The sequence below is a fragment of the Pauljensenia sp. 27098_8_83 genome, assembly GCF_041432695.1.
In the GTDB taxonomy this organism is placed as follows: Bacteria; Actinomycetota; Actinomycetes; order Actinomycetales; family Actinomycetaceae; genus Pauljensenia.
The window spans coordinates 1-57,671 of the sequence record NZ_JAPWAD010000009.1; the positions used below are offsets into that span (position 1 = coordinate 1).

Below are 57,671 nucleotides of genomic sequence, written 5' to 3' on the forward strand. Positions count from 1 at the left end.
CCTGGGACTACTTCAAACCGTGAATTGACGTCGTTGCAATTGCGACGTTTGTGGGCGGTCTCCAAAAGTGACCGTGGGAAATTATGTGTGAGTTTTGCCTGGCTTGCCCCTGTCACTGCTCGTCGGCCCCGCGGCCTGGCCCCGCGGCCTGCCCCGTCGGCACGGTAATTTCGCATGCAATTCCCTTTTGGGTATTTCAAACTTTGAATTCGTATCGTTGGAATTGCAACGTTTCTGGGCTTTGTTGAAAGTTCATTCAATCGAATTGCATGCGAAATTTGGGGAGGGGCGCGTTGGTGGGTGCGGTGGGGTGTTGGTGCGTGACTTTTTTCTCCCTGCTTGTCGTGTTGGTGGCGGAAGCGGTACAAAGTTCTCCCTGCATGCGAAAAGTGGGCCGAAATCGGCGTTTTGGGGCTTGCTGGGAGAGTTTTGTACCGGGTGGGCCGCCGAGCCGGGCGGCTGGGAGAGTTTTGTACCGGGTGGGCCGTCGAGCCGGGCGGCTGGGAGAGTTATATGCCGGGTATGGTCCAGCGAGATCGTGCAGGATGAATTCCGGTTCGTCACGCACCTGGGGGAAATTCGTCGATGGTCCTCGCGCATGAGACGTGGAACTCTTGGGTAGCAGATCCGTGCTCCGCGCATCGGCTTCGACGAACTTCCTCGTATTCGATGGGGATGGGGCTCGATGGCGTGTCGTCGCTTCGTCCATATCGTCCTGCGCGCGGTCTGTGTGAGACCTCGTGAACGGACGTAGAGAGGGCCAAGTGTCGCCTCAGTCTGATGCCTCGATCGCGCCCTGATGGGGAGTGTTATGCATGCTTACCCTCGGCCTCATTGTCGCGCGTTACGCCCTGAGCGCATCCGGCTCAAGGTCCGTGACCTCGCCTTGCACTCTGAGGTGTAGAGTGCCAAAATCATAGTTAGCACTCCGACATGGAGAGTGATAAGACCACCGGTTCGATGAGGTCGCCTCACACAAGCGACCGTCCGTCGCGGGCATCGGACCCGATCCGCATCGCGGAAGGACATATTTTCAATGAGCAAGATCATCAAGTTTGATGAGGATGCCCGTCGCGGCATGGAGAACGGCCTCAACCTGCTGGCCGACACCGTCAAGGTGACGCTCGGCCCCAAGGGTCGCAACGTCGTGCTCGACAAGAAGTGGGGCGCCCCCACGATCACCAAGGATGGCGTTTCTGTCGCCAAGGAAATCGACCTGGACGATCCGTTCGAGCGCATCGGCGCCGAGCTGGTGAAGGAAGTTGCCAAGAAGACCGACGACGTCGCGGGTGACGGCACGACCACCGCGACCGTTCTGGCACAGGCGCTGGTCCACGAGGGCCTGCGTAACGTTGCCGCCGGCTCCAACCCGATTGCCCTCAAGCGCGGCATCGACCAGGCCGTCGAGGCCATCGTCGCCCAGCTGCACGCTGACGCCAAGCCCGTCGAGACCACCGAGCAGATCGCTGCCACGGCCTCCATCTCCGCCAACGATCCCGCCATCGGCAAGCTCATTGCCGAGGCCTTCGAGAAGGTCGGCGCCGAGGGCGTCGTCACCGTCGAGGAGACCAACTCCTTCGACACCACCCTGGAGACCACCGAGGGTATGCGCTTCGACAAGGGCTACCTGTCGGCCTACTTCGTGACCGACCAGGAGCGTCAGGAAGCCGTCCTCGAGGACGCCTACGTCCTGCTCATGGACTCCAAGATCTCCAACGTCAAGGACATCGTCCCCGTCCTGGAGAAGGTCATGCAGACCGGCAAGCCCCTCGCGATCATCGCCGAGGACGTCGAGGGTGAAGCCCTCGCCACGCTGGTCGTCAACAAGATCCGCGGCACCTTCAAGTCCGTGGCCGTCAAGGCCCCCGGCTTCGGCGAGCGCCGCAAGGCGATGCTGCAGGACATGGCCATCCTGACGGGCGGCCAGGTCATCTCCGAGACCGTCGGCCTCTCCCTCGAGAATGCTGACCTTGAGCTGCTGGGCCGCGCCCGCAAGATCGTCGTTTCCAAGGATGAGACCACCATCGTCGAGGGCGCTGGCGACAAGGACATGCTGGATGCCCGCGTGCGCCAGATCCGCCAGGAGATCGAGAACACCGACTCCGACTACGACCGCGAGAAGCTGCAGGAGCGCCTCGCCAAGCTGGCTGGCGGCGTCGCCGTCATCAAGTCCGGCGCGGCCACCGAGGTCGAGCTCAAGGAGCGCAAGCACCGCATCGAGGACGCCGTTCGTAACGCTCGCGCGGCTTCCGAAGAGGGCCTGGTCGCCGGCGGCGGCGTCGCCCTGATTCAGGCCGCCGCCGTGGCGCTGCCCAAGCTCGACGCTCTCACCGGCGACGAGGCGACCGGCGTGAACATCGTGCGCCTGTCCGTCTCCGCTCCGCTCAAGCAGATCGCTGAGAACGCGGGCGTCGAGGGCGGCGTGGTCGCTGATCGCGTTGCCAACATGGAGCCCGGCCACGGCCTGAACGCCGCGACCGGCGAATACACCGACCTCATGGCCGCTGGCATCTCCGACCCGGTCAAGGTCACCCGTTCCGCGCTGCAGAACGCTGCGTCGATCGCGGGCATGTTCCTGACGACCGAGGCCGTTGTTGCCGACAAGCCGGAGCCCCCGGCCGCCGGTGGCGACGATGCAGCTGCTGGCATGGGCGGCATGTACTGAGCCGTTCGGCGTTAAGCTGATCCGCCTGGGGGCGGGGCCTGTGAGGGTCCCGCCCCCAGGCGTCTGTCTACCAGCCCGAGGCATTGGCACGAGGCGTAGGAGCCTTGGCCGGAATTGTTGCCCCGAGCGGGCGGCTTAGGCTCCGGCGAAGAGGGCGGCGGAGTGGGCCTCTGCATCGGAGTAGGTTGCGGCGGCCGCCTGTAGTTGCGTGGAGATGCCGTCGAGGGCGTCGTGTGTCTGCGCTTGGACGGCTTGCCACTGCGTGATGGATGCTTGGAAGTTCACCTGAGCGCCGCCGGTCCATGAGTCCTGCAGCGCTAAGAGTTGGGCCATCATCGTATCGACTTCGCTACGGATGGTGGATGCGGTTGCGCAAGCCTGGGCGGCTGCGGCGGAAATCTGTTCGGCGTCGACGGCGTATGCGGTCATGATGTCACTCCTTTGTGGGACCCCGGGTGGGTCCGTCGACAAAGACGCTACGCGCGTGACGACGCGTGATCCAGGCAGAAACGAAGCCCTGTGGATAACCGCCCGCGCCGAAAAGTGCCTGTGGATAACCCCGAGGTATGCCTGTGCCGCTGACGGCAAAGTGGCTGAGGGCTTGGCTGCGGTGCCCGTGGGCGGTGGCGGGGCCTGCCCTCCGAAAAGTCGCATGCAATTTGATTGGGTGAAGTTTCAACAAAGTCTGGAAACGTTGCAATTCCAACGCTGTGAATTCAAGGTTTGAAATAGTCGTGGGGGAATTGCATGCGGAATTGGGTGTGGGCTCGGCAATGACGTGCGTGATGGCTGGGTGAGGGGGCCTGGTCGCGGTGCCGGTGGATGGCGGCAGGGCCAGGGCGGGCCTCGAGATCGACCACTCCGAGCGCAGCTCGCGTGTGGCGATCTCGCGGGCGGGCCGACGCGCACCGGCACATACAGCGGGCAGGCCTGGCGAGGTGGGCCCTACGGCACGCACAGCGGGCAGCCTCCACAGGTTTGGAGGGCGCCGGAGGGGCCGGAGGGCTAGGGCGGGCTTCGAGACGCGGCGCCGAACGAAGTGAGGATGCCAAGTCTCGCGGGCGGCCGGGGCCTCCGGCGCCTGGAAAACCCGTGGAGCCAAGCGCAACACGTGACATCATGCTGGCCCGCCGCCCACGGGCGCACCGAGCAGCCTGAATGTGCAGAGCAAAGTGGTGGAGCCGCCCCCCGAGTGGGGAGGACGGCTCCATTGGTCGAAGCCTCAGTTGGCCCGGCAAGACCAAGCCGCGTACCGCGGCCTCGTCAGTCGGACGTGGGAAGGTCCAGGGATTCGACGGCGGATTCGAGGGAGGAGGTGGTCTCCACGTCCTCGTCGGAATCCGTGTTTTCCTCGATCTTGCGCGGCAGAACACCGGTTGATGTGGCTTCGTCGTCCGGGGTGGCGACGGGCACGCGCTTCTTGATTGAGCGCCGCTTGATGATCAGGGTGCCGGTCGTTGTCGTGGAGTCCTCCACGACCTCGTCGGTGTAATCCGCGTCGTCGCTGTCGTCCGTGTCCTCGGTCTGGGCGGCCTGGCACAATTGTGCTTTCTCGCGTTCGAGCCGGGTCAGTTCGACCTCGAGGTTCGCGCGGGCGGTGTCTTCCCAGGTGGAGCCGAGAGGGGATTGGTAGATCGTCTCGTAGCTGAGGAGCTTCTTGACGAGCGCCATGCGTGCTTTGACGAATTGCAGGTCGTCGAGCTCACTGAGTTCGGCGCGCAGTGAGCACCGCAGCTTCTTGTAGTCCTGGGGGCTGCACGACAGGCAGGCCAGGTCGGCGTCGACGAGCACCTGCGCGTCGAAGTCGGTGCGCGGCGCGCGGTGGCGCGTCAGGAAGGCGATGAGCTCGTCGACGCGGGCGACGACCTCCTCGGGCACGCCGAGGTTGGTGAGGCGGTTGTGCGCGTGATCGATGCACCGGGTGGACGCGAAGTTCGCCTGGAAACCCCCGAGTTTGATCTCGAGGGCCTTGTTGAGGAAGGCTCCGTGGTACCACGCGGCGACGCGCAGGATGTCGGGATCATGCGCGGAGGATGCGATCTCATCGATGTGGGTGAGCGTGTTCATGAGCCGACGCAGATTGTGCATCTGGCGTTCCGGCGCGCTCCAGCGCTGTGCGAGGTCGATGCCCTCGTGTTCGAGGTCCGACTGGCTCGCGGTTGCGCCGATTTGCTGCATGGCGTCAACGAAAGACGTCAGCAGCCACTGAGGTGCTTGAGCACCCATGGGCCACTCTCCTTGTTGAGGAATACCCGAGCCATGCTAGTGCGCTTTTGAGCGCAGGTCACGTTCGTTGGTAAAAAATCAGGGGAAATCCCGATCGTTTCGCATGAACTGTCGTGCTGGAAAACGCGGAAATTGAGCGGAAAACTCGCCGGTGCGAGTTCCGGTCGTTATGTCGTTCACGTTGTGGGGAGTTCGATGCGGACGGTGAGTCCGCCGCCTTTCGTCTTGGTGAGCGACGCGTTTCCCCTGTGGGCTGCGAGGATGCCCGAGACGATGGCGAGGCCGAGGCCGGATCCGCCGGATTTGCGGTTGCGTGAGCTGTCGGCACGGTAGAAGCGTTCGAAGACGCGTCCGCGGTCGGTTTCGTCGATGCCGGGCCCGTGGTCGCGCAGTTCGACGATGGCGGTGTCGCCGCTGCGTCCGAGGGCGATTTCGACGGGGGAGCCTTCGGGCGTGTAGCGCACGATGTTGCCGATGAGGTTGGTGAAGACCTGTGAGAGCCGGTCGCGGTCGCCGGGGACGATGAGCGTCATGGGAGGTGTGCGTCCGCTGATGCCGGTAAGCCCGACCGTGCGCGTGGGGTCGAGTGCTTGGAGGTCGAAGACCGCGTTGTCGGCGAGTTTGACGAGGTCGATGTCGGTGATGTCGAGGGGGCGTCCCTCGTCGAGGCGAGCGAGGGTGAGGAGGTCTTCGACGAGGGTGGCCATGCGTGATGATTCGGAGGCGATGCGGCCCATGACTTCGTCGGTGCGTTCGGCGGGGACGCCGCCCATGGCGTAGAGCTCGCAGTATCCGGAGATGGCGGCCAGCGGGGTGCGTAGCTCGTGAGAGGCGTCGGAGACGAAGCGTTTGATTTTTTGTTCCGAGGCTTGGCGGGCTTCGAAGGATTGCTCGACCTGGGTGAGCATGGTGTTGAGCGAGAGGGCGAGGGAGCCGACTTCGGTGGTGACGGGGTGGGGGGTGACGCGCTTCGTGAGGTCTCCGGCGGCGATTTTGCCGGCGGTGGATTCGATGGAACGCAGGGGGAGGAGGGCGCGTCGCACGAGGACGCGCCCCGTCCATGCTCCGATCGCGACGATGATTGAGCCGGCGACCGCGAAGTAGGAGGCCGTCGTGCGCAGCGTGTGCTGCAGGTCGGATAGGGGCAGGGCGATGGTCATGTATCCGGAGAACTGCCCGGAGTCCTGGTCGTATACGGGCACGACGAGGGCGCGCCACCCGAGGCCAACTTTCGACGAGGAGACGGTGACGGGCAGGGTGCTGAACGAGGAGACGGGGGCCGAGTAGATGTCGACGAGGTCGGGAAGGTTGGGTTTACCCGATACTTTGAGGGTGTCGTCGGAGTAGAAGTAGCGGTCGGTTCCGTCGGTGTTGCGGATGTGGATGTAGTAGAGGGTGGGGATGCCGCCTTGGCCGTCGGCGGAGAAGGTGGCTGTCGAGGCGGTGATCTGCAGCGTGTGGGCGGTTGCGATGAGCTGGTCGTCGATTTGGGAGGTGAGGTGACGCTGCAACAGGCCGATCATGACCGTTCCGGATAGTGAGAGGCCGACGGCGAGTAGGGAGGTGATGAGCGTGACGAGCTGGGAGGAGAGGGGTTTGGAATCCCACCAGGCTTCGATGCGTTGGGCGAGGCCGGGGCGCACGTCAGTCCTCAGCGCGCAGGATGTAGCCGACGCCGCGCTTGGTGTGGATCAGTTCGCCGGAGGCTCCTTCGACGGCGAGCTTGCGTCGCAGGTAGGAGATGTAGGACTCGACGATGGCGACTTCGCCGTCCCAGTCGTATTCCCACACGTGGTCAAGGATCTGCATCTTGGAGACGACGCGTCCGGCGTTGATGACGAGGTAGCGCAGGAGCTTGAACTCGGTGGGGGACAGGTCGATGGGGACGCCGGCGCGCGTGACTTCGTGGGCGTCCTCGTCGATGACGAGGTCTCCGACGCGCAGGAGTGCGTCGTCTTCTTCGGAGCCCATGGTGCGGCGCAGGATGGCGCGGATGCGGGCGACGACCTCTTCGAGGCCGAAGGGCTTGGTGACGTAGTCATCGCCGCCGACGGTCAGACCCTGAATCTTGTCGCGCATGTCGTCGCGCGCGGTGAGGAAGAGGACGGGGGTGGTGATTCCGGCGTCGCGCAGGCGCCGGGTGACGGTGAAGCCGTCCATGTCGGGCAGCATGACGTCGAGGACGATGAGGTCGGGGCGCGAGGCCTGGGCTTCGTGGAATGCGCCGCTGCCGTCCTCGGCGGTGACGACGTCGAAGCCGGCAAAACGCAGCGAGGAGGCGAGGAGGTCGCGGATGTTGGGTTCGTCGTCGACGACGAGGAGTTTTGCTTCAGTTCCCGGGGTGCTCATGCGACCAGTGTCGCCTATGTGTCTGAATGTTTCCTGTGAGGTAGGTGGGAGCGTGGGTGCTGCTTCTGTTTGCTTCGCCACTTCGGGCGGCCATGCGGGAACAAAGGACAAGAAAAGGGCGTGGAAAAGATATGCAAGAATTGAAGCATGTCATCCCGCAGCTCAGTGGACGTCCTCTCGCCCGAGGGCGTCGAATTCCAGCACGTGTCCGCCAAACTCGCGACCCTGCGCCTCGGTAACGCCCTCGCGGCCTGCGGTGCCCTGTGCGGTGCGATCTCCGGCCTCGTCCTCATCGTCGACATCCCGGCGCTGTGGTGGCTTATGGCCGTGCCCGCCGCCATCGCACTGGTGTGCCTCTGGCTCGTGCCCGCCCAGGTGCGAGCCCTGCGCTACGCCTTGGCGGAGACGGACTTCGTGATCCGCCGCGGCGTTCTCAAGCGCTCGATGACCCTCGTGCCCTACGGCCGCATCCAGTACGTCGACATCTATCAGGGTCCCGTGCTGCGCTTGCTCGGCATCTCGACGATCAAGCTCTCGACCGCGAGCGCGAAGACCGACGCAACGCTCAGCGGCGTGCCCGTCGCGGACGCGGCCCGCCTGCGTGACGTCCTGGCGGAGCGCGGCTCGGCGGAGCTGATGGGCCTATGAGCACGGATCTCTCCGTGGGCGGCATCGCCCCCGAGGACTGGAAGCCGCTTCATCCCCTCACCTACGTTCCTCGGGTTGCGGGCAGCATCGCGGGTGTTGTCGGTCTGGTCTCCTTCAGTAATGCGTCCGCGATTGGGCGCATGCTGAGCGGTGAGACGCCGCCATGGCTCGCAACCACGGGCATTTTCCTAGGCCTTCTGATTGCGGCGGGCATCGTTCTCGCGCTCGCGGGCGCGTACTGTTACCTGTCGTGGAGGAAGACCCGCTACGCGGTGAGCAATACGGCGATCTGGTACCGCGCCGGTATTCTCACGCGCACGCAGCGTCACGCGCGGCTGACGCGGATTCAGACGATCAACGTGTCGTATTCGCTCGTGGGGCGCATCCTCGGCCTCGGATACCTGGATATCGAGGTCGCCGGAGGAGCCGACTCGAATATCAAGCTGGGTCTGCTACCTGCCGCTCAGTTGGAGGAGCTGCGTGCGCTCCTCCTCGCGCTCGCCTCGGGCGCGATCGACGAGGTCGTGGATCCCGCCGACGTCACCGGCGCCTCGGCCCGTGTGGCGACGGCGAAGACCCCGCTCGAGGCCCCGGAGCGCCCCGTTTTCAAGGTCGGCTTCGTCACGCTCCTGTCCTCCATGCTGGCGACCATCGACAACGCGATCGCCCTGTTCTTCGGCGTCTTCCTGATCGGTTTGAACGGATTCCTCGTTGGCATCGTCGGTGTCACGTCGATCATGAGCTTCCTGGGCATCCTGGCGGGCGCGTTCAGCCTTTTGGCGGGCGTGTGGGCGCGTTTCGATCGGGAGTTCGGCTTCACGGCGGCGATCGCTGCGGATGGTGTGCGCATCGACCGCGGCCTGACGGCTCGCCGCCACGTGACGATCCCGCCGGGGCGCATTCATGCCGTCGAGGTGACCCAGCCGCTCATCTGGCGCCTGTTCGGGCGGTATCGCGTGGAGATCACGCAGGCCGGCAACGCGGCTCACACGCAGGATGAGAAGAATAAGGGCATGCAGGTCGATGTGGCCTCGGACGTGCTGCTTCCCGTCGGCACTCGCGTGGAGGCGATCCAGGCGATCGCGATGGCGATCCCGGATCTGGGGGTCGACGATCCGGACGGCTTCCTCGAGTCCCTCCGTTCCGGTACGCGCGAAGACCGCTGGATGACTCCGATCCCGCGGGGCGCGAAGATCCTGGATCCGCTCGAGTACGGCCGCCGCGCCTACGGCTTGACCGACACCGTGTTCGCGATCCGCGACGGGTTTTTCAACCTGCGCTTCTCGATCATCCCGCTGACACGCATCCAGTCGGTGTCCCTGCACCAGGGACCCGTTCAGCGTTGGCGCGGCGTGGCTTCCGTGCGCGCCGAGCTGGTTCCCGGCCCCGTCGCATCCATGGCCGAGCACGTCGAGGCGGGCCGCTGCCTGGAGCTGTGGGCGCAGCTGTCGCAGGCCTCGAAGATTCGCCGTCAGGCCGAGGGCAGCGAGCGCTGGCTCTCCCGCGTCACCGCGATCGTCGAGGCGACCTCGCCGCGCGCGGAGGACGACAAGTAGAGCGGCGATCGGCGACAATGGAGCCATGAGCACCCCCGGACGCCTCGGAATCGGCATCATCGGCATGGGCCACGTCGGGCCCGTCATTGGCTCGGCCCTGCGCGCGGTCGGGCATCAGATCGTCGCCGTCTCGGCGTCCTCGCAGGCCTCCCGCGAGCGCGCGGATGCGATGCTCCCCGGCGTTCCGATTGCGACGCCCGAGGAGGTCGTCCGTCGTTCCGAGGTGGTCATCGTGGCCGTTCCCGACGACCAGATCGGTCCCCTCGTGAGTGGCCTGGCTGACCTGGGTGCCTGGCAGAGCGGGCACATCGTCATTCACCTGTCCGGCGCGTCGGGCGTCGGGCTGCTGAGTCCCGCTGCGGCCGCTGGTGCGATCCCGCTGGCGATCCACCCGGCGATGACGTTCACGGGGACCAGCGTCGACGTGGCGCGCCTGGTCGGCACGCCCTTCGCGGTGACGGCGGCGGCCCCCTTCCTGCCGATCGCCCAGGCCCTCGTCGTCGAAATGGGCGGCGAACCCGTCGTCGTCGCCGAGGAGGACCGCCCCCTCTACCACGCCGGCCTCGCCCACGGCGCCAACTTCATCGCCGGCATCGCCGTGCAGACGACGCGGATTCTCGCGCAGGCGGGCATCGAGAACCCCGCGCTCTACGTGCGCCCCCTCCTGGAGGCGGCCCTCGACCGCGCGCTCACCGAGGGGGTTGCGGGCATCTCCGGGCCCGCCGCCCGCGGGGATGCGGGAACGATCGCGGCGCACGCGCGCTGCCTGGGTGCCCGGGAGGGCCTCGCGGGGGAGCGGGACACCTACGCGGACATGACCCGTGCCCTGACCCGCCTGCTGCGCGACGCGCGTCTCCTCGACGAACGGGCTGCCACCAGCGTCGAGGCTGCCCTGCTCGATCCGGGTGCCTGACGTCTCCCGACCTCGTTCCCCTCACGCGCACCTGCGAGCGCGCTCTCAACCCCGGCCTCGTCGAGGAAATAGAAGGCGTGAGGAAAGCGACTCGATTGCGCACCGGCGGGCCGAAGTTGCAAGAATAGAACTATGACTCATCGTCCTGTCCTCACCCACACGCGTGCCGAGCTGGCTGACGCCCTGTCGCACCTGCACGGCACGAAGGCTCTTGTGATGACCATGGGTGCCCTCCACTCCGGGCACCTGCAGCTCGTGCGCGAAGCCCGCGAACTGGCCGATCACGTGATCGTCACGATCTTCGTCAACCCCACGCAGTTCGCGCCCGGTGAGGATTACGACGCCTACCCGCGCACCCTGGACGCGGACATGGACGCGCTCGAGACGGTGGGCGCGGACCTCGTGTGGGCACCCGCGCCGCAGGACGTCTACCCCACGCCCGCGACCGTGTCGATTGATCCGGGCCCGATCGCGCGTGTCCTCGAGGGCAAGACGCGCCCCACGCACTTCGCGGGCGTCGCCCTGGTGTGCACGAAGGTCGTCAACCTCGTGCGCCCCGACGTGGCGCTCTACGGGCAGAAGGACGCCCAGCAGCTGGCCGTCCTGCGCACCGTTTTCTCCCAGCTGGACATCCCCGTGCGCGTCCACCCCGTGCCGATCGTGCGCGCGGAGGATGGGGTCGCCCTGTCCAGCCGCAACCAGTACCTGAGCGATGAGGAACGCATCCGCGCCCGTGCACTGAATCGCGCGCTTCGTCGCGGTGCCGAGGTCGCCGAGGCCGGGGCGCAGGGCGCGGACATCGTGTCCGAGTGCCGCTCGGTCATCGAGGCTGAGGGTGGTATTGACCTGGATTACATCGCGCTCGTGGACGCGGGGACCTTCGAAATCCTTGCGGGCACCGAGTCTGTGCCCGTCGGCGAGGGGGCTGCTGCTCCCACGATTCTCTCCGACGGCTCGCGCGAGGGACGCCTCCTCATCGCCGCCAAGGTGGGCACGACCCGCCTCATCGACAACATGGAGGTGCCGCTGCGTGGTGCCTCCACACCCGCCGGCCTCGCCGAGCGTGCGGGGGACCTCGCATGATGGAAATAACCCGCGAGATGGCGATCGGCAAGATCCACCGCGCCGTCGTCACCGGTGCCGACCTGCATTACGTCGGGTCGATCACGGTGGACGAGGACCTACTGGACGCCGCGAACATCGTTCCCGGGCAGAAGGTCGACATCGTCGACGTCAACAACGGCGAGCGCCTCTCGACCTACACGATCGCGGGGGAGCGAGGCAGCGGCACGATCCAGCTCAACGGCGCGGCCGCCCACAAGGTGACCGTCGGCGATCTGGTCATCATCATGGCCTACGCCCAGGTGCCCGAATCGCTCGTGCGCCGGGTGAAGCCGTCCGTCGTCTTCGTCGACGGCTCCAACAGGATCGTCAGCGCCGGCGACCATGCGGGCACGGTTCCCGAGGACTCGCAGCGGGCCCGCGAACTGGGCTTGAAGAGCTCCGGCGTCTAAACGGAATGCAACGCTAGCACCCATTCGCTTGAGCGGACGTTCTCCGAAACCGTGCGTATCCGGATAGGTTGTGCGCACGCGGATAGGTTAGACGCATCCGGATAGGTTATTAACCTATCCGGATGTTCGTTACCTATCCGGATGTTCGTTACCTATCCGGATGTTCGTTACCTATCCGGATGTTCGTTACCTATCCGGATGAGTGTTGGTGCCCGCAGGTGGTGGCCCAAACGTGCGCTGAACGGCGGCCACAACGTGCGCTGGAGTGCGGCCACAACGTGTGCCAGTAGCATCTGACTTGCGACAACGTACTGGCTGCGACAGTCCGGAAAGCTGTCCCCTTCGCAGGGGCTCACCCCCGACGCTTGCCCGCCTGCGTGAGGAGCCCAACCGGGCCCCTGCCTCGTTGCGGGGACAAATCCCGGTACGATAGGCGCATGACCGATTCTTCTACGCCCACGCAAGCACCCGCAGACGACACCCCCGAGCAGGTCAAGGTTCGCGCGGCCAAGCGCGCGCGCCTCATGGAGGCCGGCATCCCCGCCTACCCCGTGCGCCTGCCGATCACGACCACCATCAAGGCCGTGCGCGAGAAGTACGCGCACCTCGAGGCCGGCGAAGAAACCGAGGATTACGTGGGCCTGGCGGGCCGCGTCATCCTCGCGCGCAACGGCGGCAAGCTGTGCTTCGCGACCCTCATGGACGGTGAGGGCAACAAGATTCAGGTCATGCTCTCCGCCGCCTCCGTCGGCGCCGAGTCCCTGGCCGCCTACAAGAATGACGTTGACCTGGGCGATCACCTCTTCGTCCACGGCCGCGTCATCTCCTCGCGCCGCGGCGAGCTGTCGATCTTCGCGACCCCCGCCGAGGTCACGCCCGAGGCACAGGCCGCCTACGACGCCGCTCCCACCGCGCTGCCCGCCCCCGATGCCTCGTGGGCCATCGCCTCCAAGGCGATCCGCCCCCTGCCCAAGACCTGGACCACCGAGGACGGCGAAGAGATCACCCTGTCCGAGGACCAGCGCATCCGCCGCCGCGAGCTTGACCTGATCACGCGCCCCGCCGCGCGCGACATGATCCGCATTCGCGCGGCCGTCAACCGCTCGATCCGCGAGAACTTCTTCCGCCGCGACTACATCGAGCTCGAGACGCCGATGCTGCAGATGATCCACGGCGGTGCTGCCGCGCGTCCCTTCGTCACGCACATGAACGCGCTCGACACCGATCTCTATCTGCGCATCGCGACGGAGATCTACCTCAAGCGCGCGGTCGTCGGCGGCGTCGACCGCGTCTTCGAGATGAACCGCAACTTCCGCAACGAGGGCATGGACTCCTCGCACAGCCCCGAGTTCACGTCCCTGGAGGCCTACGAGGCCTACTCGGACTACAACGGCATGGCTGAGCTGACCCGCGACCTCATCCAGCAGGCCGCGCGCGACGCCTTCGACCTGTCCGAGGGCGAGGAGATCGTCCGCCTGGCCGACGGCACTGAGTACGACCTGTCGGGCGAGTGGGACCGCATCGACCTGTACGGCTCCACCTCCGAGGCCCTGGGCGAGGAGATCACGGTGGAGACGCCGCGCGAGACCCTCGTCAAGTACGCCGAGCGCATCGGCCTGGAGGTCGACGACTACGCGGTCTCTGGCAAGATCGTCGAGGACATCTTCGAGGAGCTCGTCGCCTCCAAGCTGTGGGCGCCGACCTTCGTCTATGACTTCCCGGAGGACACCTCCCCGCTGACCCGCTACCACCGCTCGCGCCCCGGCCTGACCGAAAAGTGGGACCTGTACGTGCGCGGCTTCGAGACGGGCACCGCCTACTCCGAGCTTGCCGACCCGGTCGTCCAGCGCGAGCGCTTCGAGGTGCAGGCGCTTGCGGCCGCCAACGGCGACCCCGAGGCCATGGTCATGGACGAGGACTTCCTCGTCGCCATGGAGCAGGGCTTCCCGCCGTGCGGCGGCATGGGCATGGGCATCGACCGCCTGCTGATGGTGCTGACCGGCCAGGGCATCCGCGAGACGATCCCGTTCCCGCTGGTCAAGCGCCTGGGCTGACGTTAGACGCGAGAGGGCCCCGGCCTCGTTCCCTGTAGGAGGGACGAGGCCGGGGCCACTTCGTGCGTTCGCGCGGTCGCGGGCCTAGACGAAGGAACGCCGGGACGACATGCGCGTGTGGACGAGGTCGAGGAGCTCGTGCGCGGCACCGTCGTCGAGGACGAGGTCGGTGGCGACCCCCGCGCGCAGGGCTCCCAGCAGCGGGAGTGCCTTGGAGGTGCCGGAGACGACGCACAGGCGGCGCGGGATCTTCTTGAGCGTGGATGGGCACGGGCCGGACGCGCGGTCGTTGAGGTGCATGTTCGTGGAGCCGTCCTCGCGGATGAGGACGGTGCACACGTCGCCGACGACGCCGTCGTTTTGCGCTGCGGCGATCTCGTTGGGGTCGAGGAATCCGCCCGAGTAGACGTGGGAGGGTAGGCGTGCGGACATCGATCCCACGCCGAACAGGGCGACGTCGGCGCTGTCGATCGTGTTGAGGACCGACTGGACGGAGCGCTCGCGCCAGAGGGCCTCCTTGGTGTCCGCGTAGTCGAAGAAGGCGGGGACGGGGAAGTTGACGATGCGCCCGCCGATGGCCTTGGCGGCTCGGGCGATGATGGCCTCGGCGTAGGGCATGCCCGACTCGGTGGCGGTCGCCGCGCCGTTGAGCTGGACGACGGTCGAGCCCGGGAAGGACACGTGGGGCATTGCGCGCGTGACCTCCGCGGTCGTGTTTCCCCAGGCGATGCCGAGGGTGACGCCGGGGAAGAGCATGTCGACGAGGTGTTCGGCGGCGACCAGTGCAACGTTGTGCAGGCGGTTGACCTCGGTGTGCACGTCGTGAACGGGGACGACCGAGACCTGGACTCCGAACAGGTCGGCGATCTGACCGGCGAGGGTGCCTTTCAGGCCGGGGGATGCGGACACGGAAATGCGTACGAGGCCGACCTCTCGCGCGTGGGCGAGGAGTCGCGAGACCGAGGAGCGCGATATCTGCAGGTGGCGGGCGATTGTTTCCATCGTCTGCCCCTGGAGGTAGTACATCGAGGCGGCCTCGTGAGCCTGTTCGTCACGTATTGTCACGTTTTCTAGTGTGCCATGCACAGGCGTGCAGGTGTGTGACTTTCGAGATCAGATAGAGTGTCGGCCAATCTGGAACGATGTGTGGCAGATGACCAGGGTCACACCTGTAGGCCTGCACGGATGTGCACTCGGTTTGGGCCAACGTGCATCAAGTGCCATACTGTGACGTGACCCGCGAATCATATCCGAGCGGATACCGTTCGACGGTACACAGTTAGCGGTGGTACAACACCGGTGACCCGGTGCGAAGACGCGCCGGAGAAAGATAGGGAAACATGCTCACAACATTGCTCCCGGCAGCCGCCGATATGGCTGCCCCGACCACGGGCCAGCTTTTCTGGTCTGAGTTCCTCGGCACTGCCGTCCTCCTGCTCCTCGGTGGCGGCGTCGTCGCCACGAACCTCCTGCCCAAGTCCAAGGGCAAGGGCGGCGGCTGGCTGCTCATCAACTGGGGATGGGGCCTGGCGGTCTTCGCCGGCGTCTATGTTGCCTTCCGCTCTGGCGGCCACCTGAACCCCGCCGTCACTATTGCCAAGGCTGTCGGACACGCCTTCGACTCCTCCGTTGAGCTCGCCCCCGGCGTTGCGGTCAACACCACCAACATTCTCGTCTACATCGTTGCCCAGTTCCTCGGCGCCTTCGTCGGTGCGGTCCTGTGCTGGCTGACCTTCAAGAAGCACTTCGACGAGGATTGCGACCCCGCCCTCAAGCTGGGCGTCTTCTCCACCGGCCCCGAGATCCGCTCCTACGGTTGGAACTGCCTCACTGAGGCCATCGGCACCGCCGTCCTGATCCTGTGGGTCTACGTCTCCGGCTACACCGAAACTGCGATCGGCCCGCTCGGCGTCGCCCTCATCATCGTCGTCATCGGTAACTCGCTCGGTGGCCCCACCGGTTACGCCATCAACCCGGCCCGTGACCTCGGCCCGCGTATCGCTCACGCGATCCTGCCGATCAAGGGCAAGGGCGGCTCCGACTGGGGTTACTCCTGGGTTCCCGTCGTCGGCCCGATCATCGGTGCCATCGTCGGCACCGTCATCTACTTCCTCGCTCTCGCCTGAGAGTGAGTGCGCGGGCGAGGCCGGCGTGGCCTCGCCCGCGTGGAACCCCACCGCCGGGGTGACATTTTCTGGGACTAGGAAGTCCCAACAGCCGCGCAGGTGGCTAGGCGCGGCATACACAACGATGTGACAACGCCACCGAAAGGACACTCATGACCACCGAAAAGTTCGTTCTCGCCATCGATCAGGGCACCACTTCGACCCGCGCGATTATCTTCAACCACTCCGGCGAGATCGTTTCCGTCGGCCAGAAGGAATTCACCCAGATCTTCCCGAACCCGGGCTGGGTCGAGCACAACCCCATCGAGATCTGGGATACCACTCGTACCGTCGTCGCGGAGGCTCTGCAGAAGGCGGAGATCAACCGTCACCAGCTGGCGGCCGTGGGCATTACTAACCAGCGCGAGACCACCGTCGTGTGGGATAAGAACACCGGCGAGCCCGTGTACAACGCGATCGTCTGGCAGGACATGCGTACCTCCGACATCGTCAAGGAACTCGAGGGTGACGAGGGGCCGGATCGTTTCCGTCAGATCTGCGGCCTGGGCCTGTCCCCGTACTTCTCGGGCTCCAAGATCAAGTGGATCCTCGACAACGTCGAGGGTGCTCGCGAGCGCGCCGAGGCCGGCGACCTGTACTTCGGCAACACGGACTCCTGGGTCCTGTGGAACCTGACGGGCGGCGTCAACGGCGGCGTTCACTGCACCGACGTCACCAACGCCTCGCGCACCATGCTCATGGACATCCGCACGCTGTCCTGGCGCGAGGACGTCTGCGAGATTTTCGGTATTCCGATGTCGATGCTCCCCGAGATTAAGTCCTCCTCCGAGGTCTACGGCTACGGTCGTAAGAACGGCCTCCTGGTCGATACCCCGATCGCGGGCATTCTCGGCGACCAGCAGGCGGCCACCTTCGGCCAGGCCTGCTTCGAGAAGGGCATGGCGAAGAACACCTACGGCACCGGCTGCTTCATGCTCATGAACACTGGCACCGAGCCCGTCTTCTCCAACAACGGTCTGCTCACCACGGTGGCCTACAAGATCGGCGAGCAGCCGGCCGTGTACGCCCTCGAAGGCTCGATCGCCGTCGCCGGCTCGCTGGTCCAGTGGCTGCGCGATAACCTCGGCATGATCGTCAAGTCTTCGGACATCGGCGAGCTGGCCAGCACGGTCGAGGACAACGGCGGCGTCTACTTCGTCCCCGCCTTCTCCGGCCTGTTCGCCCCCTACTGGCGTTCGGACGCTCGCGGCGCGATCGTGGGCCTGACCCGTTACGTCAACAAGGGCCACATCGCCCGCGCCGTCGAGGAGTCGACCGCGTTCCAGAGCGCCGAGGTCCTCGACGCGATGAACGCCGACGCCGGCGTGCCGCTCAAGGAACTCAAGGTTGACGGTGGCATGACGCACGACGACCTGGTCATGCAGTTCCAGGCCGACCTGTGCGGCGTGGACGTCGTTCGCCCGAAGGTCATCGAGACGACCGCTCTGGGTGCCGCCTACGCGGCCGGTATGGCGGTTGGCTACTGGTCGGGCACCGACGATGTCGTGGCCAACTGGCAGGAGGGCAAGCGCTGGACGCCCTCCATGGAGCCGGCCGAGCGCGACCGCACCTACCGCCTGTGGAAGAAGGCTGTGACGCGTACGCTCGACTGGGTCGACGACGACGTGTTGTGACAGTCATTCCATAGACAGTGACGAGGCCGGGGCTGCGTTGAGTGGTCCCGGCCTCGCCGCGTGTGGGGAGAGGTGCGTTAGAACGTCTCGTAGGAGACGCGCGCGCCCCCGGCCTGGATGATGCGCGAAATGTCGCGGACTATGCGGGCGGAGCCGCACACGTAGTACGTGGCCTGGGGGTCGATGCCCTCGGCGTTCAGGTAGTCGGTGATACGCCCGTGAAACGTGCCGGGCACCGCCTCGCGGCTGACGCATCGGACGAGTCGTGGCAGCGGTGTGCCCGCTCGGCCTGTCAGGTCGTCTTCCGTCCGTGAGCATCCGACGATGAGCATGTCGTCGTCGCGTCTGTCGGCCTCGAACGCTGCGAGGAATGGGGCGATGCCCGTCCCTGTCGCGATGAAGATGCGCCGATGGGGTGCCTCGGCGTCGGTCGTGCTCCGGTCTGGCGTGACGAGCCAGTGGCCGTAGGGCAGCTCGAGGTCGACGTCGTCGCCGGGTGCGATGGTGCGAGCCCAGGAGGCACCCATGCCCTTCGTGCGCACGTCAACGAGGAGCCTGACGGTGCGCCCGGGGGCTGATGCGAGGGAGTACGGTCGCCATTCGAATGGAGCGACCCGAACGAGAGCGTACTGGCCCGCCTCCCACGTCGCGCACTCGGGGAGTGCGAGCGTGATGTCGCGGGTGGTGGGGCTCATCCAACGAGCGTGTTGGACGGTCGCCCGATGGCGTGCCGCCCCGGCGGTGCGTTCAGTCGTCGTGTCGTGGGAGGAGCTCGCGTGATCCTGGGTGGGGACCTGATCGCGCAGTGCGCGCATGATGCGGGGATATCCCGCGGGCCCGAGCACCTTGCAGGCCGTGGACATGCCTGCCAGAGCGGCGCCCACGATGCCGGGCATTCCGGCGTCCTGTCCGGTCAGGTAGAGGCCGTCGACGGGGGTCGAGGGGGAGGTCAGGTCCGCGGTGAAACGCTCGGGCGTGAGGGGTAGACCGTAGAAGCATCCGCCCTCGTGTGATGTGAAGTGTTCGATCGTGAGCGGGGTGCCAACCTCGACGAAGCGCACACTGTCCTTGAATCCGGGTATGGCCGTGTCCGCGAGGTCGATGAGTCCGCGTGCCATCGCCGACGTTAGGCCTTCGTAGTCCGCCCCGCGCATCCCCGGCCTCGTTCCTGACCATCGGTCGAAAGCGTCCGGCCGGGCGAAGGAGACGATTTCCGCCGTCGCGTGGCGGTCTCCGGCTTTGATTCCCGGGAACGAGATGAAGGCTGATTGAGGGCGTCCCTGGCACAGGTCCTCGGTCATCTGCTCCAGGTCGTCGGGTCCCCGGCCCTTATTGACCCAGACGTTCGAGCCGTCCACACCGGCGGGGTAGTGGTCGAGCGTGAGGTAGACGGTTACCGCCGAGCCTCCGTGCCCGAGGTGGGCGATCCTCTCTCGGGCACGCGCAGTGAGCGCGCCGACCGGACCGGTCGCCCGCAGTAGCTGGGTGTAGGTTTCGCGCGCGCCGACGCCGGAAATAACGATGGGAGCACGCTCCTCGTAGGAGGCAGGCTCTGCACCGCTGCGATCGGTGACGCGCACACCCACTGCTCGCCCGTCCTCGACGAGGATGTCGTCGACGTCCTGGCACAGGCGGATCTCGCCTCCGGATGCGCGGATCCGCTCCTCGATCATGCGCGCGATCTGCCCGCTTCCGCCGCGTGGGAACCATGCGCCATCCATGTAGTGGCACACGATCATCGCGTGGGCAACGAACGCGCTGCGAGCGGGCTCGACCCCGTAGTCGCCCCAATGCGTGGTGAGGAGGGCGCGCAGGGCCGGGTCGTGGAAGCGGCGCTCCATGTAGTGCTCCGTCCGTTCCAGGGCACATCCTGCCCGCAGGCGCAGCGCGAGGTGAATGGCGGGGGACGCCTGTGGCGGGACCATCTCGGCCATGTAGCGCAGCGACATCCACGAATAGGCGCGCGTCACGTCCCGGCAGTAGCGTCGAATGGCTCTCTTCTCGCGTGGAAACAGGGAGATCAGGAGGCGTTGGTACTCCTCGATACTGGATGGGATTGTGACGTCGAGGCCGTGGTCGGGGAGGACGAAGCGGTCATAGCCCGTCGGCATTCGGTTCCAGGTGAGCGCGCCGCCGGTGAGGTAGTCAAACAGCTGGCGTGGGCGGGATCCCGGGTGCATGTCGCCGACGTAGTGCAGCCCGACATCCCAGGAAGCGCCCATCCGGCGGAACGAGTGGGTGAGGCCGCCGGGGGTGTGGTGCTTTTCGAGGACGAGCACGCGCGCTCCCGCGACTCCGGCAAGGAGGCCGGCCGTCGTGAGTGCACCGATGCCCGAGCCGATAATGATCGCGTCATACATGGAAACTCCCAAAACTAGACAGTGTCTACTTATAACAACATGTGCGCTAGACACTGTCAAGTTTGGCTGCTGTCTCGGTTACACTGAGTCCATGACGTGCTCTACGACATCCGAAGGACTGCGCGAGGCGATCCTCGCGATCAGTCGCGATCTCCTCAACGAGGGCGGGCCCTCCTCCCTGTCCATGCGTGAAGTGGCTCGTCGTGCGGGCTGTACGCACCAAGCTCCCTACCACTACTTCCAGGGGCGCGAAGGGATCCTCGTGGCGCTTGTCGAGGAGGGATACCGCTCACTCGAACGGACGCTGTGCGAGGCCAGGGAACGCAGCGAAGGCGCGTCGCCGCAGGACGTGACGCGAGCCGCCGGACACGCCTACCTCACGTGCGCGCTGGCGAACCCCGGGGTCTTCCGGATCATGTTTCGATCGGATATGTACGATGCGGCCGCGCATCCGGGACTAGCGCAAGCCAGCATGGCGGCACGCTCCCAGCTGCGTTCGTTGGCGCGCATCGCTTATGGGACCGACGATCCACACGCGGAAGTGACCCTGTGGGCATACATTCACGGCCTCGCCACTCTCGTCCTTGATGGGCCGTCGGCCCTCGGCAGCGGAGGCGACGCGCAGCGCTTCGCCCGCCACACCATCGAATCGCCCTTCTTTATCGACGGAGTGACGGGTGAATGATGGGCCTTGTGCCTATGAGGGGAAATGTCTAGGACCCAAGGCCGATCAGGGCCAGGCAATCGTCGGTTACTCTAATTCCATGGAAAACCCTAATGATCAAACGACATACCTCGTCGTAGATGGCGAGAATATTGATGCGACGCTGGGCCTTTCTGTCCTCGATCGTCGCCCGAATCCCGAGGAGCGCCCCCGCTGGGACCGTGTCCTCGAGAGCGCGCACGGCCGCTGGGGCCAGAAGGCCAAGGGCCTATTCTTCCTGAACGGTTCGTCCGGCTTTCTGCCGATGGGCTTCGTCCAGGCGCTCACGGCCATGGACTACTCGGTGATTCCCCTGTCGGGTCCCGCCGAGATGAAGGTCGTCGACGTTGGCCTCCAGCGCACCATGGACGCGATCGCGCAGCTCGGCACGGGCGACGTCATCCTGGCCAGCCACGACGCTGACTTCCTGCCCCAGATCGAGACCCTCCTCGACCAGGGTCGCCGCGTCGCGGTCATGTGCTTCAAGGAGTTCCTCTCCTCCCAGCTCCACGAGCTGGAGGAGCGAGGCCTGGAGATCATCGACCTCGAATACGACGTGCACGCCTTCCAGGTGCGCCTGCCCAGGCTCCACATCATCGACATCGACGACTTCGACCCGATGGCCTTCCTGTAAGCCTGAGAGGCGCGCGACGCGCAGCGCAGAGATACCAAACGAGCCGGGCGGCCCCGCGAGGGGCCGCCCGGCTAATCTATGCCTGGATGAGCGACGAGGCCGCGTGGCTCACGCCTGCGTGTTCTTACCCTTGAGGGCGGCCAGGCGAGCCTCGATCTCCACCTGCGAGGAGTCGGTCTGCAGCTCAGCGAACTGGGCATCCAGCGACGATGAGGCCAGTTCCATCTTGCCCTGGGCGAGAGCCTCCTGCTGGCGCACGCGATCCTCGAAACGACCGAGTTCGCTCGTGGGATCCAGGATGTTGATGGAGTTGAGGGCGTCGGTCACCTGTGCCTGCGCCCGCGCGGTCTTCTCGCGGGCGATCAGCTGGTCGCGGCGGGTCTTGAGCTCGGAGAGCTTATCCTTCATCTGAGCGAGACCGGTCTTGAGGCGCTCGGCAACATCACGCTGAGAAGCGAGAGCGGGTTCCTCGGTCTTGACCTCGTTCTCGAACTGGATCTGCTTACCGAGAGCGACCTTAGCCAGGTTATCCCACTTATCGGCTCCTGCCTCGTCTCCGGCGGCGCGCAGCGAGTCAGCCTTCGCGGAAGCAGCGGCCGCCTTCTGGCCCCAGTCAGCAGCTGCCTTGACGTCTTCCTCGTAGTCACGCTCCGCCATGCGCAGGTTGCCCAGCGTCTGAGCGATCGCGTTCTCGGCCTCGATGATCGAGTTGGTGTAGTCGCGGATGAGCTGGTCGATCATCTTCTGCGGGTCCTCGGCCTTGTCGAGGAGCGCGTTGATGTTCGCCTTGGCGAGCTGAGCGATGCGGCCCAGGATCGTCTGCTTTTCGGCCATGATGTTCTCCTTTGTGGGGTGGTGCGCATGTGCGCGGGTTGTGCGCGAGGAGAGAGCCTCGCTGGTCTTGGTGGGTGAACTACTGTGAGTCCGAACCGGATGGTGGACCGGTACGTGTCGGGGAGGGCGTCGTCGTCACGGTGTGCGCGTCCCTCCCGATTGGCGCCCGGCGGTGCGCAGCGGATCAAGCGTGGCGTTCAGCTTGGCTTCCGTGGCGCGCGCGTGCTCGAGCGCGTCGAGCGGATTGTCGTTGTGAATAAGGGCCTCCTGTGCCCGTGCGATCGCCCCGCGAGCATCGGTGATGAGGAGAGCGAGCAGGGTCTGGTCGGTCTGGAGGTTGTCAGCCTCCTCAATGTCCGAAGAGAGGGACGCGATGGCAGCGCCAAGCCGATCCTCGATGTTATCCAGATCGAGTTTTGCCGTGAAGATCGCGTTCGTTTCGTGGTAGGCCATGAGGAGTGCTCGTTCGGCAGTATCGACTGCGGAAGCTGCGAGTTCGGCGTCCGTGTCAATGATTGCCTGGGCGGACTCAATGGCGCTGCGCGCAGAGGTGAGCAGCGACGCGGCCTTGTTGGGATTGTCCTCGAGTGCAGCCAGTACCGTGCCGGGGTAAATGCTGGCAATGGTCGCCAGCTCCTCCCTGGAGCGCTCGACGTCAGCCAGCTCTTCGGTCAGGCGCTCCTGGGCTTCAGTCAGGCGAGTGGGCAGAGCGGTGCGCTCGGAACGCTTCGTGCTGAAGGGAGCCTGAGCATCGCGCAGAAGGCCGAGGTGCGTGTCGAGATCGCTGACCATCTGTGACGCTAAGCTCTTCTTAGTCGCTGGGTTGTACGTCGCGTGGCACTGCTTCAGAAGGGCGTCCCCGCGAGAGAGCGCCTCCTTCGCCGCCTTGATGCGGTTACGGAACTGTTCGGTTGCCGCGATACCGAACTGTGCGCGGGCGTAGTCCCATTCCTTTTCGGCGTCGCGTACTTCCTGATCGGCTTGGGACAGGCGATCACTCGCCTGCTGGACCGCCCTGTCGGCATCTCGCTGCGCGGCCTTGTCCTCGCGCTCATCCCTGCGGCGCGATATGCGCCATGCGGCCGTTTCAATTTCTACGGCTTGTTTTTCTTCTTCTCGCTGCTTGGTCCACAGTTCGAAGAAAATGCCGATCACAAAGAGGAAACCCACGCCGAGGAATGCGAGAACGGTCTTGATTTTGTCGTACTTGGTTTCCTTTGTCAGATCCTGGTTATATGCCTCGCGGCGGGAGGCAATTTCCTCGGCCGTGTAGTAGGAGTTGCTAAGGTCGCTGATGAAGGCTGTTGGGCCCGCAGCTGCTTCCTCGGGGGTGAGCGGGGTCGACTTGTATGCCCGACGGGCTGCCGATAGTGCACTCTTAATGTAACCTTCGGTCAACACATTGCCGCGTATCAACCGAGCCATCTCGTTGCCAACGCAGTAGACGTCCGTTCCGTCCTCATATCCGACAACGTAGAGGATGACCTTGTCGTTGTGCTCGATATTGGCGAGGGTGGACTGGCACCACTTCGCCGGTTCCTGGTCGGAAAAGTTGGGGACGATGGCGATGTAGACAGGAACGGAATACTTGGAGTCGAGGGATTCTGCGCGGGTCTCGATATTCGCGCGCTGCTCGTCGCTGAGGAAGCCGTCCGAATCGGTGACGTATCCGCTCGGCGTGAGCGGCTCGGTCGCAAATGCTGGCGCGCCAACGACAAGCATCGCGGCCGTCATAACGGCTGCGATACCCATGCGTCGAATCCGTGGCACGCGATCCTCCTTGGTGAGTGGCGAACAGATAAAAATACATGATTGCGGATGATAATGTCCACATAATCTTGTAGGGTCTGTCACATTATGTCGATCTGTGATGAGTGTATACGACGATCAGGTACGGGTGACAGTTGCGCCTACACGGACGGGGGTAAGCAATGGGTCGTCGAACGCCTCCTCTAGTGTCGCCCTGGCGCTGCAATCGCTCGCTCAGCGAGCGTCGTGGCGCGCGAGGCCGCTGCGCTTGCCTGCAGGGGATCTTCGTCGAGGGCTTCGCGTGCCGCGGTCATCGCTTGCTCGGCCTCGCGCATCAGCTTGTTCACGTCGAATAGAGCCGACCCTTCGTGCCTGTTCAAGTGCTCGCGAGCCCGGGTCAGGGCAGCATCGGCATTGCGGATGTCGCGCTCGGCGGTCTCTCGCGCCCTGCGCTGCGCGCCATCCTGAGTCGTCAGGGGAGCGAGCAGCGCCTCCAGCCGGAGCTCCACATCGCGCAGGCTCTCGAGAGCACCGAGGGGGTCCTCGTCGCTGACCAGCGCACGCTGGCCCTGGGAGATGGCGGCCTCTGCCTCGTCCAGAAGGGGGCCGAAGGAAGCGGCGGCGGAATCGAGGCGCTTCGCATCCGAGAGGGACTGAGACACGGAACCGATGGAAGCGGCGAGCTTCTCGCGGAATGTATCGAGGTCGGTCTTTGCGGAGAAAATGGCATCCGTCTGCGCGTTTGCCATGGACAGTGCGCGCTGGGCGGTATCCAGTGCGGAGGCTGCGCGGGTGGCGTCGGTGTCGAGATGCGCGCCGGCCGTCTCCAACGCCGCACGAGCGGACTCCAGCAGTTGTTCCGCGCGCTGCGGATTGTCCTGGAGGGAAGCGAGCATGGATGCGGGGTAGAGGCCCGCGATGCTCGTCAGCTCTTCCTTCGCGCGCTCCAGGTCAGCGAGTTCCTCGACGAGGCGCTCGCGGGCATCGGCGACCTGCGCGGGAAGCGATAGCCGCTTCTCGCTCTGTGCGGCGAACTCCTGGCGAGCATCCTGGAGCGGCGGAAGGTTCTTGTCGAGATCCTCCGTGATTGTCGAGGCGAGGCGTCGCTTGGTGTGAGCGTCTGGGGTGAGCTCTATCTGTTCGTAGGTGTCGAAGCCCCGTGCAATCGCATCCTTTGCTGCCTCGAGGCGGTGCCCGTACTGTTCGGTCGCAGCGCTACCGAACTGGGCGCGAGCGTAGTTCCAGTCCTCTTCCGCGCCGCGCACCTGCTCCTCGGCCTCCGACAGGCGCCGCCTGGCCTCCGCAGCGGCCCTCAGGGCGTCGCGCCGCACGGTGTCCACGATCGGGGTGCGATCCTCGGCCTCCGGGGTACGATACGTGGTCTCAGTAGTGGGTTCGTCGTCTCCGTTCAATTTCCGCCCCCACACCCATACGTTGGAGACAATGGCGATCACAATGACCGCAGATATGAGGATGTTAGCGCCGCGCTTCCTCTTCTTTTCTTCCTGCTCTCTTTCTTCCCTCGCCTTTTTCTCTTGTTCCTGGCTCTTGCGGTGGCTGGCAGCTAGATCCGCGCTGAAGTCATATGAGCTGCGTAGGTCGCGAATGAAGGCCTCGGCACCTGCCGCTGCCTCTTCGGGGGGCAATGGCGTTGTTTTGTACTTGCGATGGGCGGCACTGAGCGCGCTGTCCATCATTATCCTGGTGCTGTAATCCGACATCTCCCGAGCCATTTTCGCGTCCGTGCAGAACGCATCCGTGCCATCCTCGTAGGAGACAACGTAGAGGATGCCTTTTTCGCTTGTGCGTGATTGCTTGAGGGTAGCCTCACACCAAGCGGACGGTTTCTGGTCGGAGAAATTGGGGACCACGACGACGTCGATGATCGTGTTGTACGTGGTGTAGAACGCCTGCGCGGGAGACTCGATCGTTGCGCGTTGCTCGTCGCTCAGGAAAGAGTCCGGATCGGTGACGTGTCCCTCTGTGGTGAGGGGCTCGGTTGCGAATGCGGGCGTGCCGCCGACGAGCAGCGCAACCGCCATGATGGCGACGAGGCCGAGGCGTCGGATCCGTGACACGTTGCCCTCCTGTTCGTCGGGAACTGATAAACGCTCGCTGCGGGTCACGGGGTCAGAAACTGCCGGAGGCCGACGACCATCCGGAGTCGGAGCTCCCGCTGCCCCAATCGGAGCCGCCCGACCCCCAGTCGGAACCACCGCCCGAGGCGAAGGACCAGCCGGAGCCGGAGGAGCGCGATCCGCTGCGGAAGGGATCGAAGTCATCGTCGTCGTAGTGGTGATGGTGATAGTGATGGTGAGACCCGGCGTTCGAGAACAGAGTCGACCACAGGAGGAAGTCGCCCAGCGAGGATCCGGTGAAGGATCCGTTGCCCCCCGTGGGCTGTCCCCACGTGCCGCCGACGTTCTGGATCGGCGTCGCCATGACGTTATCGGCGAGGGCGCGCGCGTTTGTTGCATGGGACATCGCAGCGTCGGGGTCCTCGTCGAGCACGTCGCGTGCGCTGCTGAGGGCGGTCTCCGCGTCGTTGAGCGTGGAACGGACATTCAGGTCGATGGCGCCTCGCCGACCCTGCACGTAGCGCTGTGCCTGGGCCACGGCCGAGTCCGCCAGGGAGATTTGCGCCTCCGCGGCGGCGTACGCCTTCTGGTAGGCCTCCTCCTTCGTGCGCAGTGGCTCGAGCGCAGCGTCGAGTGTCGCCTCGGCCATGCGAAGGTGCTCGAGAGCGGCGAGCGGATCACCGTTGTTTGCCAGCGCGGCCTGCGCCTCTTTGATCGCGGCCCGCGCGTCGGCCACCATCGGATCGAAGACGGTCGGATCCGTGTCCAGGTTGTCGACGTCTGTGATGTCCGAAGAAATGGAGCTGATTGCGGCGACGAGGCGATCGCGGATGGCGTCCAGATCGGACTTGGCGGAGAAAATCGCGTCCGTCTGGTGTTTTGCCATCGTCAGGGCGCGCAGGGCGGTGTCGAGGGCGCTTGAGGCCCGTGCACGGTCGGTGGATACCGCCGCGTCGGCGGCGTCGAGTGCGCTGCGAGCCGAGGTAAGCAACGCCGAGGCCTGCTCCGGATTGTCCTGGAGGGACGCGAGCATCTGCGTCGGGTACAGGGCCGCGATGGAGGTAAGCTCGGCCTTCGCACGTTCGAGGTCCGAGAGCTCTTCGGCGAGGCGTTCGCGTGCTTCGCTGATGCGCTGGGGGAGGGACGCCTGTTCGGCGCGTTTGGTTGCAAACGACGCCTGGATGGCGCTGAGCGGGTTCATGTTGGCCCCCAGGTCGGCCATGATGGCGGTGGCCAGTCGCAGTTGCTCGGCGGGTACGGGCGTCGAGTTCATCTGGGATTGTGCGCTGAAACCGCGGGAGACAGCCGCCTTACCGATGTCGATCGCTTGGGCGAAACTATCGGTGGCGCCGAGGCCGAACTGGGCACGAGCGAAGTCCAATTCGTCTGACGCCGTGCGGATCTGTTCATCGGCAGCCAGGAGTTGGCGGTTCGCTTCCTGGACCGCCCGTGCTGCGGCTTGGGCGTCAACCTGCGCCGCCTGCTGCGCGACGACCCTGTTGCGCTTCGACGAGCGTGACACGGCGAAGCCGATGACACAAAAGCCGGCGACCAGGACGATGAGGAACAAGAAGATGGCGAGGATCGCGCCTACGCCGTTGCTGGAACTGGACTCGGAGGCCCTGGAATTACTCGACGAACCCGAGCGGGATGGGCTCGAAGAGTTTGCGTTGACGAGAGCGTCGACGAAGGCGTTGACGCCCCTGGCACCATCGGAGGACGTCAGCGGCTTCGACGACAGCTGAGCCTCCGAGGCCCTGACCGCGCTTTGGAGCACGGACGGGGAAGTCCCGTTGTAGACGCATGCGGCGTCGTGTCGCTCAGAGTAGGCGATGACGTAGACGATGGTTCCAGCGTTCAACGATGAACGCTGGACGGTCTGCTGGCACCACGTCTGCGCATCCATGCCCGACAAGTTTGCGACAAAGACGACGGAGACGTTCATGCCGTGGGACGCAGCCTTGCTCGTGGCTGACTCGACCGACGAACGGTCGGAGTGAGACAGCCATCCGTCTGGGTCTGTCACGCTTCCGTTGACGCTCAGGGGGGAGGCAGCGAAGGACGGGAGTCCGAGTGCAAGCAGTAACGTGGTCAGCACAGCGACGAGGCTGAAGCGGCGGATTCGTGACACTGGGTCCTCCTGCGAAGTGGCGAACAGAGAAACATACATCACGCCACACGGTCCTGTCGAGCATGTGACGAAACCAGCGTCGCGTGATTGTTGCCCTGGGGTCAGTCTACGTGAAAGTTGGCTCTTCCTGGGATGAGCGGTGCTGTTCGCTACAGGCGACGGCCCGTCTCCCACGCGCACGGGGAGAGCGCCCTATGATAGGGGGAGCCCATTGGGCTCACAGACTATTGAGAGAAGGAGGGGACTATGCCCACCGGTAAAGTGAGGTTCTTCGACGCGGATCGCGGTTTCGGTTTCATCGCAGGAGACGACGGGGCGGATGTCTTCCTCCACTCGTCCGCGCTGCCGGCCGACCACCCCAACCCCCGAGTGGGTGCTCGCGTGGAGTATTCGGTCGCTGACGGACGCAAGGGACCGCAGGCCCTGAGCGTGCGCTTCCTGAAGGAGACAGCTTCCGTTGCCCGAGCCAAGCGCCGCAAGCCGCAGGCGATGGTGCCCGTCGTCGAGGACCTGATCAAGCTCCTTGACTCGTCGAGTGCCGCCCTGCGTCGCGGATCGTACCCGGACAACGCGACCAAGATCGCGAAGGTGCTGCGCGCCGTCGCAGAGGAATTTGATGCCTAAAACTGTGGCCCGTGTGCGGGCAGTGAAGAAGGACGCCGTCCTCGAGGGCGCCGTCGACGTCGCGCGCGCTGGCGCCGAGGCCGTGGCCCATCCGCGTCCCGTCGGCGATCACGTCGGCTTCGAGATGGTGTCGGAACGCCTGGGCACCCACTATTTCGCGTCGACTGACGCTGGCTACGTGGGTTGGTGCTGGGCGGTGACCGTTGCGCGCGTGCCGCGCGGGCGCGTCGCCACCGTGTGCGAGGTCGACATGACTCCTCGCGAGGGTGCGCTTCTCGCCCCCGAGTGGGTGCCGTGGGAGGAACGCCTGCGTCCCTCGGACATTTCGCGCGACGACGTTTTGCCGTACAAGGCGGAGGACGAGCGCCTCGAGCAGGGCTTCGAGGACACGAGCGATGATCCGGATCTGCCGATCGTGCGTGAACTTGGGCTGGGGCGAGCACGCGTCCTGTCGCAGGAGGGGCGCGATCAGGCGGCTAAGCGCTGGTACGATTCCGAGCGCGGGCCGAAGTCGGGGCGTCGCCCGCGTAACACCTGCTCCTCGTGCGGCTTCCTCATGAAGATGAGCGGCGACATGCGCACCATGTTCGGTGTGTGCGCGAACGAGTGGGCCACCGACGACGGGGCCGTCGTGTCCCTGGATCACACATGTGGGTCCCACTCAGAGACCGACGTTCCCAAGAACGGTACGGCGTGGCCGGTGCGCCCGTCGCGCATCAACGAGGGGGCGCTCGACGCGGAGCCGATGCCGCGGGCGTCGGACGAGCTGAAGGCGGACGAGGCCGGGGCGTCGGCGGCTTCCGAACAGGCTGACTGACGTCCGCTTCCGTGACGAACTGAGAGAAAGCACCCGAGACTACGTCTCGGGTGCTTTCTCAACAAGTGGGCACATGGCGAGTTTGTTTGCGTGCTCGCCCCCGAGCAGGCACGATTGTTCAGTGAGCACACAAGAAAAGACCGCCCCATCCCACGGCGGCTTCGCACAGTCACTTGATTCGTTCTTCCAGATTTCCAAGCGCGGCTCGACGATCAGTCACGAAATCCGCGGTGGATTTGTTACCTTCTTCGCGATGGCGTACATCCTGGTCGTCAACCCTGCGATCCTGGGCAACGCAGTTCCCAAGGATGGCTCTATTACGACCCAGGGCATCGCTGCTGGCACCGCGCTCGTCGCTGGCATCATGACGATCCTCATGGGTGTCGTCGCGAACTACCCCCTGGCGCTCGCCGCCGGCCTCGGCCTCAACGCGGTCGTCGCCTTCACCCTGGTCCTTGGCGCCGGCCTCAGCTACGGCGAGGCCATGGGCATCATCGCCTGGGAAGGTATCCTCATCTTCCTGCTGGTCCTCACCGGCTTCCGCGAGGCCGTTTTCCGTGCGGTTCCCGCCGCCCTCAAGACCGCCATCACGGTGGGCCTGGGCCTCTTCGTGGCCCTCATTGGCCTCGTGAACGCGGGCATCGTGCGTACCGGCGCGACCCCCGTCCAGTTCGGTATCTCGGGCTCGCTCGACGGCTGGCCGGCCCTCGTCTTCGTGTTCGGCCTGTTCCTCATGATGATCCTCTACGTGCGCAAGGTAAAGGGCGCGGTGCTGATCTCGATCATCGCCTCCACGATCCTCGCAGTCATCGTTCAGGCGTTCACTCACCTCGAGCGTATTTCCGACACGAACCCCACCGGCTGGGGTCAGACTGTTCCGGAACTCAAGGGTTCCCCGATCGCCGTTCCCGTCTTCGACACGCTCGGCAAGGTGGACCTCTTCGGTGGCTTCGGTAAGCTCGGTATTGTCTCCGTCATCCTGCTGGTCTTCTCCCTCATGCTCGCCGACTTCTTCGACACGATGGGCACCATGGTGGCCGTCGGCGCCGAGGGTAACCTGCTGGACAAGGACGGCAACCCCCCTAAGACCCGCCAGATCCTGATCGTCGACTCCCTGGCCGCGGTGGCCGGCGGCGTCGGCGGCGTCTCCTCGAACACTTCTTACGTCGAGTCCGCCTCGGGCGTCGCCGAGGGTGCTCGTACAGGCCTGGCCTCCGTGGTCACCGGCATCCTGTTCCTGCTGTCGACCTTCCTGGCGCCCCTCGTCGAGCTGGTTCCGACCGAGGCCGCCTCCACGGCCCTCGTGTTCGTCGGCTTCCTCATGATGACCCAGGTGACCGGCATCGACTGGGATTCGCCGGAGGTTGCGATCCCCGCCTTCATGACCATCGCGTTCATGCCCTTCGGCTACTCCGTCTCCGTCGGCATCGGTGTGGGCTTCGTGACCTACGCGGTTATTCAGCTCGTCAAGGGCCAGGCCCGCAAGGTCCACCCGCTCATGTGGGTGGTCTCCGCTCTGTTCGTCATCTACTTCCTGATAGGTCCGATTCAGCGCCTCCTTGGCGTCGCCTGATTCGTCACCCTTCGCACCCTTCCCGCCCCGCCGGAGCCTTCCTCCGGCGGGGCGGTCGTATCCTGGGAAGATACGCCGAGGAAGGATGAGCGCCGCCGGGCACCCCAACCTCGTTCGGTGTGCGCAGCAGCAGTGAGAGAGGGAGGTTTGGCGTGTCAGCAACATTCGCGTCCATGCGCTACGTGAACTACCGGTATTGGTTCGTCGCCTCCCTGATTGCCTCGACCGGCGCGTGGCTTCAGCGCGTCGCCCAGGACTGGTACGTGCTGACGGTCCTGACCGATCACGACGCCTCGCAGGTAGGCGTGGTCACCGCCCTACAGTTCCTGCCGATCATCCTGTTTTCGGCGTGGGCGGGAGTCCTCGCGGATCGCATCCCCGGGCGCCGCCTCCTGCAGTGCACGCAGACGGGGGTCGGCCTCGTCTCCCTCATCATCGGCATCGTCGTCCTGACGGGTACGGGCGAGCTCTGGCACCAGTACATCCTCGCCTTCATTTCGGGGACGATCTCCGCGATCGATACGCCGGCGCGCCAGGCGTTTGTCGGCGAGCTCGTGCCTCAGGACAAGATGGCGAACGCTGTCGCCCTCAACGCCACCGCCTTCCATACTGCGCGCCTGATTGGCCCGGCGTCGGCGGGTTTCTTCATCGACTGGTGGGGGGTGGGCCCCGTCTTCCTCATCGACGCCGGAATGTTTGCCGCCCCCGTCATCGCGCTGGCCCTCATGCGAGGCGACCGACTGTATCCGCGCACGCTCGTGCCGCGCGCCCGCGGCCAGCTGCGTGAGTCCGTGATCTACGTGCACAGTCGCACCGACATCCGCATTATTCTCGCGCTGATCTTCGTCGTGAGCGCGCTTGGCATGAATTTCCAGATGACGAGTGCTCTCATGGCCACGACCGTGTTCGGCAAGGCGGCGGGTTCCTTCGGCATTCTCTCGACCTTCATGGCCTTCGGCTCGATCCTCGGATCCACGGGAGCTGCGCGCCGCGCTCCTCGCCTGCGCACGATCCTCATGGGTGCCGCCTTCTACGGGACCGCCGAGATTCTGCTGGGCCTGTCGCCCTCGTACTGGTGGTTTGCCCTCCTGTCGATTCCTACGGGCTTTGGCATGCTGACGATGAATACGAGTGCGAACGCCCTCGTGCAGACGCGCACCGATTCCGATAAGCGTGGGCGCGTCATGGCCCTGTATTCGCTCGTTTTCCTGGGAGCGACGCCGATCGGCTCGCCGCTCGTCGGCTGGGTGGGGACGATGTTTGGGGCACGCTGGTCGATCCTGGTCGGCGGCATCGCATCGCTGGGCATAGCGCTGGTGTGCGGCGTATGGGCGATGATCCACTGGAAGGGACGCGTCGTGCGCCGCCCGTCCTTCCCGTGGGTGGGCATTGAGGCTGATTCCTCGGTGGACGCGCCCAGTCGTTCGATCGACCCGGCCTAAGGGGCGTCGGCCGCGCGCTGCCTTAGAGCACGCGCTCCAGGCAGTAGTCAATGCAGGCGAGAAGGGCCTCCACGTCGTCGATGTCGACGCTCGGCCACGTTCCGATGCGCAGCTGGTTGACGCCGACGCCTCGGTAGGCACCGATGTCAACGACCCCTCGGGTACGCAGGTGTGCGGCCAGCTCGGAGGCGCTCGCGGCCTCGTCGATCTCAATCGTGGCGGTCACGGGGGAGCGCCACTCCGGGTTCTCCACGAAGGGACGCGCGGCCAGGTTCGCCTCGGCCCAGTCGTAGATGAGGGACGAGGCCTGGGCGCAGTGGGCGCTCACGGCGCTCATACCGCCGCGCTCGAGGAGCCAGCGCACCTGGGCATCCGCCATGATGATCGTCGCGAGTGCGGGGGTGTTGAGCGTCTGGTCCTTGCGCGAGTTCTGAACAGCCGCGGTGAGCGATAGGAACTGGGGGACCCAGCGCCCGTCCGAGCCCTCCTCGAGGCGATGTGTTCGCTCGATGGCGGCGGGGGAGAGGATGGCGACCCACAGGCCGCCGTCAGAGCCGAGAGCCTTCTGAAGAGAGAAGTAGTAGGCATCAACCTGCGTGAGGTCGACGGGGGCGGCGCCGGCGATCGACGTGCCATCCACGAGGGTGAGTGCCCCCGGGGCCTCGACGCGGTAGACGGGGGAGGCGACGCCGGTGGATGTTTCGTTGTGGGGGTAGGCGTAGGTGTCGACGCCATCGCGCGGGGTCACGGTGACGAGCGAACCAAAGGCGGCCTCGTCGATGAGCGGATCGCTCAGGTGCGGCGCGCGGGTGGCTTCGGTGGCGAACTTCGCGCCGAATGCACCCCAGGAGCCGAAGGCTGCGCGCGAGGAGATCAGGCAGGCGCAGGCTGCGTCCCAGAACGCTGAGGCGCCGCCGTTACCCAGGACCACCTGGTAGTCGTCGGGGACCGCGAGGAGCGTGCGCAGGCCGTCCTTGAGCGAGGCGACGACGTCTCGCACGGGCATGGCGCGGTGCGAAGTGCCCATCAGGAGCGGGGAGGAGAGCGCCTCGATCTGTGCGCTGCGCACCTTGGAAGGGCCGCAGCCGAAGCGTCCGTCGGAGGGAAGGAGGGCCTGGGGGATGTCGGGAAAAGCCACCATGACGACAGCCTAGTCCCCTGAAGCGAGGTATTTCCATCACGTTCATTAATCGAATTATCGTGAGCATCCACACGTCGACACGCCTGTTTTTCCGCATCAACGCGTCGTTCCACGTGCGCAAACGAAGGTGACCCTATTGTGTGTTTATTACATGCCTGATAAAGGAGGGCGTCATGGCAGACCTGATCGACACCACTGAGATGTATCTCAAGACCATCCTCGAACTCGAGGAGGACGGGGTCACCCCCCTGCGTGCGCGCATCGTCGACCGCCTGGGGCACTCCGGCCCGACGGTCTCGCAGACGGTCGCGCGCATGGAGCGCGACGGGCTCCTGCATGTGATGGGGGACCGCCGCCTCGAACTGACTGAGGCTGGCCGCGCACACGCCACCGAGGTGCTGCGCAAGCATCGCCTGGCCGAGCGTCTCCTCCTCGACGTGATTGGCATGGACTGGGTCCAGGTTCACGACGAGGCCTGCCGCTGGGAGCACGTGATGAGCGATGCCGTCGAGGCGCGCCTGCAGGAGCTGCTGAGCAACACGTCCGTGGACCCCTACGGCAATCCGATGCCTGGCTGTGAGCAGCTGGAGGGTGCTTATTCCGCCGAACTGGCGGTTCGTTCGCTCGAGGCCGGCGTCCTCACGCTGGCGCGCATCGGCGAGCCGATCCAGGCGGACGCGGAACTGCTGGCCTCCTTCGATGAGCTGGGTCTGCGTCCTGGCGCTCGCGTGGAGCTGTCGGCGCACGGCGACGTCGTGCGCGTCGCGGCCCTCGACGAGGCCGGGAACGTCCGCGGCTACCTGACGATGCCGATGGCGTTGGCGGCTCATCTCTTCGTACGCGGTGAGTGAGCGCTCTTCGTTGACGAGGCCGGGGCGATAAGCCCCGGCTTTTGTCGTCTACGGGGTGTGTCTCGAATCGCGAAACGTGTGAGGGGGCGGGGTTTTTCCTGAGATTGCGGGACGCAAATGTCACGGAATGATAACGATGAGGAGGGTCACTGTTACCAGAACGTGACATTGGCCGGTTGGTCAGGCTATAGTGAATTCCGGTCATCAGACCACCCGCCTATCCGGCACCCGAAGTGAGACGACGGATAGAGCGGAAATTTCGTCTCACGCGGGGAACCCAACCGCGGCTCCTCGGAGCCTAGGGGTGAAGCTCGCCAGCCGAGCCGGACTTCCCGTCCGAACCCGACAGCTAACCTCGCAGGGAAACAGGGAGAACATGAGTGAAGACTTCTAAGCCTGCTCCGCGTCACCGCCTGGCACGTCGCCCGCTGACCGACACCATGGTCGAGGGCCTCAACGCCTCCACCGCAGCTCGTCCGATCGCCTTCGCGTCGGCAGCCGGTGTTGCGCTGACCGCGATCGCCGCTGGCGTTGCGAACGCCGCCCCGGCGACCCCTCAGTCTGAGCCGCAGAGCGCGGACCTGAACACCACGACCGTCGCGGTCGATGCTGTGACCACGGTTGAGGTTCCCGACATCGCATGGACCGCCGAGGAGGACGCGACCGCGTCCGCCACTGCCGAGGCGCCCGCACCGGCTCCGGCTGCCACCACCGCGACTGAGCAGTCGTCCGATTCCGCTGCTTCCCGTTCGGAGTCGCGTTCCGACGCCACCTCGAGCGATATCTCCGCTCGTCAGGCCGCCGTGAACGCCTCGGGTTCGGACATCGTGTCCGTCGCCCTGGGCCTGACCGGCATCCCCTACGTCTACGGCGGCGAGTCCCTCGCGGGCCTCGACTGCTCCGGCCTGGTCAAGTACGCGTACGGGGCTGCCGGCATCAACCTGCCGCACTCCTCGTCCGCCCAGGCCGCCGGTGGTACCATCGTCTCTGACCCGCAGCCCGGCGACATCGTGTCCTACCCCGGCCACGTCGCCATCTACATCGGCGGCGGCCAGATGGTCGAGGCGACGGTGCCCGGTCGTCTCTCCCAGATCTCGCCGGTTCGCGCTGGCGCCACCTACGTGCGCTACTGAGCCTGCGATAGACAGCTGGTGATCCCCGCAGCCCGCATGGGCTGCGGGGATCAGTGCGTCTGGGCAGGTTGGGCTTTCGCTGGCTGTCAAAATGCGGCACAATATAAGTGACTGCCACCACGAGGAGGACACCATGAGTTCTACCGAAGTCATTCTGGTCGGTGTCGATGGCTCGACGGAGAGCCTTGCCGCCGTCACCTGGGCCGCTGATCGCGGCGCGCGCACCGGAGCGCGCATTCATTGCCTGTGCACATACGCGCTGGCCTCCTACTCAGCCGCCGCCCTGGACGGCGGTTACGCCGTGCTCGACGACGAGGCCTTGAAAGCAGGGGCTGAACAGGTCGTCGAGGAAGCCAAGGCCGTGGCACGTGAGCACGGCGCCACGCATGTGTCCGGCTCGACCGAACCGGGAGATCCGGCCGGCGTCCTCATCGACTTCTCCGCCGAGGTCGACATGATCGTCGTCGGTTCCCGCGGCGGCGGTGGATTCGCTGATCGCCTGCTCGGCACCGTCTCCTCGGCCCTCCCCGCGCACTCCAAGTGCCCCGTTGTCGTCGTCCCGCGCCACACCTCGGGCAAGAACTTCACGCCCGTCGAGCGCATTGTCGTCGGCGTGGACGGCACCGACCAGCCGTCGTGCGCCCTCAAGCGCGCGATTGGCGAGGCGGACCTGTGGGACGCGCGCGTGACAGCCGTGTCTGCCGTCCCGATCGCGGTCGGCCCCTCCGTCATGACGTGGACGCCTACCGGCGTCGACCACTCCGCCCTCCTCGCGCAGGTACGCGAGGGCATGGATGCGGCCATCACGGCTGCTCTCGATGGCAAGGACGTGCACGTCGCACGCCACGCCCTCGATGGCTCCGCGGCGTCCCTGCTCATCGAATTCTCGACCGCCGTCGACCTCGTCGTCGTCGGCACACGCGGGCGCGGAGGCCTCGCCGGGGTACTCCTCGGCTCGACCTCCCAGACGGTACTTGGACACTCGACCTGCCCGGTCATGATCGTTCCCTCCGCCCACCTGGGAGAAGGGACAACCGCGGTGCACACCGAGTGGGAGCGCCGCTAACCCCACGTCGGCACGAGGCCGGGGACCGCGCGTGGATGCCCCGGCCTCGTTCGTTTTATTGGCGAGCCACGGCCCGCTGCACCGGTGTACGCGGCCGGTGAGGGGGCAACGCCGCGCGCACTTTGCTACAGTGGGCGCGGACAACTTGTCACGCCCTCGTAGCTCAGGGGATAGAGCACCGCTCTCCTAAAGCGGGTGTCGGACGTTCGAATCGTCTCGGGGGCACAGTAGAAGGACGCCATGCGCAACGCTCTTGGGTATCTCGTGACCGTCGTGGCTGCCTTGTGTTGGGGTGCCTCCGGTGTCTCCGCCGAGTACCTCATGAGCCGCCATGGCATCGAGCTCACTCTCATCAGCTTCTTGCGTATGTCCATCGGTGGGGTCCTCACCCTGGCCTACGTTCTCCTTCGTTCGTGCGGCGTCTCGGCCCGTCATCGTGATCTGATCCGTGCGCCGCGCAACTGGCGAGACCTGGCGATCTACGCGGTCTTCGGCCTGGCGGCCTGCCAGATCACCTACATGGGGGTGATCCGCGCCTCGAACGCGGGCACGGGCACCATCCTGGAATACCTGGGACTCATCCTCATCGTCGTCTGGGTGTGCCTGACCCACGGTCGATGGCCCAGGGCCTGCGAGGTCATCGCCATCGTCCTCGCCGTGAGCGGTACCTTCCTGCTGTGCACGCACGGATCGCTGGATAACCTCGTCATCACGCCGTCCGCCCTCGCCTGGGGAGCCGTTGCTGCGCTCACGCTCGCGACATACACGCTGCTTCCCGCTCGGCTCATTGCGGCCTACGGTGCGAACGTCGTCGTGGCATACGGCCTGCTGATCGCGGGTGCGTGCGTCGGCCTGGTCGGTCGAGTGTGGCGATTCGACATCACCTGGACGCCCGACGTCGTGCTCGCCATGTTCATCACCGTCGTCCTGGGTACCACCGTCGCCTTCACCGCCTACCTGTGGGGCGTGGGTCGCATCGGCCCCGTCAGGGCGTCGCTCATCGGGAGCCTCGAGCCCATCGCCGCAACCGCCTTTTCCGCCCTCGTCATGGGTACCTCCTACACGGGCGTCGACATCGTTGGCATGGCACTTATCGTCGGCGCCGTTGTGACCATTTCCGTTGTCGACCTCCTCCGGGCGCGCCGCGTCACATAAGAGGGCGGTGCTGCCGTAGGGTTAAAACGTGGTTCCTAGTATCTTTTCGCGACGTTCCGCCCCCGAGCCCGAGGCCACCTCGGCCTCGTCGACCTCGACGCACCCGACCACCCTCGTGGCTCAGGCGCGCGATCAGTGGCGCGCGCGCCTCGACCGTGACATCGCCGCCGACAGGCCGTCGCTGCCGACGCTGTCCCTATCCGGCGCGCACCCCGGAGGCCTCGCCCAGCTGTACACGGAACACCCCGTCCGACTGAGCCTGCTCATCCGCGAACCCATCGCCCTCGGTCGTGCCCTCGATCGGGCGCGAGCACTCATCGCCCGCTCCGAGCAGCGTGCGTCCGCGCACGGCACCGGCCCCATCCACCTGGGCATCGGCACCGCCACGTGGGGCAGCGGCATGGACGCGATCACCGTCCCCGCCCTGCTGCGCCCGGTGCGCCTCGTGCGACGAGACGACGACGTCCTCATCGCCCTGGGACGAGGCGCGATCCTCGCCCCCGAACTGGCCGACGCACTGCGCGCCCACGGCGTCGACGCAGACGGCGAGACCGTGCTGGCCACAGCCAGCGGAACCCACGGTTTCTCCTCCTCGCAGGCGATGAACGCCCTGCGCGAGCTGTGCGGTGCCCTGCCGCGCTTCGAGATCCGTGACGAGCTCGTCATCGGCCTCTTCTGCCACCCCGCCACCGCCCTCGCCGCCAGCCTGAGCGAGGACGTCACCGCCCTCGAAGACTCCCAGGTGATCCGCGCGCTCGCGGGAGACCAGGACGCACGCAACGACCTGGTCACGCAGGCGCACGAACCGAACCCGGCAGACCGTGACCCGTGGGCGGAAAAGGGCGTCGGCGATCTCATCCCCGTCCAGCAGGACGCCGTCGAAGCAGCCTCCGACGGACACAGTGTTTTCGTTGATATTCCAGCCCATAGTGACGATGCGTCGGTTGTGGCAGCGATCCTGGCTGACGCTGCGGCGACCGGCCGTTCCGTCCTGCACGTGTCGACGTCGCCGTCGCGCTCAATCGCCGCATATTCGCGTCTCTCCGACCTCGGGTTGGCCGACATCGTCGCGAACATCGATGGCTACTCGGATGCGCGTCGCACCCTCGCGGCCCGAGTCTCCTCCGCCATGGAGGACACCGCTCCGGTCGTCGACCAGGAGAGCGTCGACGCCATGCGCACACGCCTGCGTCAGGTTCGCGCTGCCCTGTCGTCCTACGCCGTTGCACTCCACCAGCCGTACGGCCGCTTCGGCGTCTGCGCGGCCGATGCGCTGCGGGCCCTGACCGACCTGACGAGCGGCGACAACGCGCCCACGACGCGCGTGCGCCTGTCCGAGGACACTCTGTACGAGATCGCCGTCGACCAGGGCGAGAGCGCCCGGGCCCTCCTGCGCGAAGCCCTCGCGTCGGACACCCTCTCGGGCGGCTCATCCTCCGCGTGGAGCAACGCGGTCCTCACCTCCGACGAGCAGGCCTCCGACGTGCTGCTGCGCGTCGATCGCCTCTCCAAGACGCTGCCCGAGCTGCGCGTTCACATCGCCTCCGTCGCGGGCGAGGCCGGCATCAAGCCCGCCGGTACGCTCGCCCAGTGGGATCGCCAACTCGCCATGTTCGACGGCATCGCGGATGTCCTCGACGTGTTCCAGCCCCGCGTGTTCGAACGCAGCGCAGCCGACATGGTGATCGCGACCGCCCCCAAGCAGTGGCGCAAAGACCACGACATCTCGATGGGCCGCTCGGAGCGCAACCGCCTCGTCAAGCAGGCCCAGGACCTCGTGCGCCCCGGCGTGCACGTGCCCGACCTGCACCGCGCCCTCATCCGCGTCCAGGAGCGCCGCGACGCATGGTGTGCGGTGTGCGGCGAAGACTCGTGGCCGATCCTGCCCTCGAAGATCGGCGAGATCTCGGCGCTCACCGATGCTGTGCGCGACGACCTCGACGCGATCGCACCCGTCTTCGTGGCGGAGGAGCCGGACCTGGTGGGCACCCACCTGCAGCGCCTGACGACCCTCATCGAGCGGTGGGCAGGCGACACCTCTGCGGCGCGCGAGGTCCCGGCCCGCCTGGCGATGCGTGAGCGCCTCGCCGCCCGAGGCCTCGACAAGCTGGCCCAGGACCTCGCGGATCGCCACGTCGAGGACAGCGCGATCGACACCGAGCTCGACCTCGCGTGGTGGGCCTCGCTGCTGCGCGCCATGCTCGCCGCGCAGCCCGCGCTCGGCGGCGTCGATCCCGGCGCGCTTGAGGACCTGGCCCGCGAGGGCCGAGAGCTGGACGAGGAACAGGTGGCCTCGCTCATCCCGCAGGCCATCACCGGCGTGCGTAGGATCCGCACGAACGCCCTCGCGGCGCGTCCGAGCCAGTACGAGGAGCTGCGCGAACTCCTCGCCGATGGGAAAGCACCCAGCGACCTGGATCTGCTGGTCACCTACCCCCTCGTGCGACACCTGCTACCCGTGTTGATGACGGTTCCCTCGATGGTTCCCACCCTGGCTCCCACGGGACGCACCGTCGACCTCGTCGTCCTCGACGGTGCGGACGGGCTGCCCCTGGCCGAGCTTGCGCCGATTATCGCCCGCGGCCACCAGCTGGTCGTCATCGACGATCTGGCGGCGGCCTCGGAGGGTGGCGCGACCCGCGACCTTGCGAGCATCCTGCCGGTCCTGCACGTCGAGCCCGGCCCGCGCCGCCTCAACGACCAGGTCGCCCTGCTGCTGGCCCGCTACGGCTACGAGCACGCGGGCGTTCCTGTCCCGTGGACGGCCGCGAACGCGCCCGTGAGCGCCCGCTGGGTCGAGGCGACGGGCATGCCCGCCCCCGGCGCGCACGCCATCGAATCGACAGCCGCCGAGGTGCGTGCCGTCGTCGACGCCGTCATCGAACACGCGGTGGAATCGCCCGAACGCTCCCTCGCCGTCGTCGCCCTGTCCGACCGCCACGCCGGGCGCATCCGCGACGCCCTGGAGACGGTGCGCGCCGAGGAACCCGGCCTGGCCTCGTTCTTTGACCCGGCGACGCCCGAACCCTTCGTGGTCGTCGGCCCCTCGCAGGCCGTGGGCCTCACCCGCGAGTCCCTCATCGTGTCCGTGGGCTTCGCGAAGACGCCACACGGGCGCGTCATCCACGACTTCGGCGTCCTCTCTAGCGAGGCCGGTGCCGACACGCTGGCTGAGATCCTGCGCGCCGTGCGCGGCGACCTCACCCTCGTCTGCTCGCTTCACAGCGAGGAGATCGACCGCGATCGCCTGGCACACGAGGGGTCGCGGATGCTCGTCGACCTCATCGAGATCGCCGAGGGACACGCCGGAGAAGGAATGGACGCGTGGCCGGTCCTGGCCGGCGAGCCGGACCGCCTGCTCGTCGACCTCGCCGAGCACCTGTATTCGCGCGGGCTCGAGGTCGTCGCCAACGTCGGTATCCCCGGCGGCATGCGCATCCCCCTGGCCATCGGGCACCCGGACTCCCCGGGACGCCTACTGCTCGCCGTCCTCACCGACGACGAGGAGTATTTGGCCGAGCCCAGCCAGCGCGTGCGTGACCGCGCCCGTCCCCGCTGGCTCGAAGCCCAGGGCTGGGCCGTCTACACGGCCCTGTCGATGGCGCTGTTCATCGACCCCGAGAAGGAAGCCTCGGCGATCGTGGATAGCGTCCTCAACGCCCTCGAGAAGCTGCATGCCACCCAGGATGAGCCCGTCGTGGCCATTCCTGAGCGCGTCGTCGACGACGAGGCCGCAGAGGAGCGCGTGGAAGAGGCATCCGCGGCCACGGCCTCGTCGGGCTCGGATGAATCCGAGGACGGCTCGGAGGACGACTCGGAGGACGGCTCCGAGGAACCCGTCGCCCCGCGCATGCCGATGCTGGATGACGGCCTCGACGAGGAATCCAAGCGTCGCAAGAAGGCCGACGAGGACACGACCGGCATGCTGCTGGCCATCAAGCGCAAGGAGCGCGCCTCCGAGGAGAATCGCGGGCCACGCCCGGCGATTGCCAAGGGGCTGCCTCTGGCCGCTTACTCCGACGACCAGCTCGACGAGATGGCCGCCTGGGTACGCTCCGACGGGGTGGAGCGCACCGACCTGGAGACCGCCGAAGAGCTGCGCGAGGCCCTGGGCATCACGCGACGTGGCTTCCAGTCCGACGCGGTCCTCGGCAACGTCGTGCGCCGCACGAAGCCTGCGGCCGCGCGGGAGGCCGGTGAGGCCTCGGCCTCCGAGGATGCCCAGGCGGAGTCCTCTGATGCTGAGGGCACCGATGAGTGAGGCGGTGCCGCGTAAGCGCCGTCGCGTCGCGCGCTACGTGTCTGACGTGGACCGCCACCTCATCGAGGAGGGGCTGCCGCCCTCCTGGGAGGATCGCGTGCGCCCCGAAGACACGCGGCCCGGATCGATGGCCGACGCCCCCGACCGGGGGGACGGGGCCAACGACACGCGCCTACTGGCCAACGTGCCCCCGCACGCCCAGGCGCGCGCGTAGGGGCGTCGGTGCCGCGAGCCGCACCGGGGCGTCGATCCGATGCGTAATTTCCCGGTAATGTCGCATGCAATTTCCCTGTCAACTTTTCATGCTTTGAAATATAGGCGTTGCAATTTCAACGTTTGTCGGGGTGGCTGAAAGTTCGGGTCGCCGAATTGCATGCGAAATTAGGGGCGCGTCGTCGCGCAGGACCGCGGGGATGCAACAAGGCGGGGCCGATGCGCATCGGCCCCGCGTCCCTCAGGAAGAGGGATCAGATGCTCAGTGGCGCGGCGTGCCCTGGGCGAGGGCGTCGCGGATCTCCGTGAGGAGCTGGACCTCTTCGGAGACCTCCTTGGGGGCCTCATCCTCGGCCTTCTTCGTGCGCTTGGCCAGGTAGTTCATGGGCAGCACGAGGAAGAAGTAGAGCGCGAATGCCATGATCAGGAAGTTGATGACAGCGGTCAGCAGAACACCGAACGTAATGTCGGTGCCATGGAACGTGACGATGAAGGCCTTCGAGAAGTCCGGCTTGCCGACGGAGGCAGCGATGAGAGGGTTGATAACACCGTTAACGAGGGCGTCGACGATGTTCTTGAAGGCGCCACCGATGATGATACCAACGGCCATCTCGACGACGTTACCGCGAGCGATGAATTCCTTGAATCCCTTGAGCATTGCTTCTCCTGTAGTGAATGGGGCCGGTCTGGCCGGCACGTCTGAATCGCCGAAGTGTCTCGGCGTGGCGGCTCTGTGCCGCCGGGGAGCGCGCGCCATGTCGGCGCTCGTTTACCGTGGAAAACACTAGTGGGGACTTTCGTCATATGAACAGTGCTTAGAGGGTAACGTTCATCGCACTTTTTGCAATTCGGTCAGCGACCTGTGATTTCGGCCGAAAACTCAGTCGTGAGAGGTGTGTGACAAACGATTGTTCGTGTCGCAAAAGACAGTAAACGCAGGGAAAAAACCCTATCGAACGCCAATGGCGATCGTGCGTGTCGGCGTAATGATCGCGTTGATCGGAACGTCGTGTGTCTCCGTGGGAATTTCTCCGGGGGCAAGCACTTCGTCGTCGAAAATCACCGCAACAACCGGGACGTCAGGGCAACGGTGGACGAGCGCACGGTCATACCAGCCGCCGCCCTGCCCGAGACGCGCCCCGTCCGTGGATGCAGCCAGCGCAGGAATGACGATGAGATTCGCCTCTGTGAGCGACTTCGCCCCCATTGCCTCACCGCGCGGCTGAGCGGGAGGTCGCCCGAGCGTTACCAACGCCTGCCCCGCCTCCCAGAGGCCCCAGCGAGGGGAGCGGTAGGGGGTGCCGGCCTCGTCGAGGAGGATGGGCAGGAGCGCGCGATCGAAGGCCCCGAGCGTCAGGGACAAGTCGGGCTCGAGGGGGGTGGGCACGAACAGCGCGGGCAGCGTGACTCCTCCGATTGACGAGGCCAGGGCGCGAACCTGGCGAGCGATTCCTTCCGCTTCGGCGCGGTTGCGCACGGGAACGGGGGAGGGGATGGCTTCCGGGAATAGTGGGGACTCGGATTTAGTGGGTGCTGTCATGGGGGACGGTGCTGTGTGGGATCCGAGCGTGGGGGCCTCGGCGCGCCGGGTGCGGCGCCTGCTACGCACCTCCGCGCGGAGAGTTGTTTTTGTGGCCATCGTCTCCCTCTCGGACGGTTTCTTCGCTACTCTGTGAAGTATGTCAGATAAAAACCAGCCCGTAGTGCACGCCGTCGTCCCCTCGGCCGGTCGCGGAACCCGCTTCCTGCCCATCACGAAGTCCGTGCCCAAGGAAATGCTGCCCGTCGTCGACCGCCCCTCGATCGAGTACATCGTTCGCGAGGCCACGGATGCCGGCATCGAAGATATCCTGTTCGTCACCCGCGCCGGTAAGCAGTCAATCGAAGACTACTTCGACGCCGAACCCGGCCTCGAGGCCGACCTGGAGAAGGCCGGCAAGGAAAAGGCCCTCGAGTACGTCAACGAGTACAAGAAGTACGCGCGCGTCCATTCCGTGCGCCAGGGCCACCCCCTCGGCCTCGGCCATGCGATCCTGCAGGCCAAGTGCCACGTGGGCGACGCCCCCTTCGCCGTCCTGCTGCCCGACGACCTCATGGAGCCCGGCTCGCAGCTGCTGCGCAAGATGATCCAGGTGCGAGGCGCCCTGGGCGGCACCGTCGTCGCCCTGCTCAAGGTCACCCCCGAGCAGGCCACCGCCTACGCGTCGACCGCCGTCGAGGTTCTGCCGATTCCCGAGGGCGTCGACCTCGAAGAAGGCCAGCTCATGCGCATCACCGACGTCACCGAGAAGCCCCCGCTCGAAGAGGTCAAGTCCGAGTACGCGGTCGTCGGCCGCTACCTGCTCGACCCGGCTGTGTTCACGGCCCTCGAGAACATCGAACCGGGCGCCGGCGGTGAGTATCAGCTCACAGACGGGTACGCGCGCATGATCGACCTCCCCGAAGAAGAGGGTGGAGGGTTGTACGGTGTAGTCATCGACGAGCGACGCTTCGACACCGGGGACAAACTCGGCTACCTCGAAGCCAACGTGACGCTCGCCCTTGAGGACCCGGCGCTTGGAGCGGAACTCAAGGAGTTCCTGCGCTCCAAGCTCGAGGACTAACAACTATGCGAAGCGTTGCCGACTTCTACCAGGACTGCATGGCCGTTGCCCACGCGCTGCCGCCGCTCGACGTTCAGCTCGCTGACGCGGTCAGCTGCGTGCTCGCAGAGGACGTGCAGGCCCCCTTCAACCTCCCGGTCGCCGACCTGTCGGCGTGCGACGGATACGCGGTTCGCGTTCGCGACTGCGAGGGAGCCACCCTGGAGACGCCGGTGACGCTTCCCGTCACCGAGGAGATCCGTGCCGGCGCGGTCGACCCGGCCGCCCTGGTCCCCGGCACGGCAATCCGCATCGCGTCCGGCGCGCCCATGCCCACGGGTGCCGAGGCCGTGGTCTCCCTCGAATTCACGGACCACGGCATCGCCCAGGTCGCCCTGCGCACCGCCCCCGCCAGCGGCGAGAACATTCGCCGCCGTGCGGAGGACGTCGCCCAGGGTGACACGGTCCTGCGCGCCGGCACGCGTATCGGCGCCCGCCAGATGGCGCTCCTCGCAGGCGTGGGCCGCGACCGCGTCCTGGTCCACCCGCGCCCGCGCGTCGTCATCATCTCGATCGGCGACGAGATCGTTGAGCCCGGCGGCGAGGCCCGCCCCGGCACCGTTTTCGACGCGAACGGTCATGCTCTGTCGACCGCCGTCGCCGATGCTGGTGCCGAGACCTTCCGTGTCGCCGCCGTCCCCGACGAGCGCGCCCGCCTGCGCGAGACGATCGAGGACCAGCTGGTGCGCGCCGACCTCGTCCTGACGACCGGCGGCATCTCGTATGGGAGCGGCGACACGGTGCGCGAGGTCCTCGGGGCCCTCGGCACGGTCCGCTTCGACAACGTGGCGGCCTGGCCCGGCCACATCATGGGCGTGGGCACCGTCGGCGGCGAGGACGGCCAGCCCGGCACTCCCATCGTCTGCCTGCCCGGCGACCCGGTCTCCGCCCAGGTCTGCTTCGAGGTCTTCGTCCGCCCCGCCCTGCGCCACATGCAGGGCTGGACCGCCGTGAACCGCCCCGTCGTGCGCGCCGCCATCGACCGCTCCTGGTACTCCCCGCGTGGCCGCCGCGAGTTCGTGCGCGTGCGCCTCACAGGCTCCCCCCGCTCCGGCTATAACGCCGCCGTCATGGGCACCCCGGCCTCGTTGCTGCTGTCCGCGCTCGCGGACTCCAACGCTCTCGCGGTTGTGCCCGAGGACGTGACCACCGTGCGAGCAGGGGACAGTCTCCAGTGCCTGGTCCTCGAATGAGGTGTTTCTTCCGCCGCCGCGCGTGCGTGTGGGGGCGCGACATTGAGATGCTCACGCTGCGCGTTCCCGACCCGGTCGGCCGCGGCTTCCTGCGCTCTGGGCCCGAGTCGAATCCTCGGCCGCGCGAACTCGTCGTGCGTCCCGTGCGCGGCGAGGAGCACCGCGCCCTCGATACCGTGCGCCGCACCGATGGGCACTGGTTGCGGCCGTGGGAGGCGACCCTGCCGCCGGATACCCTCGAGCACATCCCGACGTTCTCACAGTACGTGCATCGCGCCGACCGCGATCAGCGCCTCGGTAACGCGCTGATTTTCGGCGTGCAGATCGATGGGCGTTACGTGGGTCAATTCTCGATCTCGAACGTCCATTGGGGTGCGATGTCCTCGGGCATGCTCGGTTACTGGATCGTCTCGGAGTGGGCGGGCCGAGGCCTGGGTTCCCTGGTTGCGGCGCTCGTCCTTGACCTCGTCGTCGGGGAGCTTGGTCTGCATCGCGTCGAAGTCTGTGTGCGCCCCGAGAATGAGCGGTCCCTGGGGGTGTGCCGAGGCCTCGGCCTCGTGGAGGAGGGGCTACGCCCCCGGTTTATGCACATCGGTGGGCAGTGGGCCGACCATATCGCGTTCTTTATTGACGCCGAGTCCCTACCCGAGGGAGGGCTCGTGCAGCGGCGGTGGGGGCGCAGCGCGATCGGTTAGGGTGGGTGCCGAACACCGCGCTTTGTGAGTGGTCAGTGTCACTTTCCTTCGGTACTCGTGGGGTCAATGTTGCACGTGTGACGATTGAGGTTAGTCATCTTTTTACCGGGAGGTTTGAGAGCTCGACACGCCCGTGAGGCGCGACAGCGCTACTCGCAAACCCCTTTACGTTGAGAGGGTGGAGATCGGTGGACTTGTCATCGTCGCGGTATTCGTCGCGCTTTTTGCGACAGTACCGTCACTCGTCGCGCGCCGAACAGCTATCGTCCAGTCTCGCGAAATCGACCGTTTTTCGCCGAAACTGCGCATCATCCACACGAATGAGACAGAATTAGAGACGTGCGACCACGCCAGCGGAACCATCCTGGCCGAGCGCGCACTCACGAGCGGAGGCAGCATGCACCAGGGCACCACGGGACGTAGTCGCCCCGTCATCGACCGACGCAACAACAAGGCGGTCCGCGACATCGCCAAGCTGCGCGCCCGCCGCGCCGCGCGCATCGCCGCCGAAAGCGCCGCCGCACGCCGCCGCATGGTCATCACCGGCATCTGCACCCTCGCGACCGTCGCCCTCGGCATCGTGATCGCCTCGACCTCCATCGCGTGGGCCTGGATCGTCATCCCGGCCGCCGCGCTCGTGGCCTCGCTCGGTGCCTCTCGTGTCGCCGCCGTCCGCTCCCAGCAGGCATCTGAGCGCGAGCTCGAACTACTCACCAAGCTTCGCGGCGACGTGCGTGGTGCCGGTCGACCCACCGCTGCGGCTCCCGCCCCCGCCTCCGCCGAGCGCGCCTCTTCTTCATCCGAGGAAGCCGCGGAGGATACTGCGGCTTCAGATGTCGCGCCTCAGACCGGATCCGTTCCCTCCCTCGTCTTCAACGTCGACGTCCCCGAGATCGTCGAGGTCGCCGACACTCCCGCACGCGCCTGGACCGTCGTCCCCGTTCCCGCCCCGACCTACGCGTCGCGCGAGCGCGTTCGCGGCCGCATCATCCACGCCGACACCGACCTGCGCGGCATCCCGCGCATCGGCGCGGCCGTTCCGGCTCGCCCGATCGCCCAGACCGCCCAGGTGGGTGCCCGCTCCACCGCCGAGGTCGTCGCCGATCAGGCCGTCGCCCTCGACCTGGATGCCGTCCTGGACGCGCGACGCGCCCAGTAGTTAACAAATCGTTGTGATGCCGCGCCGCGGGCCTTCGGGCTCGCGGCGCGGTCGCATCTGGGGGCCGCTGGAACGGTTGGCTCGGATGTGCGCGTTTAGAGGGCTGGTGGTGTCTTCCCTCGTGGAGTGTTCGCGGCGGCGCACTCGTTAACGTCGCGCTGCCTGCGCGGCTCCCTTGTCCGTTCCATCTCCGTGTCATCTCGCACGCGACGGTGGTCGGCTTGCATGGCCGATTGTCATGGTGCTAAGCTGTGTGAGTCCTTGGGGCTATGGCGCAGTTGGTAGCGCGTCTCGTTCGCAATGAGAAGGTCGGGGGTTCGAATCCCCCTAGCTCCACCACAGGCCGACATCCGATCCGGATGTCGGTTTTTTGCATGCACGGGTGTGTTGTTGCTGCTGGCTCCGCTGGTGTTCCGGGCGCCGGAGGGCCTGCTGTGGGGCCGGGCTGCTCAGTGTGCCCGTGGGCGGCGGCCCGCCCGCGAGCCGTCCGCGCTGCGAGCCTTCGGCTCGGCGCGTCGTCTCGAAGCCCGGCCAGGCCCCGCCGCCGCCCATGGGCACCGCAGCCATGCCCTCCGGTCCCTCCGGCGTCCTCCACACCGGCAATGCCTGGTCTGCTGACGTGCGGTTGGGCGCGTCGCCTCGAAGCCCGGCCAGGCCCTGCCGCCGCCCATGGGCACCGCAGCCAGACCCTCCGGCCCCTGCGGCGCTCTTCATCGTGGTGGTGCCTGGTATATTCAGCAATTTCGCACGTAATTCCCTCGCAACTTGTTCAAACCTTGAATTCGCCTCGTTGGGATTGCAACGTTTTCGGGTGGTCTCGAAAAGTGACCGTGGGAAATTATGTGCGAAATTTGTTTGGCTGTGTTCTTGCCGCCGCCCACCGGCACCGCGGCGAGGTGCTCCGGCCCCTTCGGCGCGCTTCACACCTGTGGGGCCAGGAGTGTTGTTGTGTTGGCTCGCTTGATCTCTGCCTTGCGTTCGGTACACAGTTTGCCCTGCTTGGCTTCTTGGTGGTGAGAACGGTGCATAACTCTCCCTGCTTGGCTTCTTGGTGGTGAGAACGGTACAAAACTCTCCCTGCATGCATAAAAAGCGCCAAATTGAGCCATTTCGGGTGAGCAGGGAGAGTTTTATACCGGATATGCGGTGAGGGTGGGTGTGCGGGGAGAGTTTTGTACCGGATATGCGGTGAGGGTGGGTGTGCTGGGAGAGTTTTGTACCGAAAGTGGGGCCGCCCTTGGGTCCTGTTGCCGGGCTTTTGCCGCTCACAGGCACTGCGGCCGGGTCCTCCGTACCCCTGGTGTTCTCCATGTAGGTGGTGATGGGGATTTTGCACTACACGAAGCCTTCTTGCGGCGTGTCGCCGGCGTGTCGAACCCTCGTGTAGTGCAATTCCCCCCGATTGGTGACGATGAGGTCGCGGTCTGGAGCATTGTTGCGTCCAAAGTGCAGACCACCTCGGCAAATTACACTGCAAACGGGCTGTTGTGGGCGAGGTCGTCTGCGTTTTGGGCACAATGATGTCCGTCGTGCTGTGTTGGTCGCACCTAAGCCCTTGAACATGCGAGTTAACCCCTCGATACGCACGTTAACCCCTCGATATGCGCCTGGGCGGCCTCGATATACGCCTGGGCGGCGTTGCCCACGTGCGAGGTGTCGGGCCCACGTGCAGATCGTAGCGCCCACGTGCGCATGAGAGGGTTAACGTGCGCATCAAGGGGTCAAGGGCCCAGGCCACCACCCATCGGGCCCGCGTGCGCGTGAGACGGCTCTACGAGGCGAAACGGCTCCGGTAGCTGTCCCACAGGTCGCGCAGCTTCTTGCCGTCGGACTCGCGCACGAAGACGTCGAGGGCAGCGGCGCTGCTGGTTCCTGTCAGGGCGGTGACTGCGGCGGACGGGGAGGTCACTTCCTGGCCATCGGGCAGGACGATGGTGCCCTCCGGGGAAATGGTCACGACGTAGACGTTGCCGAGGTTGCGGCGCCGCCATATGAAGGTGTCGCCGGGGGCGATGATGCCGGTCGCGACGACGTCGGCCAGGCGCACCTGGCGGCCGCGGGCAGCCGAGCGCTTGTCGACGGCGGCCTCAAGGTCGGCGCTGGACAGGAGAGATAGGTCCACGCCATCGGAATCTCGCCGAATATCCCAGTAGTCCAAGATCAGTTGAGTCAGGTGCCTCTGGCGTTCCTCAAGGTCGGTAGCGTGAATCTCGCCCCCGGTTGAAGGCAGGGATCCGACCGCGAACTCGCCGAGCGTCATCACGCGGTGGGTGGCGCGCACCACCGTATCCCAGTCGGGTGCCTGGTTGACGGTACGTGACTTAATCGTGGACAAGATGAAGCTCCCCAGGCGCTTGTTCCACGCGCGCAGGTCGATGTCCTTGCCAACGCCGCGAATGTGGCTGGCTGGAAGCCCGCATACAACGCCCATGGAGCGCGGCAGACGCGTCGGGAAAGAACCGTGTTCGTGGACCATCGCGTGGTACAGCAGGACCTTGCGGATGGAGGACTGAGGCAGGGGTCGCGAGATCGTCTCAGCGGCCCGGTGGCGGACGCTATCCGGCACGGAACAAGCAGCGTTGAGAGACTCGCCGTCCTCGAATGCTGTGATGAACTGTGTGATGATTGCGGCGCGAGCCGACGGGGTGAGACGCGCGGCGACAGCAGTGCCGTAGACGCGCTCGAGGAGGAGCAACAGTGACGTGGTTTCCTCGTCGCCGTGCCCCGCGCGCAACACGCTCATCGCCGCTGGCTTCCAATCCGAGGAGTCATACAGGCGCAACAGCTCGAGCGGCGTGGCCGCGGGGTGGCCCACCAGAGGCTCCAGCGTCGCCAACGTGTACGCGCGAGCGGAGGGAACCAAGACCTCGTCAATAAACTCCTCGCCGCTCCTGGCGGCGAGGAACGGCGTGAGGACCTGCTCGTCGAACGCGTCGATGAGGGCCCTCCTGGCGGGCGCGCGCAGGGTGAGCGTGAGCAGATGCCCAAAAAACGCGTCCGGGCTTTCCGTACCCAGCGTGTCGATGGATTGCTCCCACAGGGCGGCGTAATGAGCCCGCGCATCAGGCGTCACGCGGGACAAGACGCGCGCCTTGAAAATATCGGCGGCCGACAGGGGGACGCCACGCGTGTTGAGGACGGAAAAGATGCGGTGCGCCGCCTGGTAGGAATCGGTCGACACCTCAATGAGGGACACGTGCAGGGTGAGGTAGCGGATAAAGTCGCTGATCTCGCTGGGCATGAGCATGTCAGGATTGCTCAGCACGTCGAGCATGGCGCGCGCGTTGGCGACGATGCGCCGCACCGACGGGCGCGTGAGGCTGTCGCCGTCGACGTCGAGCAGTGAGTCGATGTTGTCGCCGATGATGAACGTGTCGAAAAAGTCGCGGTCGCATTCGCGAACGCTCAGGCGTGGCCGCTCATCCAAGCCCTTAATACGCGACTGCGCAATGAGGAGGAGAGAGCCGAGTTCATCGCGCAGGGCGGGGTCCTCTTCCAGGTGACGCAGTAGAGACACGAGGATACACAGGGTGGTGAGGCGTTGCTGCCCGTCGATGATGTCGACGTCGTCGCCGCTGGGGTGCTGCACGAGGACGATTGACCCGAGGAAGTAGTCACCGTCGTCCGTGCGCCACGCGCCCAGCAGATCATTCACGAGGGTTTCCGCCTGCTGCTCTTCCCACACATAGGGGCGCTGGAAGTCAGGAATCTGGTACTGGCGGTCGCCGTGTAGCAGCTCTTGAATGGACTTCTGTGTCGTCGTGAGGGTCATGGAGGCCTACATCCTCGTTGTGGTGGACTGTCTTCTACTGGCAGTATATCGATGTTTGCTCAGTATGTGTCCACAGTCACGAGGCCGGGGGTCATCCGCTGTTTCGCGCGGCTGTGTGGAATGGGAGCGCGACTAGCATGGGGGTGTGGCCGCGAGTTGTCACGGGTGATTGGGTGACCGAGAGGAAGGGTGCCGGTGGACACCATCAGGAAAGCGGATAGCCGCCGCGGGCGGATCGCCTACGAGGTTGCGGGGCTCGCGTGGCTCGCCGAGGCCTCGGACCCCGGGGCCGCCGTCGTGCCCGTGCTCGATCATGGCGCGACGTGGCTTGAGGAACCCCGCCTGGTCTCCGTCGCCCCAACGCCGCTGGCGGCCGAGGAGTTCGGACGCGCCCTCGCCCATACGCACGCCGCCGGTGCTACGCATTTGGGCGCACCGCCTCCCGGCTTTGAGGGGGACGGCTGGATGGGGGAGGCGCGCCTGTCGCTTCTTCACGAGGCGATGGGTGCCGCCAACGCCAACGCGCATCGTGTGGGGCGCTGCCAGTCTAGTGACGCAACCGATCCCGGCCCGCACGCGAGTCGAGATGCGACGCCGGACCCGGCCCGGGCCTCGTCGTCGGAAGAATCCTGGGGCGCCTTCTACGCGCGCGAGCGGATCGCCCCCTACGCCGACGACCGCACCTTCGTGGCCGCCGAACGAACGCTCATCGACAAGCTCTGTGAGCGCCTCGAGTCCGGCGTGCTCGACCACGGCCAGCCGCGCCTCGTCGAAGACGCGAAAAACCGCCACAACAGCATCGGCGCCGCCCGCACCCACGGCGACCTGTGGAGCGGCAACGTCATGTGGACCCCCGACGGTGCCGTCCTCATCGACCCCGCCGCGCAGGGAGGCCACGCCGAGGAGGACCTCGCGGCCCTCGCGGTCTTCGGCTGCCCGTACTACGAGCGGATCCTCGCCGCCTACAACGAGGCCTCGCCCCTGGAGGATGGCTGGCGAGAGCGCGTCGCCCTGCACCAGATGCACATCATCATGATCCACTGCGCCGTCTTCGGTCGCTCCTACGTGCCCGAGGCCATGGCAATCGCCCGCAGGTACGTATAGACCGCGCCTCCCCGCCGCGCGCCCGAGCGCAGAGACTGCCAGACAAAGACCGCGCCTCCCTCCTCGAACCGCATGCGCATGCGTGGGGACGAGGAGGGAGGCGCGGCAACGTTCGAAGGCAGAGATTCTCAGGCGCGAGCGTCGTAGTGCTGCAGACCCGAATCCTCTCGCGAGCCGCCCTGGCCGTCGCCCACGTCGTGGTAGTCGTGGATCCACTCCAGGCGGCGCACCCACTTGACCATCTTGTAGCCGTGCTGGGAATCGGCGCGCAGGCGCAGCGGGCCGCCGTAGACCTCGGGCAGAGGCTCGTCGTTCATGCCCCAGGCGAGGATGCACTCGTCGTCGTCGATCATCGACGGGTCGATGCACTCGTAGTAGGGCTCGGTCGGACGCCCATCGTAGGTGTGTCCGACGTGCCCGAAGGAAGTGGCCATCAGGTAGTGTGCGCCCTCCGTGGGCGTCACCTGCTCAAGGAGGTCCTTGAGGCGGATGCCCTCCCACTTCGCGATGCCGGTCCACCCTTGCATGCAGGTGTGCATCGTAATGTTCGTGACCTTACCCAGGGCCTTCAGCTCGTCGATGGAGAAAGACTTCTCCTCCTCGACAAGGCCGCCGATCTCGAGACGGAAGTCCTTGAAGTCGTCCTCGCGCAGGGCGATGTACTCCTCGGACTGCTCCTTTGTCGGCGGGCGCGTGTTGACCCAGTGGAACGGGGAAATGTCGTCCTCAGTGAAGGTCTTCTTCGCGACCTGACGAGACTTCAGGCGGTCGATCGTGAGCGCGCGAATGGGCTGCGTGGCACCCCACACCCAGCGCTGCGCGCGACGCATATTTGACAGCGACCAGTAGGAGGCGCCGATCCACAGGGCGATGGCGACGACGATGCCGATGATCAGCATGGTGACGGCCTGAGCGAATTGCGCCGCCGTGATGTCGTTGTAGTTTTCGCCCAGCATCATGTGCGCGATGTTGTACCTCGGGTGGACGATGAACACCAGTGCGACGTGCATGACCACGAAGAAGCAGTAGAACGCCATGCCCAGGAAGTGGATCGAACGCGCCGTCTGGCGGTTGCGGAAGATCCTGACATACTTCGGGAAGCGTCCCGCGAAGGTGGGGGACATGATGGGGCCGGTCGCGATCATAAGGGGCGCGACGATGAAGACGACCGTGAAGTACATGAGCTTCTGGAGGGCGTCATAGGGCTGGAAGTGCTCGATGGAGGGGATCTGCAGGCCCATGTAGATCTTCGCACTCTCCCAGGCCTCGGGGAAGATAGACCACGAGGTGGGGACGATGCGTCGCCACTGGCCCGTCCCGAAGAGGAGGGCGACGTACACGAAGCCGTTGAGGAGCCAGATGGCCGTGACGAGCGCGTGCCACGCGCGGCCCAGGCCGATCTGTCCGCGTCCGGGCAGGGAGATCAGCGGGTGCAGGTTGCGCTGGTCGTCGCGCGCCGTGAACTCGCCGGGGACGGTCGACACCTTGTCCTTGGTGAACTTGAGCCACTCGGATCCGGGTGTGCAGTGATTGTTCCAGTACAGACGCGGGTGCGATGCGAGGACCTCCCAGCCCGAACGGATGAGGAAACCCATCATCACGAAGTTGATGAAGTGGGTGATCCTCAGCCAAGCGGGAAAAGTGTCGAGGTCGACGGCACCGGCTGCGCTGGCCATTGCTGCGAGCGCGTGCATTGCGGTTCCTCCTGTGTGGCGTGAACGATAGAACGCCTCGCATATTAGAGGGGAAATGCGCACATAAATAGCTGTCAAGTCATGTTCTAGTGCAGTGAGCTACAAGTTGTCCACTTGTTAAGCGATATTTGAGTTGGGAAAAGCCAGTCTTTTAGAAAAATGAATGTTGATAAAATGCGGATTGAAGCAATGAAAAACGAGGCCGGGGCCAGGTCGTGCGATGCAACCCAGCCCCGGCCTCGTCCCCGGAGATGTGAATGGCCTACAGACGCGGGATGTTGCGCATGTTGGAGGTGGCCATTGAGAAGGCCTCGGCGATGCCGCGGTTGAGGACGATCTTACTCATCGCGGTCGCGAAGCCGACGACCTGGCCGCCCGTGATGGCCGGCGGGAGCGAGAGTGCGTTCGGATCCGTGATGACCTCGATGAGAGCGGGGCCGGGCGCTGCGAATGCCTCGCGGTACGCGTCCTCCAGGCGAGACGCGTCCTCGACGCGCTCCGCGTGGAAACCAATTGCGCGGGCGATCTCCGCGTAATTCGTATCAGGGACATCCGTCTGGAAGTCTGGGAGGCCGTTGACCAGCATCTCCAGCTTCACCATGCCCAGCGTCGAATTGTTGAAGACGACCACCTTGACCGGCAGGTCGTACATCTTCGCGGTGATCAGCTCTCCGAGCAGCATCGAGATGCCGCCGTCGCCCGACACGGACACGACCTGGCGATCCGGGTAAGCGACCTGAGCGCCCAGGGCCATCGGCAGGGCATTCGCCATCGACCCGTGCAGCAGCGAACCGATGAGGCGGCGCGTGCCGAGCGGATCAATGTAGCGGGCGGTCCACACGTTGCACATGCCCGTATCCGCGGTGAAAATCGCGTCCTTCGCGGCCGTCTCATTGAGGAGGTGGGCGGCGTACTCGGGGTGGATCGGACGCATCTTCTCCACGTTGCGCGTGTAGGCACCCACGGGGGCGTGCATGATCTCCGAGTGCTTCTTGATCTTCGACTTCAGGAAGGAATCGGAACGGTTCGCGCGCAGGTGGGGGAGGAGTGCCTCGATGAAGGGCTTGACCTGCGCGTGGATCGCGAGGCCGACGTCCGTGCGGCGGCCCAGCTTCTCAGCGTGCGTGTCCACCTGAATGGTCGGGGTGTCCGGCAGGAACTGGTCGTAGGGGAAGTCGGTGCCCAGCAGGATCAGCACGTCGGCGTCGCTCATGCCCTCGGCGGCCGCGCCGTAGCCCAGCAGGCCCGTCATGCCCACGTCGAAGGGGTTGTCGTACTGGATGAAGTGCTTGCCGCGCAGCGAGTGCCCGATCGGGGCCTTCAGTGCGTCCGCCAGGGCGATGACCTCGTCGTGGGCGCCCTCGACGCCCGCGCCGGCGAAGATTGCGACCTTATCCGCCTTGTTCAGAAGGGCTGCGGCCTCTTCAACGTCAGCGGCGTTGGGAGTCAGCGTCGCGGGACGTGCGGGCGCGTAGGTGGGGATGTGCTCGACGGCCTTGAGGTCGGAGACGTCGCCGGGCAGGGTGATGACCGAGACGCCGCCCAGGCCGACCGCGTGGCGGATCGCCGAGTTCACGGTGCGCGGCGACTGCGCCGCGGAGGAGATGAGCTCGTTGTAGACCGAGCACTCCTCGAAAATGCGGTCCGGGTGGGTCTCCTGGAAGTACATCGTGCCGATCTGCACGCTCGGGATGTGCGAGGCGATGGCCAGGACGGGTGCGCCCGTGCGGTTCGCGTCGTACAGGCCGTTGATGAGGTGCAGGTTGCCCGGGCCGCAGGAACCTGCACACACGGCGAGCTTGCCGGTGAGCTGAGCTTCGGCCGATGCTGCGAACGCCGCCGCCTCCTCGTGGCGCACGTGGATCCAGTCGATGCCGCCCTTCTTCGAGCCACCGGTCTTGCGCACGGCGTCGACGATAGGGTTGAGTGAATCGCCGACAATGCCGTAGATCCGGTGAACCCCCGCGTCGACAAGCTGGTTCACGATCTGTTCCGCGACGTTCATGCCATCTCCTTAAAATTGCTGGCTGTGACCTGGTGAAACCACCATAGGCATGACTAAGGTCCTATGTCGCTTCAGCGTGATTGACGGATCAAGATGAGGTGTCGGTGGAACAGGCCAGTGTTCCTCCGATAGGATGGCACCGCCCCAATAGCTCAGTCGGTCAGAGCAGCGGACTCATAATCCGTGGGTCGTCGGTTCAAGCCCGACTTGGGGCACCAATGCGTCGGCATCTCGACGCCTGGCAGGTTTGAAGGGTGCGGGGATCCATCCGCCCATTCCGTCGGGGGTGGGCATGAGGTCTGCGGGCTCGATGTCAACGTGAGCTGCCAGTAGTGGTCGCTCGTACGCGTTGGTTCCCTAGCTGGTCTCTCCAAGTTTGACGCACCACAGGTCTTTGCTGCGCGCGTAGATGAGAGTGGCGAGCGTTTCGATGGGGCCATCAGCAGTAAGGTCTGCGAAAGCCTCGGCGATTCTACCGGTTATGTAGCCGATCATCACATCATCGTGATAGATAGAAAGATCGGGTGTGATGACAACTCGGAGTCTGTGTCGGGAGCCGCCGGTGGCACCAAGTCGATCAGCAACATTGATGAGGACGTGTTGGGTGGTCTCGACACCGGCTATCCAGCAATTTGGGATATCGAGCGCGTTCACGTACCGCGCGTAGCAGGCACCAAGCGCACCGTCGTCGGTGTTATCAATGGCGGCGTTCGTTTCGGTATCATCGATAATCTCAATCGTTTCGCGAAGCGCCTCGACTGTAGGAGATAGTTCTCGGCGTGCTTCCAGCTCGCCGATAGTATCGATGAATGCACGAACGAGCCGTGCTAAGAAGACCTGAACGTCGCCGTCATTTCCAAGGCGTGCTAGTTCCTTATTAACTCGCTCCTCGAAACGTGTCGTGATGGGTCCATTACT

General features: G+C 65.7%; 43 protein-coding genes, 3 tRNA genes and 1 riboswitch (1 of these 47 running past the window's edge). Of the genes, 29 read left to right on the forward strand and 17 right to left on the reverse strand.

What is annotated here, in order from left to right:
• Positions 1-1,036: 1,036 nt before the first annotated feature.
• On the forward strand, positions 1,037-2,665 hold the full coding sequence (gene groL, locus O3656_RS04785) for a chaperonin GroEL (protein WP_500062866.1): 1,629 nt from the start codon (positions 1,037-1,039) through the stop codon (positions 2,663-2,665).
• Between the two features lie 135 nt (positions 2,666-2,800).
• Here groL and O3656_RS04790 read toward each other — a convergent pair whose 3' ends face one another.
• From O3656_RS04790 to O3656_RS04805, 4 genes are all read right to left on the reverse strand, one after another.
• Positions 2,801-3,094 (reverse strand): WXG100 family type VII secretion target, encoded by a 294-nt coding sequence (locus tag O3656_RS04790; RefSeq protein WP_016460404.1) that lies wholly within the window; start codon positions 3,092-3,094, stop codon positions 2,801-2,803.
• A gap of 834 nt (positions 3,095-3,928) precedes the next feature.
• The gene (locus tag O3656_RS04795; protein WP_500062867.1) at positions 3,929-4,891 is read right to left on the reverse strand and encodes an HD domain-containing protein; all 963 of its coding nucleotides are present in this window, start codon (positions 4,889-4,891) and stop codon (positions 3,929-3,931) included.
• Between the two features lie 176 nt (positions 4,892-5,067).
• A complete protein-coding gene (locus O3656_RS04800; RefSeq protein WP_500062868.1) occupies positions 5,068-6,534 on the reverse strand; it encodes a sensor histidine kinase in 1,467 nt (488 codons plus the stop codon).
• Between the two features lies 1 nt (position 6,535).
• The gene (locus tag O3656_RS04805) at positions 6,536-7,240 is read right to left on the reverse strand and encodes a response regulator transcription factor (RefSeq protein ID WP_500062869.1); all 705 of its coding nucleotides are present in this window, start codon (positions 7,238-7,240) and stop codon (positions 6,536-6,538) included.
• A 147-nt stretch (positions 7,241-7,387) separates the two neighbouring features.
• Here O3656_RS04805 and O3656_RS04810 point away from each other — a divergent pair, with 147 nt between their 5' ends.
• The 6 genes from O3656_RS04810 (at position 7,388) to O3656_RS04835 (ending at position 13,925) form a co-directional block, all read left to right on the forward strand.
• Complete coding sequence (locus tag O3656_RS04810; RefSeq protein ID WP_500062870.1) at positions 7,388-7,888, forward strand: PH domain-containing protein; 501 nt, start codon at positions 7,388-7,390, stop codon at positions 7,886-7,888.
• Positions 7,885-9,444 carry a PH domain-containing protein gene (locus O3656_RS04815; RefSeq protein WP_500062871.1) on the forward strand — a complete coding sequence of 520 codons (1,560 nt, stop codon included), beginning with the start codon at positions 7,885-7,887 and terminating at the stop codon, positions 9,442-9,444. Before O3656_RS04810 ends, O3656_RS04815 begins: the two co-directional genes overlap by 4 nt.
• A 25-nt stretch (positions 9,445-9,469) precedes the next feature.
• A complete protein-coding gene (locus O3656_RS04820) occupies positions 9,470-10,357 on the forward strand; it encodes a Rossmann-like and DUF2520 domain-containing protein (protein WP_500062872.1) in 888 nt (295 codons plus the stop codon).
• 132 nt (positions 10,358-10,489) lie between these two features.
• The gene (gene panC, locus O3656_RS04825) at positions 10,490-11,440 is read left to right on the forward strand and encodes a pantoate--beta-alanine ligase (RefSeq protein WP_500062873.1); all 951 of its coding nucleotides are present in this window, start codon (positions 10,490-10,492) and stop codon (positions 11,438-11,440) included.
• A complete protein-coding gene (gene panD, locus O3656_RS04830; RefSeq protein WP_016460396.1) occupies positions 11,437-11,871 on the forward strand; it encodes an aspartate 1-decarboxylase in 435 nt (144 codons plus the stop codon). The genes panC and panD overlap by 4 nt, the downstream gene beginning before the upstream one ends.
• 437 nt (positions 11,872-12,308) lie before the next feature.
• Entirely contained in the window at positions 12,309-13,925 is a 1,617-nt protein-coding gene (locus O3656_RS04835) for a lysine--tRNA ligase (protein ID WP_500062874.1), read from the forward strand.
• 84 nt (positions 13,926-14,009) lie between these two features.
• Here O3656_RS04835 and O3656_RS04840 read toward each other — a convergent pair whose 3' ends face one another.
• Positions 14,010-14,951 carry a sugar-binding transcriptional regulator gene (locus O3656_RS04840; RefSeq protein ID WP_500062915.1) on the reverse strand — a complete coding sequence of 314 codons (942 nt, stop codon included), beginning with the start codon at positions 14,949-14,951 and terminating at the stop codon, positions 14,010-14,012.
• Between the two features lie 314 nt (positions 14,952-15,265).
• Here O3656_RS04840 and O3656_RS04845 point away from each other — a divergent pair, with 314 nt between their 5' ends.
• Positions 15,266-16,051: an MIP/aquaporin family protein gene (locus tag O3656_RS04845; RefSeq protein ID WP_500062875.1), complete on the forward strand. Its 786-nt coding sequence runs from the start codon at positions 15,266-15,268 to the stop codon at positions 16,049-16,051.
• A 152-nt stretch (positions 16,052-16,203) separates the two neighbouring features.
• Positions 16,204-17,724: a glycerol kinase GlpK gene (gene glpK, locus O3656_RS04850; protein ID WP_500062876.1), complete on the forward strand. Its 1,521-nt coding sequence runs from the start codon at positions 16,204-16,206 to the stop codon at positions 17,722-17,724.
• 77 nt (positions 17,725-17,801) lie between these two features.
• Here glpK and O3656_RS04855 read toward each other — a convergent pair whose 3' ends face one another.
• The gene (locus O3656_RS04855; protein ID WP_500062877.1) at positions 17,802-20,084 is read right to left on the reverse strand and encodes an FAD-dependent oxidoreductase; all 2,283 of its coding nucleotides are present in this window, start codon (positions 20,082-20,084) and stop codon (positions 17,802-17,804) included.
• 91 nt (positions 20,085-20,175) lie between these two features.
• On the opposite strand from O3656_RS04855, the gene O3656_RS04860 reads away from it, so the two are divergent.
• Together O3656_RS04860 and O3656_RS04865 are read left to right on the forward strand one after the other, a co-directional pair.
• Positions 20,176-20,769 (forward strand): TetR/AcrR family transcriptional regulator, encoded by a 594-nt coding sequence (locus tag O3656_RS04860; protein WP_500062878.1) that lies wholly within the window; start codon positions 20,176-20,178, stop codon positions 20,767-20,769.
• A gap of 79 nt (positions 20,770-20,848) precedes the next feature.
• Positions 20,849-21,421, forward strand: coding sequence for an NYN domain-containing protein (locus O3656_RS04865; RefSeq protein ID WP_500062879.1), 573 nt, complete (start codon positions 20,849-20,851; stop codon positions 21,419-21,421).
• A 108-nt stretch (positions 21,422-21,529) separates the two neighbouring features.
• Here the strand turns inward: O3656_RS04865 and O3656_RS04870 are convergent, their stop codons facing one another.
• From O3656_RS04870 to O3656_RS04885, 4 genes are all read right to left on the reverse strand, one after another.
• The gene (locus O3656_RS04870) at positions 21,530-22,255 is read right to left on the reverse strand and encodes a PspA/IM30 family protein (RefSeq protein WP_500062880.1); all 726 of its coding nucleotides are present in this window, start codon (positions 22,253-22,255) and stop codon (positions 21,530-21,532) included.
• Between the two features lie 135 nt (positions 22,256-22,390).
• A complete protein-coding gene (locus tag O3656_RS04875; RefSeq protein ID WP_500062881.1) occupies positions 22,391-24,025 on the reverse strand; it encodes a TPM domain-containing protein in 1,635 nt (544 codons plus the stop codon).
• A gap of 182 nt (positions 24,026-24,207) precedes the next feature.
• Positions 24,208-26,082 (reverse strand): TPM domain-containing protein, encoded by a 1,875-nt coding sequence (locus tag O3656_RS04880; RefSeq protein WP_500062882.1) that lies wholly within the window; start codon positions 26,080-26,082, stop codon positions 24,208-24,210.
• A 52-nt stretch (positions 26,083-26,134) separates the two neighbouring features.
• Positions 26,135-28,255, reverse strand: a complete 2,121-nt coding sequence (locus tag O3656_RS04885; protein ID WP_500062883.1) for a TPM domain-containing protein — start codon at positions 28,253-28,255, stop codon at positions 26,135-26,137.
• Positions 28,256-28,459: 204 nt separating this feature from the next.
• Between O3656_RS04885 and O3656_RS04890 the strand changes: the two genes are divergently transcribed.
• The 4 genes from O3656_RS04890 (at position 28,460) to O3656_RS04905 (ending at position 32,669) form a co-directional block, all read left to right on the forward strand.
• Positions 28,460-28,837: a cold-shock protein gene (locus O3656_RS04890; protein WP_016460384.1), complete on the forward strand. Its 378-nt coding sequence runs from the start codon at positions 28,460-28,462 to the stop codon at positions 28,835-28,837.
• Entirely contained in the window at positions 28,830-29,654 is an 825-nt protein-coding gene (locus tag O3656_RS04895; RefSeq protein WP_500062884.1) for a DUF3027 domain-containing protein, read from the forward strand. The genes O3656_RS04890 and O3656_RS04895 overlap by 8 nt, the downstream gene beginning before the upstream one ends.
• Before the next feature lie 121 nt (positions 29,655-29,775).
• Positions 29,776-31,227: an NCS2 family permease gene (locus tag O3656_RS04900; RefSeq protein ID WP_500062885.1), complete on the forward strand. Its 1,452-nt coding sequence runs from the start codon at positions 29,776-29,778 to the stop codon at positions 31,225-31,227.
• Positions 31,228-31,379: 152 nt separating this feature from the next.
• On the forward strand, positions 31,380-32,669 hold the full coding sequence (locus tag O3656_RS04905) for an MFS transporter (protein WP_500062886.1): 1,290 nt from the start codon (positions 31,380-31,382) through the stop codon (positions 32,667-32,669).
• A 22-nt stretch (positions 32,670-32,691) separates the two neighbouring features.
• Here O3656_RS04905 and O3656_RS04910 read toward each other — a convergent pair whose 3' ends face one another.
• Positions 32,692-33,810 carry a phosphoserine transaminase gene (locus O3656_RS04910; protein ID WP_500062887.1) on the reverse strand — a complete coding sequence of 373 codons (1,119 nt, stop codon included), beginning with the start codon at positions 33,808-33,810 and terminating at the stop codon, positions 32,692-32,694.
• A 173-nt stretch (positions 33,811-33,983) separates the two neighbouring features.
• Here O3656_RS04910 and O3656_RS04915 point away from each other — a divergent pair, with 173 nt between their 5' ends.
• The 7 genes from O3656_RS04915 (at position 33,984) to O3656_RS04945 (ending at position 42,490) form a co-directional block, all read left to right on the forward strand.
• Positions 33,984-34,661, forward strand: a complete 678-nt coding sequence (locus O3656_RS04915) for a metal-dependent transcriptional regulator (protein WP_500062888.1) — start codon at positions 33,984-33,986, stop codon at positions 34,659-34,661.
• A 241-nt stretch (positions 34,662-34,902) separates the two neighbouring features.
• A riboswitch (cyclic di-AMP (ydaO/yuaA leader) is annotated at positions 34,903-35,039 on the forward strand.
• A gap of 2 nt (positions 35,040-35,041) precedes the next feature.
• Positions 35,042-35,794: a C40 family peptidase gene (locus O3656_RS04920; RefSeq protein ID WP_500062889.1), complete on the forward strand. Its 753-nt coding sequence runs from the start codon at positions 35,042-35,044 to the stop codon at positions 35,792-35,794.
• A gap of 133 nt (positions 35,795-35,927) precedes the next feature.
• The gene (locus tag O3656_RS04925) at positions 35,928-36,860 is read left to right on the forward strand and encodes a universal stress protein (protein WP_500062890.1); all 933 of its coding nucleotides are present in this window, start codon (positions 35,928-35,930) and stop codon (positions 36,858-36,860) included.
• Positions 36,861-37,012: 152 nt separating this feature from the next.
• Positions 37,013-37,085: transfer RNA gene (locus O3656_RS04930), tRNA-Arg, on the forward strand.
• A 15-nt stretch (positions 37,086-37,100) separates the two neighbouring features.
• Positions 37,101-38,015, forward strand: a complete 915-nt coding sequence (locus O3656_RS04935) for a DMT family transporter (RefSeq protein ID WP_500062891.1) — start codon at positions 37,101-37,103, stop codon at positions 38,013-38,015.
• A gap of 28 nt (positions 38,016-38,043) precedes the next feature.
• Positions 38,044-42,276 carry a PDDEXK-like endonuclease domain-containing protein gene (locus O3656_RS04940; protein ID WP_500062892.1) on the forward strand — a complete coding sequence of 1,411 codons (4,233 nt, stop codon included), beginning with the start codon at positions 38,044-38,046 and terminating at the stop codon, positions 42,274-42,276.
• Complete coding sequence (locus tag O3656_RS04945; RefSeq protein WP_500062893.1) at positions 42,269-42,490, forward strand: toxin; 222 nt, start codon at positions 42,269-42,271, stop codon at positions 42,488-42,490. Before O3656_RS04940 ends, O3656_RS04945 begins: the two co-directional genes overlap by 8 nt.
• Before the next feature lie 261 nt (positions 42,491-42,751).
• Here the strand turns inward: O3656_RS04945 and mscL are convergent, their stop codons facing one another.
• Both mscL and O3656_RS04955 read right to left on the reverse strand, forming a co-directional pair.
• Entirely contained in the window at positions 42,752-43,147 is a 396-nt protein-coding gene (gene mscL / locus O3656_RS04950) for a large conductance mechanosensitive channel protein MscL (RefSeq protein WP_500062894.1), read from the reverse strand.
• 291 nt (positions 43,148-43,438) lie between these two features.
• Positions 43,439-44,029 (reverse strand): 5-formyltetrahydrofolate cyclo-ligase, encoded by a 591-nt coding sequence (locus tag O3656_RS04955; protein WP_500062895.1) that lies wholly within the window; start codon positions 44,027-44,029, stop codon positions 43,439-43,441.
• A gap of 139 nt (positions 44,030-44,168) precedes the next feature.
• Between O3656_RS04955 and O3656_RS04960 the strand changes: the two genes are divergently transcribed.
• The 5 genes from O3656_RS04960 to O3656_RS04980 all read left to right on the forward strand — a co-directional run bounded on the left by O3656_RS04960 (position 44,169) and on the right by O3656_RS04980 (position 48,517).
• On the forward strand, positions 44,169-45,092 hold the full coding sequence (locus O3656_RS04960) for a UTP--glucose-1-phosphate uridylyltransferase (protein WP_500062896.1): 924 nt from the start codon (positions 44,169-44,171) through the stop codon (positions 45,090-45,092).
• 5 nt (positions 45,093-45,097) lie between these two features.
• Positions 45,098-46,324 carry a molybdopterin molybdotransferase MoeA gene (locus O3656_RS04965; RefSeq protein WP_500062897.1) on the forward strand — a complete coding sequence of 409 codons (1,227 nt, stop codon included), beginning with the start codon at positions 45,098-45,100 and terminating at the stop codon, positions 46,322-46,324.
• A complete protein-coding gene (locus O3656_RS04970) occupies positions 46,321-47,019 on the forward strand; it encodes a GNAT family N-acetyltransferase (RefSeq protein WP_500062898.1) in 699 nt (232 codons plus the stop codon). Before O3656_RS04965 ends, O3656_RS04970 begins: the two co-directional genes overlap by 4 nt.
• Positions 47,020-47,197: 178 nt before the next feature.
• A complete protein-coding gene (locus tag O3656_RS04975) occupies positions 47,198-48,178 on the forward strand; it encodes a hypothetical protein (protein ID WP_500062899.1) in 981 nt (326 codons plus the stop codon).
• A gap of 263 nt (positions 48,179-48,441) precedes the next feature.
• Positions 48,442-48,517 (forward strand) — tRNA-Ala (locus tag O3656_RS04980).
• Between the two features lie 1,432 nt (positions 48,518-49,949).
• Here O3656_RS04980 and O3656_RS04985 read toward each other — a convergent pair.
• Complete coding sequence (locus O3656_RS04985; RefSeq protein WP_500062900.1) at positions 49,950-51,950, reverse strand: GmrSD restriction endonuclease domain-containing protein; 2,001 nt, start codon at positions 51,948-51,950, stop codon at positions 49,950-49,952.
• A 195-nt stretch (positions 51,951-52,145) separates the two neighbouring features.
• Here O3656_RS04985 and O3656_RS04990 point away from each other — a divergent pair, with 195 nt between their 5' ends.
• Positions 52,146-53,054, forward strand: coding sequence for a fructosamine kinase family protein (locus O3656_RS04990; protein WP_500062901.1), 909 nt, complete (start codon positions 52,146-52,148; stop codon positions 53,052-53,054).
• A 128-nt stretch (positions 53,055-53,182) separates the two neighbouring features.
• On the opposite strand, the gene O3656_RS04995 is transcribed toward O3656_RS04990, so the two are convergent.
• Entirely contained in the window at positions 53,183-54,748 is a 1,566-nt protein-coding gene (locus tag O3656_RS04995) for a molybdopterin-dependent oxidoreductase (RefSeq protein ID WP_500062902.1), read from the reverse strand.
• A gap of 262 nt (positions 54,749-55,010) precedes the next feature.
• A complete protein-coding gene (locus tag O3656_RS05000; RefSeq protein WP_500062903.1) occupies positions 55,011-56,753 on the reverse strand; it encodes a pyruvate dehydrogenase in 1,743 nt (580 codons plus the stop codon).
• 141 nt (positions 56,754-56,894) lie between these two features.
• On the opposite strand from O3656_RS05000, the gene O3656_RS05005 reads away from it, so the two are divergent.
• A tRNA-Ile gene (locus O3656_RS05005) sits at positions 56,895-56,971 on the forward strand.
• A 139-nt stretch (positions 56,972-57,110) separates the two neighbouring features.
• On the opposite strand, the gene O3656_RS05010 is transcribed toward O3656_RS05005, so the two are convergent.
• Positions 57,111-57,671, reverse strand: partial view of a hypothetical protein gene (locus O3656_RS05010; RefSeq protein ID WP_500062904.1) — the 3' portion only. The gene runs 3 nt beyond the window's last position; 561 of the gene's 564 nt are visible here — the last part of the coding sequence; the start codon falls outside the window, past its right edge; its stop codon occupies positions 57,111-57,113.

Bases quoted from the DNA above. Each gene is read 5' to 3' on its own strand.
- O3656_RS04895 (WP_500062884.1), top strand. From the start codon at position 28,830: ATGCCTAAAACTGTGGCCCGTGTGCGGGCAGTGAAGAAGGACGCCGTC.
- O3656_RS04860 (WP_500062878.1), top strand. From the start codon at position 20,176: ATGACGTGCTCTACGACATCCGAAGGACTGCGCGAGGCGATCCTCGCG.
- O3656_RS04865 (WP_500062879.1), top strand. From the start codon at position 20,849: ATGGAAAACCCTAATGATCAAACGACATACCTCGTCGTAGATGGCGAG.
- O3656_RS04815 (WP_500062871.1), top strand. From the start codon at position 7,885: ATGAGCACGGATCTCTCCGTGGGCGGCATCGCCCCCGAGGACTGGAAG.
- groL (WP_500062866.1), top strand. From the start codon at position 1,037: ATGAGCAAGATCATCAAGTTTGATGAGGATGCCCGTCGCGGCATGGAG.
- O3656_RS04810 (WP_500062870.1), top strand. From the start codon at position 7,388: ATGTCATCCCGCAGCTCAGTGGACGTCCTCTCGCCCGAGGGCGTCGAA.
- O3656_RS04795 (WP_500062867.1), bottom strand. From the start codon at position 4,891: ATGGGTGCTCAAGCACCTCAGTGGCTGCTGACGTCTTTCGTTGACGCC.
- panD (WP_016460396.1), top strand. From the start codon at position 11,437: ATGATGGAAATAACCCGCGAGATGGCGATCGGCAAGATCCACCGCGCC.
- O3656_RS04970 (WP_500062898.1), top strand. From the start codon at position 46,321: ATGAGGTGTTTCTTCCGCCGCCGCGCGTGCGTGTGGGGGCGCGACATT.
- O3656_RS04935 (WP_500062891.1), top strand. From the start codon at position 37,101: ATGCGCAACGCTCTTGGGTATCTCGTGACCGTCGTGGCTGCCTTGTGT.
- O3656_RS04835 (WP_500062874.1), top strand. From the start codon at position 12,309: ATGACCGATTCTTCTACGCCCACGCAAGCACCCGCAGACGACACCCCC.
- O3656_RS04915 (WP_500062888.1), top strand. From the start codon at position 33,984: ATGGCAGACCTGATCGACACCACTGAGATGTATCTCAAGACCATCCTC.
- mscL (WP_500062894.1), bottom strand. From the start codon at position 43,147: ATGCTCAAGGGATTCAAGGAATTCATCGCTCGCGGTAACGTCGTCGAG.
- O3656_RS04820 (WP_500062872.1), top strand. From the start codon at position 9,470: ATGAGCACCCCCGGACGCCTCGGAATCGGCATCATCGGCATGGGCCAC.
- O3656_RS04910 (WP_500062887.1), bottom strand. From the start codon at position 33,810: ATGGTGGCTTTTCCCGACATCCCCCAGGCCCTCCTTCCCTCCGACGGA.
- O3656_RS04925 (WP_500062890.1), top strand. From the start codon at position 35,928: ATGAGTTCTACCGAAGTCATTCTGGTCGGTGTCGATGGCTCGACGGAG.
- O3656_RS04790 (WP_016460404.1), bottom strand. From the start codon at position 3,094: ATGACCGCATACGCCGTCGACGCCGAACAGATTTCCGCCGCAGCCGCC.
- O3656_RS04960 (WP_500062896.1), top strand. From the start codon at position 44,169: ATGTCAGATAAAAACCAGCCCGTAGTGCACGCCGTCGTCCCCTCGGCC.
- O3656_RS05000 (WP_500062903.1), bottom strand. From the start codon at position 56,753: ATGAACGTCGCGGAACAGATCGTGAACCAGCTTGTCGACGCGGGGGTT.
- O3656_RS04855 (WP_500062877.1), bottom strand. From the start codon at position 20,084: ATGTATGACGCGATCATTATCGGCTCGGGCATCGGTGCACTCACGACG.
- O3656_RS04845 (WP_500062875.1), top strand. From the start codon at position 15,266: ATGCTCACAACATTGCTCCCGGCAGCCGCCGATATGGCTGCCCCGACC.
- O3656_RS04840 (WP_500062915.1), bottom strand. From the start codon at position 14,951: ATGTACTACCTCCAGGGGCAGACGATGGAAACAATCGCCCGCCACCTG.
- O3656_RS04985 (WP_500062900.1), bottom strand. From the start codon at position 51,950: ATGACCCTCACGACGACACAGAAGTCCATTCAAGAGCTGCTACACGGC.
- panC (WP_500062873.1), top strand. From the start codon at position 10,490: ATGACTCATCGTCCTGTCCTCACCCACACGCGTGCCGAGCTGGCTGAC.
- O3656_RS04805 (WP_500062869.1), bottom strand. From the start codon at position 7,240: ATGAGCACCCCGGGAACTGAAGCAAAACTCCTCGTCGTCGACGACGAA.
- O3656_RS04965 (WP_500062897.1), top strand. From the start codon at position 45,098: ATGCGAAGCGTTGCCGACTTCTACCAGGACTGCATGGCCGTTGCCCAC.
- O3656_RS04995 (WP_500062902.1), bottom strand. From the start codon at position 54,748: ATGCACGCGCTCGCAGCAATGGCCAGCGCAGCCGGTGCCGTCGACCTC.
- O3656_RS04890 (WP_016460384.1), top strand. From the start codon at position 28,460: ATGCCCACCGGTAAAGTGAGGTTCTTCGACGCGGATCGCGGTTTCGGT.
- O3656_RS04870 (WP_500062880.1), bottom strand. From the start codon at position 22,255: ATGGCCGAAAAGCAGACGATCCTGGGCCGCATCGCTCAGCTCGCCAAG.
- O3656_RS04955 (WP_500062895.1), bottom strand. From the start codon at position 44,029: ATGACAGCACCCACTAAATCCGAGTCCCCACTATTCCCGGAAGCCATC.
- glpK (WP_500062876.1), top strand. From the start codon at position 16,204: ATGACCACCGAAAAGTTCGTTCTCGCCATCGATCAGGGCACCACTTCG.
- O3656_RS04945 (WP_500062893.1), top strand. From the start codon at position 42,269: ATGAGTGAGGCGGTGCCGCGTAAGCGCCGTCGCGTCGCGCGCTACGTG.